This is a genomic window from Aliigemmobacter aestuarii, from assembly GCF_004799285.1.
Taxonomy (GTDB): domain Bacteria; phylum Pseudomonadota; class Alphaproteobacteria; order Rhodobacterales; family Rhodobacteraceae; genus Aliigemmobacter; species Aliigemmobacter aestuarii.
Map to the genome: position 1 here is coordinate 1 of NZ_SSND01000005.1, position 57,484 is coordinate 57,484.

The window sequence follows — 57,484 nt, forward strand, 5'->3', positions numbered from 1 at the left end:
CGTCTCCACCGGGCCAAGATCGTTGACCGCCACCACCTCGATGTCGGTCCGCCCCGATTCCACGATCGCCCGCAACACATTGCGCCCGATCCGACCGAACCCGTTGATTGCAACCTTGACTGCCATGCGTCCCTTCCCCCTGTTTCCCCGGCGCGTCACAGAAGCGCGCGGGCCGTTGCGGCGACGCCTGCCGCGGTGATGCCGAAATGGCGGTAAAGGTGGCCTGCCGGGGCGGATGCGCCAAAGCCGGTCATGCCGACAAAGCCATCCTCGGGGCGCAGCACCAGATCCCATCCCTGGCGGATCGCGGCCTCGACCCCCACGCGGGGCGCGCGGCCAAGGACGGCGGCGCGCGCTTCGGCAGGTTGTTCCGCGAAGAGTTCGAACGAAGGGGCCGAGACGACCGCCGCCCCGATCCCGTCGGCGGCCAGAAGGTCGGCGGCGGCCAGTGCGATTTCAACCTCTGATCCGGTCGCGACCAGCGTCACGTCGCGCCCGCCCGCCGGTTCGCGCAGCAGATAGGCGCCCTCGGCCGTCCTGTTCCGCCCCGCCGCGTCGCGCAGGGTGGGCAGGTTCTGGCGCGACAGGCACAGGACCGTCGGCGTGGCCCGCGATGCGATGGCGATTTCCCAGGCCTCGGCGGTTTCCACCGCATCCGCCGGGCGGATCACCGTCAGGTTCGGCATGGCGCGCAGGGATGCGATGGTTTCCACCGGCTGATGCGTCGGCCCGTCCTCGCCCAGACCGATGGAATCATGCGTCATCACATAGGTGACGGGCAGCCCCATCAGCGCCGAAAGCCGCATGGCCGGGCGGCAGTAGTCGGCGAAGGCCAGGAAGGTGCCGCCATAGGTGACGAAACCGCCATGCAGCGCGATGCCGTTCATCGCGGCGGCCATGCCATGTTCGCGGATGCCGTAATGGATGTACTCCCCGCCGTAATCCGTTCGGCTGACGCTGCGCTGCGCGCGCGTCCGGGTCAGGTTCGATCCGGTCAGGTCGGCCGAGCCGCCCACCACGTTGGCCAGGGTGGTATTGACCACCTCAAGCGCCATCTCGCTGGCTTTGCGGGTGGCGACCTTCGGCCGGTCCGCGGCCAGCCGGGCCTTGTGGCCGGCCATCGCGGAGGCCAGCGCACCCATGTCGGGCCGGGCAAGTGCGGCCTCGAAGGCCGCGCGGCCGGCGCTTGCACCCAGCCGCGCGGCCCAGGCGGCCTGCGCTTCGGCCCCACGACGGGCCGCCTGTTTCCATGCCCGGGCAACCGGTTGCGGCACCTCGAAGGGGGGATGCGCCCAGCCGAGCGCCGCACGGGTGGCGGCGACCTCGTCCTGGCCAAGGGGCGCGCCATGCACCTTGTGGCTGCCCGCCATGTTGGGGGCACCCTTTCCGATCACCGTCCGGCAGGCGATCATCGAAGGGCGGGCATCGGCGCGCGCCTCGGTGATCGCGGCGGCGACCGCCGCCATGTCGTGGCCATCCACCGCCTGCACATGCCAGCCCGCGGCGGCGAAACGCGCCCTCTGGTCGGTCGAGGTGGACAGGTCCGTCGACCCATCGATGGTGATCCCGTTGTCGTCCCAGAAGACGATCAGCCGCCCGAGACCCAGATGGCCCGCCATGTCGATCGCCTCGTGGCTAATCCCCTCCATCAGGCAGCCGTCGCCGGCGATGACCCAGGTCCAGTGATCCACAAGATCGTCGCCGAAGCGCGCATTCATCATCCGTTCGGCCAGCGCCATGCCGACCGCGGTGGAAATTCCCTGACCCAGCGGGCCGGTCGTGGTTTCCACGCCCGACGTGTGCCCGTATTCCGGATGGCCCGGCGTGGCCGATCCCAACTGGCGGAAGGCGCGCAACTGGTCGGCCCCCATGTCGGCAAAGCCCAGAAGATGATGGATCGCGTAGACCAGCATCGAGCCGTGCCCCGCGCTCATCACGAAGCGGTCGCGGTCGGGCCAGCCGGGGTTCGCCGGATCGACCCTGAGGAACCGGTTGAACAGGACGGTGGCCACATCGGCCATGCCCATCGGCGCTCCGGGGTGGCCGGAATTCGCCGCCTCGACCGCATCCATCGCCAGAACGCGGATCGCGTTCGCCATGTCCTGTTCGGTCGCCATCGGTTGTGCCTGGGTGTTCATCGCAAGCTCCTCAGGCGCGGCGGGATTCGGAAACGAGCCGGATCACCATCGGGGTGAAGATCAGCTGCATGGCGAGGTCCATCTTGCCGCCGGGGATCACGATGGAATTCGCCCGGCTCATCCAGGACCCGTGGATCATCGAGGTGAGATAGGGAAAGTCGATGCCGCGCGGGCTGCGGAAGCGGATGACGACAAGGCTTTCGTCGGCCGTGGGGATCCAGCGGGCGATGAAGGGGTTCGAGGTATCGACGACCGGCACACGCTGGAAATTCACGTCGGTCTCGACGAACTGAGGGCAGATGCAATGCACGTAGGCATGCATCCGGCGCAGGATCGTGTCGGTGACGGCCTCGGTCGAATAGCCGCGCTGCGCCTTGTCGCGGTGGATCTTCTGGATCCATTCCAGATTGATCACCGGGACCACGCCGATCTTGAGGTCGGCGTGCCTTGCAAGGTTCACGCTGTCGTTCGCGACCGCACCATGCAGCCCTTCGTAGAACAGAAGGTCAGACCCGTCCGGGAACGGCGCCCATTCGGTGAAGGTGCCCGGAGGCGTTCCCCAGCGTTCGGCCTCGGCCGCGTCATGGACGTAATGGCGCGTCTCGCCCTTGCCGGTCGCACCATAGGTGCGGAACACATCCTCGAGCTTCTCCAGTTCGTTCGCGTCATAGGAAAAGTGGCTGAACGTGTCGTCGCCCGCCGCCTTGCGCTGCGCCAGTTCGGCCTTCATCGCGGCGCGGTCATAGCGGTGAAAGGCGTCGCCCTCGATCGACACGGCGGTGATGCCTTCGCGGCGGAAGATCTGGTCGAAGGTGGATTTCACGGTGGTCGTGCCTGCGCCCGACGATCCGGTGACAGAGATGATGGGGTGCTTCTTGGACATCTGGAACCTCAGGCGCGGAACAGGCCACGGCTGCCGAAGAGGGCCGAGACCTCTTCATCGGGCAGGTCGTGATAGGCGGCGACGCGGTCGACCTTTTCGGCCGATCCGAAAACGAAGGGGGTGCGGGCGTGCAGGCTTGCGGCGACCTGCGACAGGATGGGCAGCGTGCCGTCGGTGGCGCGACCCCCGGCCTGTTCGATCAGCATCGCGATCGGCGCACATTCATAGACCATGCGCAGGCGCCCGCGTTCATATCCCTTCCGGCTGTCGGAGGGATACAGGAAGATGCCGCCGCGCATCATGATCCGGTGGGTTTCGGCCACCAGCGAGGCCACCCATCGCATGTTGAAATTCTTTGCGCGCGGCCCTGTGTCACCGGCGATGCAGTCGTCGATATAGGCGCGGATCGGCTGTGGCCAGTGCCGGTAGTTCGAGGCATTGATCGCGAATTCGATGGATTGCGGGGGGATCGCGACGCGGTCGTTGGCGAGGATGAAGCGGCGGGTTTCGGGATCAAGGACATAGTGTTGAACCCCCGCGCCGAAGGTTACGATCAGCGCCGTCTGCGGCCCGTAGATGAAATACCCCGCGCCGATCTGTTCCGCCGTATCGCGCAGGAACGAGGCTTCGGGCGTCCTTGCCGCCGGGTAGATCGAAAAGATCGTGCCGATGGATACATTCACGTCGATGTTCGACGACCCGTCCAGCGGGTCGATGGCCAGGGCAAGGCCACCCTCGGGATCGATCGTGCCGATGCTGTGGCGTTCTTCCGAGGCATGGTGGCGCACGCCCGTGCCGCGCAGCGCGTCGGCAAAGGCCGCGTCCGCCATCAGGTCAAGTTCCTTCTGCTGGTCGCCGTCGGTGTTCGCGCCCACGGCGGCCCCCAGGGTGCCACCCAGCGGCCCCCGTGCGATCAGGGTCGAGATGCGCGCCGCCGTCCCGCACAGCGCGGCGATGCAGGCCGCCAGCGGCGCGGGGATCAGGTCTGTGGCGATGATGTCCGGCGGGGTGGCCGGTGCAGCGCGGTCCATCAAGGTCTCCTCCTCCCTGGGGTCGCCGCTTGATGATGACCGGTTCCGATGATAGAAGAATTTAAAAATCGTGATCTTAAATTCAGGAAAATTTAATATGCGATATGATGCCCTGACGCTGAAGCAACTGCGGGCGCTGGAAACCGTGTGCGACAAGGGCACCATCACGGCGGCGGCCGATACCCTGTCGCTGACCCCGCCGGCGGTGCATGGGCAATTGAAATCGCTGGAAGAATCCTGTGGCGTCGCGCTGGTGCGTCGGGATGCGGGCGGGCGTTTCGTGCCCACCGAGGAAGGGGCGGTGCTGCTTGCCGGGCATGAACGGGCGCGTGCCGCACTGACCCGCGCCATGCGGGAAATCGAGGCATTGCGTCGCGGTGTCGCAGGGACGGTCGTGCTGGGTGTGGTGTCCACCGGCAAGTATTTCGCCCCCCGGATCGTCGCCGGGCTGCGGAAAAGCCTGCCGGGCGTCGATGTGCAGCTGGTGATCGGCAACCGGACGCAGATCATCGAGGGGCTGGAAAACGAATCGATCGACGTCGCGGTGATGGGCCGACCGCCCCGCCAACCCGCCAATCTGGCCGAGGCGATCGGCGTCCACCCCCATGTGATGATCTGCGCGCCGGGGCATCGGCTGGCCGAGGGCAAGGTCTCGGTCGGGGCATTGCTGGACGAACATTTCCTTCTGCGCGAGGAAGGTTCGGGCACGCGAATCCTGTCCGTCCGCTACCTGGACCAGATGGCCGATGGCCGCCCCTATGCCTTCACCGAGATGGGATCGAACGAGACGATCAAGCAATCGGTGATCGCCGGGCTGGGGATCGCGCTGATTTCGGCGCATACGGTGATCGACGAACTCGCCTCGGGGAGGCTGGCGCTGGTTCGCGCGCCGGGCCTGCCGATCCCGCGGCAGTGGTATCTTCTGCACCGCGCCGACCATGACCTGACCCCCGCGATGCGCAATGTGCATGACGAAATCCTGCGGAACGCCGCACATATGCTGCGGTCCGAGGAGGTGGAGCAGGTGGTGGGACGGATGTAGGGCTGGCTAGCGCGGGGTGAACCCGATCCGAAGGAGATCGGCCTCGCCCGAAAGGCGGATCGTTCCGGCGTGGCCGGGGTCGAGGATCAGCGTATCCCAGGCCTGTGCCTGAAGGGCCAGTCCGCCTGGGTCCGCCACCAGCATCCCCGACAGGACGAACAGCGCGCCCGCCGGATCGGGAAGCGGCAGCACGGCGCCTTGCCGCAGCCGCAGCCGGTCGACCCGCACCGACAGCCTGTCGCGCCGGACCATGATGTTCAGATCCCGCACCGGCCCGCCCGAAAGGCGCCCGGTCACCGGGGTCTCGGCGGCAAAGTCGATGCGGTCGCCGGTGTGCAGGTGATGCGCCGCGCCGCCGATGTCCAGCACCATGCCGTCACCCGACAGCAGGAACAGGACCCGGTCGATCCCCGGAAAGACCGAAAACGGCCCGTCTGCCGCGACCGTCGCCATCGACAGCCGCCAGTCGAACCCGTCCATCCCCGCGCCCGGCGGTAAAGCCGCGATCTCGCGCGTCTCTCCGCCGCCGTTCTTCCACGGGCCCGGCCGCAAGTCGGTGTTCCGGACCAGCCGCATCAGTTGCCCAGGATGCCCGGAAGGCGCAGCCCGTGATCGCGCGCGCACTGGATCGCGCTGTCATAGCCCGCGTCCGCATGCCGCCAGACCCCGCTTGCAGGGTCGTTCCACAGAACGCGCTCCAGCCGGCGGGCGGCCTCGGGCGTACCGTCGGCCACGATCACCACACCCGCGTGCTGCGAAAATCCCATGCCAACCCCGCCACCGTGGTGCAGCGAAACCCAGGTCGCCCCCGAGGCCGTGTTGACCAACGCGTTCAGAAGCGGCCAGTCGCTGACTGCGTCCGATCCGTCCTTCATCGCCTCGGTTTCCCGGTTGGGGCTGGCCACGGAGCCGCTGTCCAGATGGTCGCGTCCGATCACGATCGGGGCCTTGAGTTCGCCCGAGGCCACCATGTCGTTGAACATCAGCCCGGCGCGGTGCCGGTCGCCAAGCCCGATCCAGCAGATCCGCGCAGGAAGGCCCTGAAAGGCGATGCGTTCCCCCGCCATGTCCAGCCAGCGGTGCAGATGGTCGTTTTCCGGGAAAAGACGCTTCATCGCGGCGTCGGTCTTGCGGATGTCCTCGGGGTCGCCCGACAAAGCGCACCAGCGGAACGGCCCGATCCCCTTGCAGAACAAGGGACGGATATAGGCGGGCACGAAGCCGGGGAAGGCGAACGCGTTTTCGAACCCTTCGTCCTTGGCCACCTGCCGGATGTTGTTGCCATAATCCAGCGTCGGTACGCCCGCGTTCCAGAATCCCACCATCGCCTCGACATGCACACGCATCGCGGCGCGGGCGGCATGTTCCACCTCGGCCGGGTGGGTTTCCTGCTTCGCGCGCCATTCGGCCACGCTCCAGCCTGCCGGGCAGTAGCCGTGCAGCGGGTCATGCGCCGATGTCTGGTCGGTCACGATGTCGGGGCGCGCGCCCCCGGCCTGCATCCGCCGCAGGATTTCGGGGAACACCTCGGCCGCGTTGCCCAGAAGGCCCACGGATTTCGCCTCGCCCTTCGCCGTCCAGTCGGCGATCATCGCCAACGCCTCGTCCAGCGTATGGGCCTTGGCGTCCAGATAGCGGGTGCGGATACGGAAATCGATCCGCGTCTCGTCAACCTCGACGGCCAGGCAGCAGGCCCCGGCCATGACGGCCGCCAGCGGCTGCGCGCCTCCCATCCCGCCAAGGCCCCCGGTCAGGATCCAGCGGCCCTTCAGGTTGCCGCCATAGTGCTGGCGCCCGGCCTCGGCGAAGGTTTCGTAGGTGCCCTGCACGATCCCTTGCGTGCCGATGTAGATCCAGGACCCTGCGGTCATCTGGCCGTACATCATCAGCCCCTTGCGATCGAGTTCGTTGAAATGGTCCCAGGTCGCCCAATGCGGGACGAGGTTGGAATTGGCGATCAGGACGCGGGGCGCATCCGCATGGGTGCGCACGATGGCAATGGGCTTGCCCGATTGCACGACCAGCGTTTCGTCCGATTCAAGGTCCTTCAGCCCCGCGACGATGCGGTCGAAATCCTCCCAGGTCCGGGCCGCGCGGCCGATCCCGCCGTAGACCACCAGTTCGTGCGGGTTCTCGGCCACGTCGGGGTGCAGGTTGTTCATCAGCATCCGCATCGCCGCCTCGGTCTGCCAGCTTTTCGCGCTGCGCTCGGGGCCGGTCGGGGGGAAGATGTCGCGGATGTTGTGGCGGGGATTGGTCATGGCGGTCCTCGTTCGCAAAAGGGGGTGTCAGGCGGACAGGGCGGGCAGCGGCAGGTCGCAGGCTTCGGTGATCGCGCCGCCCGCGACCAGGCGTGCGGCGGCCTCAAGATCGGGCGCAAGGTAGCGGTCCGTGCCCAGGGTGGCGACATCCAGACGCAACCGCGCCAGCACCGCACGAAGCGGGGCCGAAGTGGTCAGCGGCGCGCGGAATTCGATCCCCTGGCCTGCGCACATCAGTTCGACGCCCAGGATGCGGTTCAGGTTTTCGACCATCCGGCCGAGCCGCCGCGCGCCATGCGCGGCCATGCTGACGTGGTCTTCCTGATTGGCCGAAGTGGGGGTGGAATCCGTCACGCAAGGGGTGGCGAGATGCTTGTTCTCGCTCATCAGCGCGGCGGTCGTTACCTCGGCGATCATCAGGCCGGAGTTCAGGCCGGGATCGGGGGTCAGGAAGGGGGGCAGGTCGAAGGACAGCGTCGGATCGACCATCAGCGCCACGCGGCGCTGTGCGATGGCGCCGATCTCGGACAGGGCCAGCGCGATCATGTCGGCGGCAAAGCCCACCGGTTCGGCGTGGAAATTCCCGCCCGACACGATCATCCCCGCCTCGGTCAGGACCAGCGGATTGTCGGTGGCGGCATTCGCCTCGACTTCAAGCGTCCGAGCTGCCATCCGCAGCACATCCATCGCGGCACCCGTCACCTGCGGCTGGCAGCGGATACAATAGGGGTCCTGCACCCGGCTGTCGCCTTCGCGGTGGCTTTCGCGGATGGGCGATCTGTCCAGCAGCGCCCGCATCGCCGCGGCGGCCTCGATCTGGCCCGCGTGGCCGCGCAGGCTGTGGATTTCCGGTTGCAGGGGCGCGGTCGATCCCATGATGGCGTCGGTCGACATCGCCGAGATGACCAGCGCCGCGCGGGCCGCCTCCCAGGCGTCGAACAGGCCTGCAAGGGCGAAGGCCGTGGAAAACTGCGTGCCGTTGATGAAGGCCAGCCCTTCCTTCGGGCCAAGGGCCACGGGCGCAAGACCCGCCGCCGCCAGCGCCTGATCCCCCGGCAGGATGCGGCCCTGATATTCGGCCTCGCCCGCGCCGATCATCACCGCCGTCATATGGGCAAGCGGCGCCAGATCGCCGGACGCGCCGACCGACCCTTGCGCGGGCACGACAGGCGTCACACCGCGCGCCAGCATGGCTTGCAAAAGCGCGATCAGGTCCCACCGCACGCCGGACGCGCCGCGCCCCAGCGAGATCAGCTTGAGCACCATCATCAGCCGCGCGTGCCGGCGAGGGATGGGTTCGCCCACGCCGCAGCAATGCGACAGGATCAGGTTGCGTTGCAGCGTTGCGGTGTCCTTCGGCGCGATCTTGAGGCTTGCCAACTTGCCAAAGCCCGTGTTCACGCCATAGACCGCCTGATCCCCCGCCGCGGCTTCGGCCACGCGGGCGGCGGCGGTCTCGACGGCGGGGCGGGCGTCGGGCGACAGGACGGCGGGCGCCTCGTTCCGGTAGATCCGTTCCAGTTGCGCAAGCGTGACGGCGCCGGGGATCAGGGTTTCAGGTGTCAAGACGGCCTCCGAAGATGCGGGCGTGAAGGGCGGTGGCCCCGATGCGGTAGGAAAGCTCGGCGGGGTGGGCGGCATCCCAGATCGCGAGATCCGCGCGCAGTCCGGGGGCGATGCGGCCCCGGTCGGTCAGGCCAAGGGCGCACGCGGCATGGCAGGTCGCCCCGGCCAGCGTTTCCTCGGGCGTCATGCGGAACAGGGTGCAGGCCATGTTCATCGCCAGAAGGATCGAGGTCATCGGCGCGGTACCGGGGTTGCAGTCGGTCGCCACCGCCATCGGCACGCCGTACCGGCGCAAGAGGGCGATCGGCGGCAGTTGTGTTTCGCGCAGCGTGTAGAAGGCGCCGGGCAGGATCACGGCAACCGTCCCCGCCGCCGCCATCGCGGCCGCGCCTGCCCCGTCCAGATATTCAAGATGGTCGGCCGACAGCGCGCCATGCCGCGCGGCCAGTTCTGCGCCGTGCAGGTTGGACAACTGTTCGGCGTGCAGCTTGACCGGCAGGCCAAGGGCGCGCGCCGCGGCGAAGACGCGGTCGATCTGGGCCGGGGAAAAGGCGATGCCTTCGCAGAACCCGTCCACGGCGTCGGCCAGACCCTCGGCATGGGCGGCCTGCAGCGCGGGCAGCACCTGTTCCCCGATATAGGCGTCGGCACGCCCGGAATATTCGGGCGGCAGGGCATGCGCGCCAAGGAAGGTCGTCACCACATCGACAGGGCGCATGGTCGCGATCACGCGGGCCGCGCGCAGCATCCGCAGTTCGGTGTCCACGTCCAGCCCGTAGCCCGACTTGATCTCGACCGTGGTCACGCCCTCGGCCAGCATCCGATCGACACGCGGCAGGGCTGCGGCGACCAGATCGTCAAGCCCGGCCTCGCGCGTGGCCCGCACGGTCGACACGATACCGCCGCCCGCGCGCGCGACCTCTTCATAGCTTGCTCCGTTCAGCCGCATTTCGAATTCCCGGGCGCGGTTTCCGGCAAAGACCAGATGCGTGTGGCAATCGACCAGCCCCGGCGTCACCAGCCGTCCGCCGATGTCGAGCCTGTCGTTGCTGCAATCCGGGGGAAGGTCGCGGGGCAGGTCGGTCTCGGGCCCGGCCCAAAGGATTCGATCCCCGCCGATCGCCACCGCCGCGCGGTCGATCAGACCGTAACCCCCGGTCATGGTGGCAAGGGTGGCATTGCAGAGGATCATCGCCGGAAGCCTTGTCTGGTATGTGCTAATGTGTATTATGTCTGTACATAATGCAGAGTCAAGACGGGATGGCCAATGAAACGGATCTGGGCTGAACAGGCGCTTCTGCCGGAAGGCTGGCGCGAAGGCGTGCGGGTGACGCTGGCCGCGGGCGGCCGCATTGCCGGGGTCGAGGCGGGCGTTGCCGCCGAAGGCGCGGACCGGGTCGGCCTTCTTTTGCCCGCGCCCGCGAACAGCCATTCCCACGCCTTCCAGCGGGCGATGGCCGGGCTGACCGAACGGCGCGGGGACGGGACGGGCGACAGTTTCTGGACCTGGCGCCAGCTGATGTACCGCTTCCTCGACCGGATCACGCCCGATCAGGTCGAAGCCATCGCCGCCTTCGTTCAGATGGAGATGCTTGAGGCGGGCTATGCCACCAATGTGGAATTCCACTACCTGCACCATCGCCCGGACGGCACCCCCCATGACGACATCGCCGAGATGTCGGCGCGCATCGCCGCCGCGGCGGATCACAGCGGGATCGGCCTGACGCTGCTGCCGGTGGCCTATCGCTTTGGTGGTCTGGATGGCCGGGCACTGGGGCCGGGCCAGCGCCGCTTCGGCACCGAACCCGCCGCCTATGTGCGGCTGCTGGAGGGGGCCGCGCGGGCGCTGGACGCCTTGCCCGGGGATGCCGTGCTGGGGGTCGCGCCCCATTCGCTGCGCGCGGTCGCGCCGGGCGATCTTGCTGTGCTGGCGGCGTTGCGGCCGGATGCCCCGATCCACATGCACCTAGCCGAAACGCTGGCCGAGGTGGACGAAGTCAGGGGGGTGCTTGGCGCGCGCCCGGTCGAATGGATGCTGAACAACGTGGGTCTGTCGCCGCGCTGGTGCCTGATCCACATCACCCAGATGACGCCCGAGGAAACCGGGGCGCTGGCCGCGACCGGGGCGGTGGCGGGGCTTTGCCCACTGACCGAGGCAAGCCTGGGCGATGGCATTTTCGACGGCGTGCGCTGGATGTCGGCGGGCGGGGCGATCTCGCTGGGATCGGACAGCAATATCCGCATCTCGCTGGCCGAGGAACTGCGCCAGCTCGATACCAGCCAGCGCCTTCGCGACCACAGCCGCGCGGCCCTGGCCACGGCGGACCTGTCAACCGGGCGGCGGCTGTTCCAGGCTGCGGCGATGGGTGGCGCGCAGGCGGCCGGGCGCGATTCGGGCCGGATCGAGCCGGGGCTTTGGGGCGATCTTCTGGCGCTTGACATGACCCACCCGGATCTGGAGGGGCTGCGCGGGGATACCGTTCTGGATGCCTTCGCCTTCGCGGGCGACAGTGCGATGGTGGCCGAGGTCTGGGCCGCGGGGCGGCACATGGTGACGGGCGGGCGGCACATCCGCCGCGAGGCGATCACCGCCGCCTACCGCCATGCCGTCCGGTCGCTGCGGGCGGGTGCCTGACGTTCAATAGCGCGTCGTCATCCGGTGTCCGGGACGGTGGACCAGCTGCACGAAGGTCACCGCCTTCCCGTCCCATCGGGTGGACCGTTCGATCTGCAACAGCGGCTCGCCGGGCCGGCAGGCCAGATGCGCGGCAAGCCCTTCATCGGCGGCGGTCGCGCTCAGGCTGATGTCGACCTCGGAATAGGGGATCTGCGCGATCAGCCATTCGGTCGGGGCGGTGGCCGCGAAATCCTCGACCCGCGCCTGCGGCAGAAGCGCGAGGCTGATCCAGCGGTCCTCGTACTGATAGGGCTGGCCATCGGCCATGTGCAGGCAGGTCAGGTGGCGGACCTCGTCGCCCGTCTGCAACCCCATGCGGGCGCGCAGCCAGTCCGGCGCAGGCCCCACGGTCGAGCTGACCAGCGCATAGCGATAGGCGGCGCCCTGTTCGGTCACCTCGTGCCGGACGATCGGGATGTCGAACCGCGCCTGCCGCAAGGGCGACAGCCGCACCCTGGTGCCGGACTTGCGCTTGCGTTCGATGATGCCGTCCTCGGTCAGTTCCCGCATCGCCCGGTTCACTGTCGCCCGCGCCACGCCATAGGTTTCGGCCAGTTCGATCTCGCCCGGCAAAAGGCTGCCCGGTTTCCAGTCGCCGCGGGTGATCCGGCCGAGGATATCCGCCTTGATGTCACGATAGGTTCTGGCCAAGCGTCATCCCCCGCCGCGTTGCCGTTCACTTCATCGGGCAGGCATAATCAGACATAAGGCAAAAAAATCCAGACAAATCTGGAGAAGACCCCATTCGTGGGGGCGGATGCGCGCCGCGATGCCCGTTGCGACGGCATCATGCGGTGCCCGCGCCTTGGGCGGGGTGTTCGACAGATCGAGCCCCGCGCAAGAATGATCGCCCTCTGCCGTCCTACGCCGCCTGCTGCGACCGGTCAGGGGGCAGGCTGCGGGCCAGCGCCATCGTAGCTCTGCCGCACCCGATGGCGAAGGGCGGGCAGAAGGTCTGTCTCGAACCAGGGGTTGCGGCGCAGGAAGGCGTTGTTGCGCCAGGACGGGTGCGGGATCACGAAGATGCCGGGGGCATGGCGGCGCCAGTCCCGGACCGTCTCGGTCAGGCCGCTGCGGCGCGCGACCTCGCCCAGATGCCAGTGCTGCGCATAGCGTCCGATCAGCACCGTCGTTTCGACATCGGGCAGGTGCCGCATGACGCGCACGCGCCAGGTTTCCGCGCAACGGGGCGGCGGCGACAGGTCGCTGCCCCTGGTGTCATATCCGGGAAAGCAGAAGGCCATCGGCACCACGGCGACCCGGTCACGGTCGTAGAATTCGTCGCGGCTCAGCCCCAGCCAGTCGCGCAGACGGTCGCCCGACCGGTCGTCGAAGGGCACGCCCGACTGATGCACCCTGAGCCCCGGCGCCTGCCCGGCGATCAGAAGCCTTGCGGTCGGGCGGAACCAGACCACGGGGCGGGGGGGATGCGCGGTGGCGGTGCGGGCAAAGTCGCCCGCGCAAAGGGTGCAGTGCGGATCTCGGCCTTCAGCGCCGTGTCGGTTTCCGTCATCGCGCCTTTCCCTGTGCCCGGCTGCCTGATCATATGGCTGCTAGGCCCGGTTGCGGAAGGGGCGGCCTAAAGGTCGCCTACCTGTGGACCCCAGGTATCCGAAAGGGCGAAGCCTTCGGGAAAGGGATCATCGGGGGCAAGGCGCAGTTCCTCGCGGCCGTAGATCCATGCCTGCCCGGTGATCCGCGGCAGGACGGCGCGGAAATTGCCGACCGTCGTCTCGCCGATCGCCTCGGCGGTGAAGGTTCCGCCGATGGTGCTGCGCGACAGGCGGACATCACCTATCTGCACCTCGCCGCGCGCGTGAAGGCAGGCAAGGTTCGCCGAAGACCCGGTTCCGCAGGGCGACCTGTCCACCCGTCCGGGTTTGAGCGTGGTGCAGGTGCGGATCGACCCGTCCTCAAGGAATTCGCGGAACATCACATAGGCGATGTCGTCCAGCCCCGGCATCTCGGGGTGGCTGACGGGGATCTGGCCGCGCAGGTCTGCCTTGATGGCGATGCCCGCCTCGGCCAGCGCGCGGGCGTTTTCCGGGGCGATGGTCAGGCCGACCTGAGCGGCATCGACCAGTGCATAGAACACGCCGCCAAAGGCGATGTCGGCGCGGATCGTTCCAAAGGCCGTGGTGCGCACCGGCGCATCAAGGGCGACGGCGAAGGCGGGAACGTTGTCCAGGCTGACCGACAGGCAACGCCCGTTCCCGCAGCGGGCGCGCGCCACGATCAGGCCCGCCGCCGTATCCAGCCGCACGATGGTTTCCGGCCCGGTGATCGGAACGCGCCCGCTTTCCAGAAGCGCCGTCACCACGCAGATCGCGTTCGACCCGCTCATCGGATGGGCGCGGTCGGGTTGCAGCACGATAAAGCCCGCATCGGCATCCGCCCGGCAGGGGAGCAGCAGCAGGTTGACCGTCTGCGCCACATGGGCGCGCGGTTCGAAGCAGACGAACCGGCGAAGGCTGTCGTCCACCGTGTTGATGTGGTTCATCTTGTCGAGGATCGTCGCGCCCGGAATCTCGGGTGCGCCGCCGGTGATGACCTTGCCGATCTCGCCCTGACAATGAACGAGCAGGAGGTCGAGAGAGCTGTCGAAACTCATCGGATGTACCAGCCCCAGGGTTCGTCGCTGACGAAGGCCGTGATCTGCTTGGTTTCCAGATAGTTGTCGAGCCCCCAGCGACCCAGTTCGCGGCCGATGCCCGATTGCTTCATGCCGCCCCACGGCGCCTCGGTGAAGGTCGGTTGCGAACAGTTGATCCAGACGATCCCGGCGCGGAAGGCGCGGGCCACGCGTTCGCAGCGCGCCTTGTCGGCGGACATGACGGCGGCGGCAAGGCCGAAGCGGCTGTCGTTGGCCATCTGTACGGCCTCGTCCTCGGTGTCGAAGGGGCGGATGCAGACGACCGGGCCAAAGATCTCTTCGGTCCAGACTTCGGCGGTCGGGGGCACATCGGTCAGGACGGTCGGGGCGACGAAATACCCTTTCGCAAAGCCTTCGGCCCTGCCGCCGCAGGCGACGGTTGCGCCATCGGCGCGGGCGCGATCGATGAAGCCCAGAACCTTGCGGTATTGCTGTTCGTTCACCAGCGGACCCAGCAGCGTGCCCTGTTCCAGGCCGTCGCCGATGGTGATCCGGCGCGCCTCGGCCACCAGGCGTTCAAGAAGCGCCGGGTAAAGGCTGCGCTCCACCAGCACGCGGCTGGTGGCCGAACAGACCTGCCCCTGATTCCAGAAGATCCCGAACATGATCCATTCGACGGCCTTCTCGATCTGGCTGTCGGCAAAGATCACGAAGGGCGACTTGCCGCCCAGTTCGAGGCTGATGTTCTTGATGTCGCGCGCCGCCGCCGCCATCAGGCGCGCGCCGGTCGGGACCGATCCGGTAAAGGCCAGCTTGTCGATGCCCGGATGGTCGACCAGTGCCTGCCCGACGGTCGCGCCAAGCCCGGTGACGATGTTCAGGACACCGGGCGGAAGCCCTGCCTCGGCCACGATCCGCCCCAGTTCCAGCGCGGTGAGCGAGGTGTGTTCGGATGGCTTCAGCACCATCGTGCAGCCTGCGGCAAGGGCGGGGGCCACTTTCCATGCGGCCATCAGCAGGGGATAGTTCCACGGGATGATCGCCGCCGCCACGCCCACGGGTTCGCGCACGGCGCTTGCCGTGAAGCGGGCGTCGGGCAGGGCGATCTGTTCCGCCTCGCCGTCCAGGTCCGCGGCCAGCCCGGCGTAATAGTCAAAGCACCCGGCGGCGTCGCCGATGTCCCATTCGGCCTCGGGCAGGGGCTTGCCGTTGTCCAGCACCTCAAGCCGCGCGAGGTCGGACAGGCGGGCGCGGATGCCATCCGCGATGGCGCGCAGGGTGCGGGCGCGTTCCGCCCCCGTTATCCGCGGCCAGGGGCCAGTGTCGAAGGCGGCCCGTGCGGCGCGCACCGCTGCCTCGGCATCGGGGGCGGTCGCCGCGGGAATGTGGTGGATGACGGCCTCGGTCGCGGGGTTCACGACGGGCAGGGTTCCGCCCTCGGCCGGTGGCACCCATTCGCCGCCGATGAAAAGCCGGGTCTGCATGGTTTCCTCCTCAGACATGGCGGGTCAGGCCGCCATCGACGCGCAGCGTCTGGCCGGTGACATAGCTGCCGTCGTCGGTCAGCAGGAAGGCCGCGGCCTTCGCCTGTTCCTCGACCCGCGCGATGCGCTTCAGCGCGGCGAGATCGGCGAATTTCCCCACATCCAGGCTGTCGGTGAAACCGGGCGCGAGGCAGTTCATGCGGATCCCTGCCGGGCCGTAGCGATCCGAATAGAGCTTGGTGAAGGTTGAAACCGCCGCGCGATAGGTGCAGGAGGCCGGAAACAGCGGCGAGGGTTCGTGGCTGGCGTAGGTCGTCACATTCACGATGGAGCCGCCCCCCTGCGCCTCCATGACCGGGGTGACGAGGCGGGCCATTCGGATCACCGATTTGACGATCATGTCATGGGCGAGATCCCAGTTTTCATCCGTGATCGCCAGCAGGTCGCCCTTGGGCGGGTGCCCGGTGTGGTTCAGCACCGCGTCTATCCGGTCATGCGTCGACAGCGCCAGATCGACGATGCCTTTCAGGTCATCGGCAGATTGCGCCACGCCGCGCCGGGCGACGCCGCCCAGTTCGCGCGCCAGCGTCTCGCAGTTCTCCGAGGGGGACATCAGCACCAAGGCATAGCCGCGGGCATGCATCTCGCGCGCGATGGCGGCGCCGATGCCGCGCCCGGCGCCCGTGACAAGACAGACTTTCCGCGTCATCTTCCTCTCCTCAGAAACGGTTGATCCGATAGGGGTGCAGGTCGATCTCCGGTTTCGCCCCGGTGATCAGGTCGCCCATGAGCCTTGCCGTCGTGGCGGCATAGGTCAACCCGAGATGACCGTGCCCCGTGGCATAGAACACCCCCCGCGTCTTCGCGCTGGCCGACAGGATCGGCACGGTGTCGGGCAGCGCGGGGCGGTGGCCCATCCATTCGGTGAAGTCCTCGCAAGCCAGGTTGGGCAGGGCTTCCTTCGCGCGTTTCACCGTGATCCTTGACCGGCGGTAGTCGGGCGGCGCGTCAAGCCCGGCCATTTCCACCGTGCCCCCCACCCGGATGCCGCCCGCCGTGGGCGTGACCATGAAGGCCCGCGCGGGCCAGATGATCGAATGGCGCATCGAAATGCCCGGCGCCATGATCTGCGTATGATAGCCGCGTTCGGTTTCCAGCGGGATCGGTTCATCCAGAAGGCGGGCCAGCCCGGCGCTGTGCGCGCCCGCGCAGATCACCACCTCGTCCGCGATAAGGCGGCGCCCGTCCTTCAGAACCACCTCGCGGATGCATTCGCCCCGGACAAATCCCCGGACCTCGCCCGTCTCGATCCGCCCGCCCATCCCCGTAAACCGTTCGGCCAGCGCCAGAACCAGCCTGTGGGGGTCTTTCATCGACCGGTTCTGCGGGAACAGGACGGCAAGCCCGATCCTGTCGGAAAGTTCCGGCTCCAGCGCCTTGATCGCCTGCCGGCCCAGAACCTCGTGCGGAAAGCCGAAGCGTTCCAGAATCTCGATATGGTCGCGGTCGGCCCTGAATTCGGCCTCGTCGGCGTAAAGCGACAGGCAGCCCTCCTGGCTGATCTGGTCCTCAAGCCCCGTCTCGCGCAGAAGCGCCAGCGTGTCATCCAGCGCCCGGCCGCAAAGTGCCGCGCCCTGCGCTTCGAGCGCGCGCAGTTTCGCCGGGCGCGAGGCGGCGATGAAGCGCAGGAACCACGGAAGTAGGCGCGGCATGTAGGACGGGCGCACCCGCACCGGCCCTTCGGGATCCAGCATCCAGCCGGGGATCTGCCGCCAGACCGAGGGGCGCGAGGCCGGCATGAATTCCGTCACCGCGATCGAGGCCATGTTGCCGAAGGATGCCCCCCGTCCAGGCGCGTCGCGGTCCACCAGCACGACCTCGCAGCCACGCCGTTGCAGGTCATGCGCGATGGCCGTTCCGATGATGCCCGCGCCGATGACGACCGTGGTCATGTCCGTGCTCCCCCTTCCGGTCCCGGTCAGGCCCAGTTGACGATGGGTTGCATCGCGGCGGCGAAGGCGGCCTTTTCCTCGGCCGTCAGGGGACCCAGCGGCATGCGGCATTCGCCCACGGGCGTGCCCTGCAATTCGCAGCCGTATTTCAGCTTCTGCACGAACTTGCCGGATTCGAGGATGTTCATCGCAGGCCACATGCGGGCCATGATCTGCCTTGCCTTCGGAAGGTCGCCCGCGCGGTAGGTGCGGTCGAGATCGCAGACGGCGCGCGCCATGCAGTTCGCCGGGCCGCAGATCCAGCTGTCGGCGCCCCAGAGCATGAAATCCAGCGCGATGTCATCGGACCCGGAAACCAGCTGGATGCGGCCCTCGTAACGGGTGGCGATGCCGATGGCGCGCTGAAGGTTGCCCGAGGATTCCTTGATTCCGATGATGCGGGGGTTGTCGGCCAGCGCATCGAGCGCCTCGAATTCGATCTCGACCCCGTCCTTGGCCGGGTAGGAATAAAGGACGATGTTCATGTCGGTGGCGTCGATCACCGCGTTGAAGTGGCGGATGATCTCGGCTTGCGTGGGCTTGGTGTAGAAGGGCACGGCCAGCAGCACCGCGTCATAGCCCATGTCCCTGGCCGCCAGCGTGTTGGCGATGACGCCCTTCGTGTGGGGGGCATTGGTGCCTGCGATCAGCGTCTCGCCCGGGCGCGCGAAATCCTTCACGAACCGCAGGACGCTTTCGCGTTCGGCATCCGACATCAGGTTGTATTCCCCCGATGACCCGCAGGGCACCCAGCCCGTGACGCCCGCCGCGCGCAGGTTTTCCATATGCGCGCGGAACGCGGCAAAATCGATGTTTCCCGCCGCATCGAACGGGGTGACGAGGGCGGGCATGACGCCCTGAAGCTGCAACACGGGGCTGTTCCTTTCCAGCTTGGCGCGGCGCCATGGCGCGTGGCGGTCGTTTCCTGTTCCTTTCATGCCGACACCGTGACGACAGGTCAAAGGAAAAATAATCTGTGTCGACAAGAAACGGCTCAACGGCTAACCCTTGAGGCAGCAAACCGGGGGAAATGGGCGCAGGATGGATCAGGACGGACGCCGCGCACGCGGCATGGGGCTGAAGCTGGCGTATGAAACGCTGCGTGACGAGATCCTGTCGCTTCGGCTGGCACCGGGCCAGCTGCTGGACGAAACCTCGCTGGCCGACCGATTCGGCATGTCGCGGTCCCCGATCCGCGAGGCGCTGATCCGGCTGGCGGGCGAGGATATGGTCGTGATGCTGCCGAACCGTTCCACCATCGTGGCCCCTATCGACATAACCACCTTTCCCAAATACGTCGAGGCGCTGGACATCGCGCAGCGGATGAACACCCGCCTTGCCGCCGAATTCCGGACCGATGCCGACCTTGCCGCCATCGCCGCGCGGCAGAAGGATTTCGAGGCCGCCGTCGCCCGTGGCAACCATCTGGACATGTCGGACGCCAACAAGCGGTTTCACATGGCGATCGCCGCGGCGGGGCGAAACCCCTATCTGGCCGCGTTCTATGAACGCCTGCTGGATCAGGGGCGGCGGATGCTGCACCTGCATTTCGACTATCTGGAACGCACCCATGACGGCTATCTGCTGACCGATGAACACGACCTGATGCTGGAGGCGATCCGCGCACGCGACGTGGCGCGGGCGGATGTCCTGGCCCATGCCCATACCCGGCAGTTCCGCGACAGTTTCATCGACTACATGAAGGAAAACCACGCAGGCGAGCTGATGCTTCCGGTTCCGGGCGACCCGGCCCCGGCGGCATAGCACAGGCCGGGCGCCGGGCAGCGGCAGCCACCGGCAGAAACACCCTTCCGTTGCGTTCCGCCTGCAGCGCCCGCACTTCGGCCGGCTTCATCGCGTCGGGGTTCTTGCCCCCGATCCAGAGGACCCCTGCGACGGGTTCGATCAGCCGGTTCATGTGGCGGATCATCGCGGGTGTGTCCGATCCCGACAGGGGCATCACGCAGGACGGCTCGCCCCGGCAGCCGGTGAAGCTGCCATCCTGAACGCCGACCATGCAGTCGAACCTGTCGCCGAACATCTTTCAGATTCCTTTGATGCGAATGAGGTCCTCACCCCGGGGGGTGTTGATAGGTCTCTCCCTTGCCGCTCTCCCATCATAAAACTTTCCGTAGACAATATGTATTATAAAAGACTACAACTCGGGCAAATGGCCCGATTCAGCCAGACACCATGCTGAATCGCGAGGGAGAGAGCCCATGGAAACCGAAGCCAGAAGCAAGAAGGTGATCTGCGCCGAGGACTTGCGCCGCAAGATCCTGACGCAGGTGTTTGAGCCCGGCGCCTATCTCGACGAAACCGAGATTTCCGATGCCTACGGCCTGTCCCGTCCGCCCCTGCGCGAACTGCTGCGCCAGCTTGCCGGCGAAGGATATGTCGTGCTGCACGAGAACCGCGGCGCACAGGTCGCGCCGATGACGCACAAGACGCTGCGCAACTTCTTTGTCGCCGCGCCGATGATCTATGCCGCGACCGCGCGACTGGCGGCGGAACATGCGACGCCCGCCCAGATCGCGCGGCTCAAGGAATGCCAGTGGGCGTTTCGCCAGGCGATCCGCAACGGCGATGCGGCCGAACGCGCGCTTGGAAACGAACGGTTCCATTCCATCATCGGCGAGATGGCCGACAACGAATACCTGATGCCGTCCCTGCGCCGCCTGCTGATCGACCACACGCGCATCGGCATGACCTTCTACAATCCGCGCAAGCTGGACCTTGCCCGGCAGCGCGACGAGGCCGCCGACCAGCACGACCAGTTCATCGCCCTGATCGAAGCGGGCGATGCCGATGCCGCGGCGGATCTGGCCATCGCGCATTGGGAACTGTCGCGCGCCCAGATCGAAAGTTTCGTCACCCCCGTCAGCCTGAAGCTGCCCCTTGGCCGGGCGCCCGATCAGGCAGAACAGAGAGGAGCCTCATGAAATTCGAGGGCATCTATACCCCTGTCATCACGCCCCACCGGGAGGATGGCAGCATCGACCGCGACGCCTTTGCCGCGATGATCGACCATCTGATCGGCGCCGGGGTGCATGGCCTGATCAACGGCGGCTCCACCGGGGAATACTATGCCCAGTCGATGGAGGAACGCCTTGAGATGGCAAGCCTTGCAAAGGATGTCATCGGCGACAGGGTGCCCCTGATCGTTGGGACGGTCGCGATCCGGCTTGAGGATTCGATCCGCATGGCCGAACATGCCGCGAAGATCGGCGCGGCCGCACTTCTGGTGGGGTCTCCGCCCTATTCGGTGCCGACCGAACGCGAAAACGCGCTGAATGCGCTGGCGATCGACCGCGCGGCCAACCTTCCGATCATGCTTTACAACTATCCCGGCCGGATGGGCATCAACATGGGCGAGGAATTCCTTGACCGCGTGGGTCGGTCGCGGAATTTTTGCGCGATCAAGGAAAGCTCGGGCGACATCAACCGCGTGCATCTTCTGGCCCGCGATTACCCGCATATCCAGATGTCCTGCGGGATGGATGACCAGGCGCTGGAATTCTTCGCCTGGGGTGCGCGGTCCTGGGTCTGCGGCGGGTCGAATTTCCTGCCGGCGGAACATATCGCGCTGTGGCGCGCCTGTGCTGTCGAGGGTGACTTTGCCAAGGGGCGGCGGATCATGTCGGCGATGATGCCCCTGATGCGGGTGCTCGAACAGGGCGGCAAGTTCATCCAGTGCATCAAGCACGGCTGCGAGATGACGGGCCACTATGCAGGCCCCCCGCGCCCGCCACTCAAGGGCCTGAACAAGGATGACAAGCGGCAACTGGAACAGGTGGTGCGGGTCCTGAAGCGGACCGTGGCCGAGATTGAGGCGGAGTGAAACCGATGAGCGACCTTTTGACGACCGAGGAATACAAGGCCATCGCCGCCGGGCTTTCGCTGCCGACCGGGGCCTTCATCGACGGATCCTTCCGCCCGGCGATGTCGGGGGCGACCTTCGACACGACCAACCCCGCCACGGGCGAGGTTCTGGCCCGCGTCGCGGCCTGCGGCGCGGCGGATGTGGATTTCGCCGTGTCGAGGGCGCGCGACGCCTTCGAGGATGGCCGCTGGTCGCGCCTGCCCCCGCGCGAGCGGAAAGAGGTGCTGATCCGTCTGGCCAAGCTGATCCGGCGCAACGCCCGCGAACTGGCGGTGATGGAAAGCCTCGACAGCGGCAAGACGATCTTTGATTGCGAAACCGTCGATCTGCCCGAGACGATCCATTGCCTGACATGGCATGCCGAACTGATCGACAAGATCTATGACCAGGTTTCGCCCGCGTCGGACAACCACATTGCGATGGTTGTGCGCGAACCCGTGGGCGTGGTCGGCCTTGTGCTGCCGTGGAACTTCCCGCTGCTGATGCTGGCGTGGAAGATCGGGCCGGCGCTGGCGGCAGGCTGTTCGGTGATCGTGAAGCCGGCCGAGGAAACGCCGCTGACCGCGCTGCGCATCGCAGAACTCGCGATGGAGGCGGGCCTGCCCGCCGGCGTTTTCAACGTGCTGCCGGGGTCGGGGCCGGATGTGGGCGAACCGATCGGCCGGCACATGGATATCGACGCGGTCAGCTTCACCGGCTCCACCGCGACGGGGCGGCGTTTCCTGCGCTATGCGGCGGAATCCAACCTGAAGGAAGTGACGCTGGAAATGGGCGGGAAGAATCCCGCCGTGGTTCTGGACGATGCCGAGAACCTCGACCGTGTCGCCGCCCATATCGTGAACGGCGCGTTCTGGAACATGGGCGAGAACTGTTCGGCCACCTCGCGGCTGATCGTGCAAAGGGGCGTCCGCGACGATCTGATTGCCCGTATCCTGGCCCATGCCCGCGAATGGCCCGTGGGCGATCCGCTGGACCCGGTGAACCGCGTCGGCGCGCTGGTCAGCAAGGCGCATTACGACAAGGTCTGTTCCTATTTGGAAAAGGGCCAGAAGATCATCCTCGGCGGCAAGGCGGACAAGGGCTTTGTGGAACCCACGATCATGGAAGTGGCGCGCGACGCCCGACAGGCGCGCGAGGAAATCTTCGGCCCGGTCCTTTCGGTCCTGACGGTGAAAAGCTTCGACGAGGCGATCGCCCTGGCCAATGACACCGAATACGGCCTGGCCGCTTCGATTTTCACCGCCAACGTGAAACGGGCGATCCGCGGGGCGCGGGCGATCCGGGCCGGAACGGTGACGGTGAACAGTTTTGGCGAGGGCGACATTTCCACCCCCTTCGGTGGCTTCAAGGCCAGCGGCTTCGGCGGGCGCGACAACGGTATTCACGCGCATGACCAATACACCCAGCTGAAGACGATCTGGGTCGACCTGGCCGATGACGGGGACGAGGCGGTGGCATGACGACGTACAGCGCGCGGCGCACACCCGTGCATCGTGGTCCGGCGGCCTGGTCGGCGATCCTGCCCGGCCAGCCCGCGCCGGTGCCCCTTGACGGGGATCTGACGGTTGATTTTGCCATGGTGGGTGCGGGGTTCGCCGGGCTGTCTGCGGCGCGGCGCCTGACCCAGCTGAACCCCGGCGCGAAGATCGCCGTGCTTGAGGCGGGCCGGCTGGCCGAGGGTGCGTCGGGGCGCAATTCAGGCTTCATGATCGACCTGCCGCATGAGCTTACCTCGGACGACTATGCCGGGGCGGGCGACGACCGCGCCATGATCGCGCTGAACCGCAAGGCGATCGGCTTTGCCCGCGACGCGGTCGAACAGTTCGGTATCGATGGCAATTTCCTTGACCCGGCGGGGAAGGTGAATGGTGCCGCCAGCGAAACGGCCGATGCGCTGAACCGCAGCTATGCCGACCACCTGGCAGGGCTTGGCGAACCCAGTGAACGGCTGGACGCGCAGGCGATGTTCGAACTGACGGGCAGCAGGCATTATCTTTCCGGCCTCTACACGCCGGGAACGGTGATGTTGCAACCTGCGGGCTACATCCGGGGCCTTGGCGAAGGGCTGCGGCGCGACGGCATCCTGGTCTGCGAAAACACTCCCGTTCTGAAGATCGCGCGGCAGGGCACGGCCTGGGACCTGGCCACCCCGCGCGGCCGGGTGCGGACCGGGCGGGTGATCCTGACGAACAACGGGCATCTGGAAAGCTTCGGCTTCCAACAGAACCGACTGATGCACGTCTTCCTTTACGCCTCGATGACGGCGGAACTTGGGGCGGATGCGCTGAAGGCGCTTGGCGGGGCGCCACGCTGGGGCATCACGCCCGCCGATCCGATGGGCACGACGATGCGCCGGATCGACACGGGGCAGGGCGGCAACCGGATCGTGACCCGCACCTGCGGCACCTTCGAACCGGGGATGGAGGCATCCGCAGGCGCGCTGAAGCGGGCGGCGGCGGTGCACCGCCGGAAGTTCGAACAGCGCTTTCCGATGCTCAAGGACGTGCGGCAGGAATATTCCTGGGCTGGGCACCTGTGCCTGTCGAAGAACGGCGCTTCGGTGATGCGGGAACTGGATGACGGGCTTTTCGCCGCCTGCGTGCAGAACGGGCTTGGCACCGCGCGTGGCACGCTGACCGGGATCGGGGCGGCGGAACTTGCCAGCGGTGCGCAAAGCGATGTGACGCGCCACTTCACCGGCCAGCCCGAACCCGCACGCCTGCCGCCCCCGCCGTTTTCAACCATCGGGGCCAATGCCTATCTGCGATGGAAGGAATGGCGGGCGGGCGCGGAATAGCGGCCCCCTCGTCCGGGCGGCCGGTGCGCCCCACGGGTTGGGTCCGGGCTATGGTGACGCGGACGGCAGGCTTTTGTCCGGATTCCGTGCGCGGTAGGTCCGGCCCGAGGGGATCGTGGCGATCGGTTCCCGTACCAGCACGCGAGCCGGATGGACACGTTCGCGCACGATCTTTTCCCCGGCGCGGTTTCGGTCGGCCAGCGCGCAGCGGGACGGAGGTTTTTGGAAGCCGCTGGGAAAGCGGCGAATGTCTGGCGCTTTCGTCACCCGGGTTGCGCGGCTGCCGAGGCGGCGTGACCGGGCAAGCGGCGTGGCGCAAGCATTGTCGCCCCGGCCAGGGTTCCGGGGGTCGTCATCGGGCAGGGCAGGATCGGACAGGGCGGGGGGCTGTCAGCCCCGGTTGCCCTTCAGGTTCTGGAACAGATCCCATCCGGCCAGGGCCACCGTCGCCCCGATCACGACCACGAGGTCAAGCCGCGGGACATGGATCAGCAGGATGGCCAGAAAGCCGACGAAGACGAGGAAGGCCAAGATCGCGATCAGGTTGTTCATCGGGTCATTCTCCCCGTTCCAGTGTTTCAAGATGCGCGGCCAGCCAGCGGGCCGTTCGCAGAAGCCGGGCGTCATCGCCGCGTCGGCCGACAAGCTGCACACCCATCGGCAGGCCGTTTTCAGCCGTGAAGACGGGTAGCGTCACCGCCGGAACCCCGGCCAGTGTCCACAGCCCGTTGAAGATCGCGCTGCCGGTGCCCTCCAGCCCGGCGGGCGCCGGACCCGGCGCCGCGGGGCAGAGGATCGCGTCGCAGCGTTCAAAGATCTCGTCCAGCGCGGCGTTCGTCAGCCTGCGCCAGTCCAGCGCCGAAAGGTAGTCGCGGGCCAGCACCGCCTTGCCCTCGTCGATCGCGGCCTTCAGCACATCCGACATCCGGTCCCGCCCGCGGCGTTCCAGGCCGTAATAGCATTTCGCCATCTCGGCGAAGTTGATCCGCTGGCGGATCGCCGCGACATCGTCGAAGCCGTCCAGCGGCACCTCAAAGCATTGTTCGCCCAGGACTTCGGCCAGTTCCGCAATCGCGGCCTTCATCTCGTCATCGGCCGTGTCCCAGCCGGGCGGGCGCAGGAAGGCGAACATCGGCGCGACGGGGGCTTTCGATTGCGCGACCGACAGCATCCGCGGCATGGGGACAGGTTCGGTCGTGGTATCGGCGGGGTCGTGGCCGGCCAGCACCTCGGCCAGCAGGGCGCAATCCTCGACGCTGCGTGCAAAGACCCCTACGGTATCAAGGAAGGGCGATTGCGGGAGGATGCCGGTGCGCGGGATCAGGCCGAAACTGGGCTTCATGCCGACGATGCCGCAGAAGGCCGCGGGGCGGATCACCGATCCGCCGGTCTGGGTGCCGATGGCAAGGGGCACCATCCCCGCGGCGACCGCTGCGGCGGAACCCTGCGAAGACCCTCCGGGCGTATGCGCGGTGTCGTGCGGGTTGCGGGTCTTGCCGGGGTGCATGAAGGCACATTCCGTCGTCACCGTCTTTCCCAGGATGATCGCCCCGGCGGCCTTCAGGCGGGTCACGATCCAGGCATCCTCGGCCGGCACGCGCCCGGCGTCGATGGGGGTTCCGTTTTCGGTCGGGATGCCCTTGGTATCGATGATGTCCTTCAGGCCGACGGGCAGGCCATGCAGCGGCCCGATCGGGCGTCCGGACAGGCGCAGGGCGTCAAGCCGCCGCGCCTGTTCGATGGCGTGATCCCCGTCAAGCCAGGCCCATGCCTGCACCTTCGGTTCGATCGCCTCGATCCGGCGCAGGCAGGCCTCGACCAGGTCCACGGCCCTCAGCCCGCCCGAGGCGAGCCGGTCGCGCAATTCGACCGCGCTCAACCCCAGAAGGGCGTCGTCCTCAGTTCGCCGGGCCATAGAACAGGTCCGGCAGGCTGAACACGATGTTCGGGTAGATGTACATCAGCGCCATGCAGATCACCACCATGCCGACATAAGGCAGTACGCCGGCAAAGATTTCGGTCAGCTTGATCTGCGGCGGCGCGATGCCCTTCAGGTAGTAGGCGCTCATGGCCATCGGTGGGGTCAGGAAGCTGGTCTGCAGGTTCAGCGCGACCAGCACGCCGAAGAACAGCGGATCGATCCCGAAATGCGGCAGGAGCGGCAGGAAGATCGGCACGAAGATGATGATGATCTCGGACCATTCCAGCGGCCAGCCCAGAAGGAAGATGATGAGCTGCGCGATGATCAGGAACTGGATCGGCGTCAGGTCGAGGCCCTGGACGAATTCCGCGATCACATGTTCGCCGCCCAGATAGCTGAACACGGCCGAGAAGGTGTAGGAGCCGACAAACAGCCAGCAGACCATCGCCGTCGTGCGCACCGTCAGGTAGACGGATTCGCGCAGGCGCTGGAAGGTCATCGCACGGTAGGCGACGGCAAGCAGCATGCCACCCAGTGCGCCGATCGAGGCAGCTTCGGTCGGCGTGGCAAGCCCGAAGAGGATCGAACCGAGCACGGCGAGGATCAGGATCGCCAGCGGGAAGAAACTGGTCAGCAGCATGAACGCCAGCTTGCCGAGGGGGACGTCGGGGATCTCTTCCTTGGTCGGCTTGGGGGCCAGTTTCGGGTTCAGCAATGCGCGCCCGATGATGTAGACGAGGTAGAGCCCGACCAGTGTCAGGCCCGGCAGCAGCGCGCCCGCGTAAAGCCGCACGATCGACACGCCCGACGAGGCCGCATAGACGATCAGCATGATCGACGGCGGGATCAGGATGCCCAGTGTGCCGCCGGCACAGATGATGCCCGTGGCAAAGCGGTGGTCATACCGCATCTTCAGCATCTGGGGCAGCGCCAGAAGGCCCATCAGTGTGACGACCGCGCCCACGATGCCGGTGGCGGTGGCGAACAGTGCACAGGTGATCAGCGCGGCGACACCCATCGACCCTGGCAGACCGCGCGTGGCGACCGCGAGCGTGCCGAACAGCTTGTCAACGATGTTCGCCCGTTCGACGATGTAACCCATGAACAGGAACAGCGGGATCGCTGTCAGCACCTCGTTCGAGATCACCGTATAGGTCTGGTTCACGAACAGGTCGAAAATCCGGTTGTTGTAGAAGCCTTCGATCCAGAGGCTTGTCGAATCCCACCATCCGGCGTCTTCGCCCAGGCGGTTGAACGACCGCCACATCCGGTCGGCATCGAAATAGGCGTAGTAGCCAAAGCCGATGCCAAGGGCCATCAGCGTGAAGGCAATGGGAAACCCGAGAAAGACGCAGGCGATGAAAATGCCCAACATCATCAGGGCGATCTGAGGATCGGTCACGGTCTGGACTCCAAAGCAAGCAGGGCGGGCCTTACCGGCCGGTCAGTTGGACTGCCCTTCGGCAGCTTTCTTCATCAGTAGCTGTTCGGTTTCTTCCACGTCGTCGCCGGCGGGAAGCCAGGTGTTCGTCTTCATGCAGTGGATGCAGCGGAAGACCTGCGCGATCCCCTGAATGATCATCAGGATGCCGGCCACCACGATCACCGTCTTGAACTGGTAGATCGGAATCCCGGCCGGCGAGTTCACCGATACCTCGCCATAGCTCCACGACCGGCTGGCGTATTTCCAGCCCGCGAAGACAAGGGCAAGCATGCCGGGAAAGAAGAAGAGGACATAAAGGATCAGGTCCACGAACGCCTGTTTGCGGGGCTCCCAGGTGCGATAGACGAAATCGCCGCGCACATGCCCGCCGCGCGACAGTGTGTACGCGCCGCCCAGCATGAACAGCGTTCCGTACATGATGAAGCTGATGTCCAGCGCCCAAGGCGTCGGCGCGTTGAACAGATAGCGGACGAGCACCTCATAGCTCATCCCGAAGGTCATCAGGATGATGAGCCAGCCGAACGTCTTGCCGAACCATGCCGAAACGCTGTCGGCAAACCGGATATAGCGGATCATCGAGGAAACCCCGTTCATGGAAAGGCGCGGCGCGCATGTCCTGCAACGCCGCGTGAAAAATGGGGCGCGGTTCTGCCCGCGCCCCTGTGGATCAGAGCTTCAGCTTGCCCGGGAAGTAGTGATCGAAGGCAAGGCCCAGGTCGGGGGCGTTCATGAGCTCGTAGTAGGCGACCTGTTCGGCCCATGCGCGCTGGCTGTCCATGACCTTCTTGTTGAAGGGGTCGGCTTCCAGATCGACGATGAGCTTGTCCCAGGCTTCCAGCTGACCGGCGAGGATTTCCTTCGAGGTGCGGTGCACGGTGACACCGGCCTGCGACTGAAGCTCGGCCAGGTCCTTGGAGTATTCGCGCATCGCCAGAGCCAGGTTCGACGTGGCCGATGCCTCGACGCCATAGCGCAGGATCGCCTGCAGGTCGGGCTCGAGGTCGTCCATGAAGTCCTTGTTGAAGATGAACTCGAACGATTCCGACGCCTGGTGGTAGGACGACAGGTAATAGTTCTTGGCCACGTCCTGCGCACCGAAACGACGGTCCGACGACGGGTTGTTGAACTCGAACGCGTCGATCACGCCACGCTCCATGGCGGGCACGATCTCGCCGCCCGGAAGCTGGGCAACCGACATCCCCATCGCCTGCAGCAGGTCGGCGGCAAGGCCAACGGTGCGGTACTTGAAGCCCTGCAGGTCGGCGACGGTGTTCACTTCGTTCTTGAACCAGCCGAAGGGCTGGGCCGGCATCGGCATGCCCATGTAGCCATAGACGTTCAGGCCGAGGATCTGCTGGGTCAGTTCCTGATACAGTTCCTTGCCGCCGCCCTGGTAGAACCAGCCGAGCATCGTGGTGGCCGAACCGCCGAAGACGGGGCCGGTGCCGAAGAAAGAAGCTGCCTTCGACTTGCCGTACCAATAGACCGGCACGGTGTGGGCTGCGTCGATCACGCCGTCATGGCAGGCGTCCATCACCTGGAACGCGCCGACCACCGCACCAGCGGGCAGAAGGTCGATCTTGAGGCGTCCGCCCGACATCTCTTCGACGCGGGTGACGTATTCGCGCGCCATGTCCATCCAGATGTCGGATGCCGGCCACGAGGTCTGCATCTTCATGACAAGCGGAGCCTGCGCCAGAACGGCCGGAGCCGCCAAGGCCGTCGCCGCGGCGGCCGAGCCGCCAAGCGCACCCTTGCGCAGGAACGAACGGCGGGAAAGCCGCTGGATGTCGCGGGTATCAGTCATCGATGTCCTCCCAGACGTTTTGGCCACCATTGGTGGCGTTTTGTCACTCGAACTATAAGGCCATCGTCCTAAATTGCAATAGCTGGTAAGTTTAGTTTACCAGTTTCGCGGTTAGCGATAACGCGCCGAACCCCTTGCCCATGGGCTTTCGTCGTCAGACGACCCGGTCGCCGGGTGCGCGACCGGCGAAGAACGCGTCCAGATTGTCCAGCGCGCGGAACCCCATAGCATCACGGGTTTCCTCGGTCGCCGACCCGATGTGGGGCAGAAGAAAGACATTGGGCAGTGCGGCGATGGCCGGGTTTCCGCCGGGCTCGGTGCGGAAGACATCCAGCCCCGCGGCAAAAAGCCTGCCGGATTTCAGCGCGTCGACCAGCGCATCCTCGTCCACCAGAGCGCCGCGCGCGGTGTTCACCAGAATCGCCCTCTCGGGCAGGAGAGCCAGCGTCCGTGCGTTGATGATGCCCAGGTTTTCGGGCGTGGCCGGGCAGTGCAGCGACAGCACATCCGACACGGCCAGCAGGCTTTCCGGCGTATCGTGGAAGATCGCGCCCTTTTCCAGGTGGTCGGGCAGACGGCGGCGGTTGTGATAATGGATCTCCATCCCGAAGCCGCGGGCGCGGTCGGCGGTAACCTGCCCGACCCGCCCCATGCCCAGGATCCCCATCCGCTTGCCCGTCACCTGTCGGCCGACCATGAAGGCGGGCGACCAGAAATCCCATTTTCCGGCGCGAACCATCGCATCGCCCTCGGCCCCGCGACGAGCCGCCCCCAGCATGCAGAGAATCGCGATCTCGGCCGTGGCGTCCGACAGAACGTCGGGCGTGTTCGTCACCACGACCCCGGCCTCGCGGGCTGCCGCCAGATCGACGTGATCCACGCCGACCGAATGGTTCGCGATGATCTTCAGCCCCGGCCCGATCGCCGCGATCACGCCTGCGGTGAACCGTTCCGAGTGGCAGGGCAGCACCGCGTCGACCTTCCGGCAGGCCGCGATCAGTTCGGCCTCGGTAAAGACGTGATCGTCCGGATTCGTCACCACGTCATAATCGCGTGCGGCCCGTTCCTCGACCGCTGGCCGCAGCTTGCGGGTGATCAGAAGTTTCGGTTTCGCCATCTCGGTCCTCCCATCTGAGGGGGATAGGGGTATGGCGAATGGCGCGAAGGTCAATAGCCCATGGGCTGGCCCGCCAACGGGAGGAGCGGGCACCCGGACCGCGCCAAGGGTCCGGGCGCGGCTGATCACTGCCCCGGCAGCGAGACCCGGTAGAAGGGGGCGACAGCGTCGCCCGCGTCTGTCACCGGGTCGAAGCGGGGCGCCTCGACCGGCGGCATCGCGCGCAGGTAGGCGATAAGCGCCCCGAGGTCGTCGGGTGACAGCCGGGCATAGGATGGCCAAGGCATGGCGGGGGCCAGCACCCGCCCGTCGGGTCTGATGCCCCCGGTGATCGCGGTGGCAATCTGGTCATCGGTCCAGCCACCAAGGCCCGAGGCATCGGGCGTCAGGTTCGGCGGCCAGAAGATGCCCATGCCGGGGATCTCGAAACCCACCGTGCCTCCGGAAAGCCCGGCCGTGGCGATCGGCGCGCCGTCGCTGCCCCGCGGCATGTGGCAGCCGTGGCAATCCATGATCGTGGCCAGGTATTCCCCGCGGGCGATCAGGTCGGGCGTCTCGGCCAGCGCCGGCAAGGCGGCAAGGCCACAAAGCAGGCCGAGGGGTAGAACTTTGGATTTCATCTTGGTTTTCCTTTCGATGTGCAGGCGCCGTTCCGGCGGCGGTTCATTCGGCGGCCAGCGCCAGTGAAGGTCGTGCGGGGGTGAACATTCCCTGCGGATCGAACCTCTGGCGCAGGAGGGCCAGTCGTCCGTTTGCCGCGTCGGAATGGGTGGGCAGGTGCCCGCCGACGCGGTCCAGATCGCAAAGCCCGACATAGGCCCCCGTGCAGAGGGGCGAGAGACCGGCAACAAGCCCGTTGAGCCAGGCGGCGTTGCGGTCGTCTTCGCCGGGCTTTTCCCAGAGCGCATAGACCGCGCCGAAAATCCGGCCCGAACAGGACAGCGCGGCACCGGAAGGGAGGGGCGGCGCATGGGGGCCAAGGGTCAGGACCGCGAAAGTCTCCGCCGAGGGCGCGCGCGCCATGCCCTCGACCATCGGGCCAAGGATCTGCGCCAGATCGGCATCGGACCAGACCGAATCCACCCGGTAGCGGCGTCCCGCGGGGACCGAAGGATCGGTCGCGGCGTACAGCTCCGGCATCTGCGCGGCCAACGGCCCGATCACGTCAAGCGCGGGCGGTGCGCCCTGGCTCAGTGCCTCGTGCACCTTGCGGCTTTCCCCTTCGCTTTCGGCGAAGACGGTGGCGATGGCCGCGATCATCGGACCCTGGGGGCCTGCCATGACCTTTGCGGTGAATTCGACCGACGCGGGGGCGCTGGCCAGCACCGTCTCAGCCCAGTGTGCGACCTCGTCGGACATCGCGCCCGGATAGACCCGAATGACGGTTTCGATCGCGCGGGGCGCGGGTTTCAGGTCAAGCCACCATGCGGTGACGATCCCGAAGAACCCCGGACCGCCGCCGCGCAGGGCCCAGAACAGATCGGGGTTTTCGGTCGCCGAGGCGGTGACGCAGCGGCCATCGGCAAGCACGACCTCGGCCCTTGTCACAAGGCCGCAGGCAAAGCCCCATGCGCCCCCGTTCCAGCCTACGCCACCGCCCAGAAGGTAGCCGCTCATCGGAACGCTGCCGCAGTGACCCAGCGGGAAGGCGAGGCCCTTCCGGTCAAGGGCGGTGGCCATCTCGAGGTTGGTGACGGCCGGTTCTACCCGCGCGCTGCGGGTCGTGGCATCAATGGAAAGGCCCTTCAGCGCGCCAAGGTCGATGACCATGTCGGCCCGCGTCGCGATCCCGGTGAAGTGATGTCCGCCGCCGCGCGGCGAAACGGTCAGGCCGTGGGTGGCGGCATGGCGCACCGCTTCCTGCACGTCGGCGGCGGAAGCGGCCCGCACGATGATGCGGGCGCGATGCGCAGGCTTGCGGCCGTTCCATGTCAGCCCGTCGTGTTCGGCGGCGAAGGCGGGTTCCAGTGCGGTGATGACAGCGCCGGAAACGCGGCGGTTGAGAGATTCGATATTCATGTCTGTCCTGTCCCGGGCAGGGGTCTGCCCGAATTGTGCCAGGGCCGGCGCGCCGGGCGCCGGCCTTTGGATGATGGATGCGGCGAGCCTTGGCCCCGCTCTGCCCCTGACTGGGCGCCGTGGCCGCGTTTCGCCTGGACGCACTGATAGGCGAGCAGGCGGCGCAAGGCTTGCTAAGTCTCCCGGCAGGAAATCATAAAAGATTGCTAAGGCGCGGTGGCGTCAGCAGGCGGGCGCGCTGGCGTCGTCCATGTCCTGCAAGGCGATGGCGCAATGCGCGACCAGCCGGAACCGACCCCGCCCGGTCTTCTCGATCCTGAGGCAGGCCCCGCGTTCCTCCAGCCTCCGGCGCAGCAGCACCAGTCGCGCGTCGAGGTTCTCGGCATGATCGGGCAGTTTCAGCGTGCGGTCGAGCCGCAGTTCCCGCGTGGAAAACTCGGTCCGTCCGGTTTCGGCATTCTGCCGCAGAAGGCGCCACAGGATCGCCCCCGCCACGCCCTTGATCAGATAGTCGTTTTCCAGAAAGACGCTGTCATCGCGGGGGAAATGCCGAACATGGACCAGCCCGGCCCGTTCGACGGGCAGGTGGCCGGGTGTGCCGGCCGAGCGCGGATCATCCTCGCCCGGAAGGGTGGCAAGCGCGCCAAGATAGCCCGCCAGCAGCATCAGCGCGTCTTCGTCCTCGTGATCGAAGCGCATGATCTCGGGCGATTCGCAGAACAGGACACCCAGCACCCGCCCGGCCGACAGGATCGGCACGGCCACCTGGCTGTGCGGGTCACCAAGGCCGGGAAAGGGGACACCGCAGGGTTCGACCGCCAGAAGCCCCGCCTGACGCGCCGCCGCGCCAAGTGCCGCGCCATAGCGGTAATCCGCGCTGAGATGGCCGATGCGGATCGGAACGCCCTCGCGCGCGGCCACGCCGATCACGCCCTCGCCAGGAAGGATTTCGGCCCCGACCCCAGAGGCCGCGTAGCCGCGCGAACCGATGGCGAACAGGCGGCCATCGCCTTCGGCCATCAGCAGGATCACATGCGGAATGTGCAGGTGGCGCACCACCCCATCGAGCACGGCATCGGCCAATTCGTCGAAATCGCGGCACCGTGCCAGATCGTCGATGCAACTGCGCACCGCCGACAGAAGCGGGGGCCGGTCCTGCACGGCAAGTCTGGCCGCAGGGGTCAGTTGTTCGATCCCCACGACGCGAAAGATGTCGGCGCCCAGAAGGCGGAACACGCCTTCAAGCCCGTGGTGCGAGGCGATCCCGGCAAGGCGCGCCTTCATCATCTCGAACAGGGGGCCTTCGGTCCGGGTTTCCACATGGTCGAGATGCAGCCTGTGGCGGGCATGCGTGACCGGATCGAAGAGTTCGACACAGGCCTTGCCGGTGGCCAGAAGGTTGGCGCGGGTCTTGTTGAAGAATTGCCAGGAAAGGGCGACATGCCGGTCATCCACCCAATGCACCTGGCTGATCATCGACACGTTCGGCTGGCCCTCAGCGTCGCAGGTGCACAGGATCGACGCCGCAATACCCTCCATCGCGCCGCGAAGCGCACGCAGACCGCAACCGTTCATCGGCGCAACTCCGCACCGGCGCCGGGGCCGGGTGTCTGGGTGAACACACGATCGGGCCGGAACTCCACCACGGCAAGGCATGTCGGGTCGAAGGCCACATAGGCCTGCGCCTGCGACCGGGTATAGCCGAGATCCACCAGTTCATCCGACAGGATCGCGCATTGGCGCGCGATTTCGGTCAGGTCGCCGGGTTCGGCCTCGCACAACAGGGCCGACGCCGCCTTCACCTGGATAGACCTGTGGTCGCGGGCGCGGGAAAAGGTGGCCGCCACGGCGCTGCCTGCGCTGACGGCCTCAAGCAGGGGGGCATTGCGGGCACAATCGAGGAAAAGCCGAAGCACGCTCATCTCGCGCACGCGGCAGGCCACGGCCGAGCCGACAATCGGTCGCCCGTTGATCCCCCGCACCCCGAGGATTGGCGCCACCCCGCCCTGGACGAAAGCCACCAGATGCACCGGCAGCCGCCCCGGGGGCGGACTGGCCTCGCGCCAGGTCTCCTGGTCGTCTGTCGGTGTTGCGTAACCTTGTGCAGCCATGGTCGGTGTGTCGGGTGTGATGTGGCAATCGGTGTCTGTGTCGCGCGCGTCGGGGACAAGGCCCCAATCGGGGCGGCACCAATCAAGGGGGCGACGGTTCCCGCAGAACTCGGAAAGAGGGCGTGCTGCAAAAGATCGCGGTGACTGTGCCATAACAGCCGGGGCCATACAGCCGGGAAGTGTCGTTCGGCAATCATTCTAGCATCCAGGGGCGGCCGCCCCAACCCTTTCGCGCTGGCGCGAGGCAGGGGCGTCCGGCCCCCGGCATGCCGTGCCTGCGCGGCTTTGGCGCAAGTCGTGAGGGCTGGACGAACGCCGCGTCTGGTCTTCAGATAGGGGGGAGGCGCAGGTGTTGGTGCCGCCTCCCCACGCCGGGGTGACCGCCGCCCGGCCCGCCGTTCCGTTCCAGTCACCGCGCGAGTCGCCGCGCCAGACCAGACCGAAAGGACGAACCGATGCCCCATCCCCGACTTTCCTTCCACGGTGCGGCCGGCGCGGTGACGGGATCGTGCTTCCGGCTTCAGACCGAAGCGGGGCAGGTGCTGATCGACTGCGGCATGTTCCAGGGTTCAAAGACCGAAAAGGAACTGAACTACCGCCCGTTCCCCTTCGCGCCCGAAAAGATCGCCGCCGTGATCCTGAGCCACGCGCATATCGACCATTCCGGCCTGTTGCCGAAATTGGTCCGCCACGGGTTCGGGGGGGCGATCCATGCCACCCCGGCCACCATCGACCTTGCCGGCGTCATGCTGCCCGACAGCGCCCACATCCAGGAATTCGAGGTCGAACAGTTCAACCGCCGTGCCGCCCGTCGCAACCGGCTGGCGGTGGAGCCGATCTATGACAGCGCCGATGTCGAAATCTGCCTCGACCAGTTCCGCCCGCATGATCCGGGCGACTGGTTCGCGGTGCTGCCGGGCCTCCGGGCGCGGTTCTGGAATGCGGGCCACATGCTGGGCTCTGCCTCGATCGAGGTCGAGCTTGCGCGCGGCGACGGGGATGACCCTCTCAGGCTTCTGTTCTCGGCCGACATCGGCCCGGATCACAAGCTGCTGCATGCCGATCCCGAAGGCCCTGCCGGCATCGACTATCTGATCTGCGAATCCACCTATGGCGACGTGAATCGCCTTGATGCCACCGCCGCCCGCCGCCGCATCCTGTTGCGCGACGAGGTGCGCGCGGCGATCCACCCGAATGGCGTGCTGCTGATTCCCTCATTCGCGGTCGAACGGGCGCAGGAACTGATCAGTGACATCGGGCGGCTGATCGCCGAGGGCGAGCTGCCGGATATTCCCATCCATGTAGACAGCCCGCTGGCTATGCAGGCCACCCGGGTCTTTGCCCGGCACCATCGCGAGCTTGAGGATGGCGCCGTCCTGATGAAGGGGCTCAGGGCCCGCAACCTGCATTTCACCGAGACGGTCGAACAAAGCAAGGCGCTGGACCGGATGCACGGGTTCCACATCGTCATCGCGGCCTCGGGCATGTGCGAGGCCGGGCGCATCCGCCACCGGCTGAAGAACTGGCTGTGGCGTGACGAGGCCACGGTCCTGTTCACCGGCTATCAGGCCGCAGGCACGCTTGGCCGCATCCTGCAGGACGGGGCGCGTTCCGTCCGCATCCAGGGCGAGGATTTCGCCGTGCGCGCCCGCATCCGTTCGCTCGATCTCTATTCCGGGCATGCCGATGGCCCGGAACTGGCCGCCTGGATCAGGGCGCGGCTGCCGCTGCGGCACGATCTGTTCCTTGTCCACGGCGAACCGGAGGCGATCGAGGGTCTGGCCGCGCGGCTGGACGGGATCGTCGACCCCGCCCGTATCCTTCGTCCGGCGCTGGACGAAACTTTCGAGCTTGGCGATGCGGGGGCGAGACGGCTGGGCGAGGACGGCCCGCGCCGGCTTCAGCCCGAAAGGGTTGCGCGCCTGGATTGGCACAATGACGTGTCGCGGCTGATCCTAGACATCAACGACGCGCTGGCCGCCGAACCGGACGAAAAACAGCGTGCCGTCCTGATCCGGCGGTTGCGGCGCGCTCTTGATCCCGACGCGCAGGGCGGCCGTTCGTCCTGAATTCCGGGCGATCCGGCCCGACCGTGCCCGTCCTGCGGCAGGTGCATCCGCACCGCGTTTCGGGAAGGGGCGATGATCCGGGCGCAGATGATCCGGGCGCCGCTGTCCACGATCGGGGCCTCGAAGCCGCGCAGGGCCAGGCCCAAAGCCGCGACGGTCAAGCCGCCCAGGATGGTGCCGAAGGCCAGCGGCATCAGAGGCGCCAGGCGCCCCCACATTGTTCATGACCCCGGACCGGTCGTCGGGCAGTGCGTCACGTGCGGTCATGCCCGACAACCGCCCGGCAGACCTTGGCCGGACCTTTTATGGCGCCGGTATTCTGCCGCCAGCCGGGATATGGGCTGCGATTGCGGGTGCGGGTTCGGGTTGCGGGGTGATGCAGTTTTGCGCTTGCGCGATGAAATTTTGCAGCACTGGGTCGCCGCCGCTGCGTCGGGCCGCCCCCGTAGATTGGCGGGAGTTAAAAAATACTAAATTATTTCAGCGCTTTGAAATAAAGTTTTGCCCGGTTTCGGAAAATGGCCCCAAACCTGCATCTATCCAAGGCAGACGCGCTGATAGCTGGAGCCTGCCATGACCGATGCCCCCGCCGCCGAGCTGACCCTGGACGATGCCCCCTATCTGGATGTGGCTGATCCGGCCTTCTCGATCCGCTCGCAGGCGGTGAAGGATGCCCGCGCGCAAAGCTGGTTTGCCCGCACCCCCTATGGCATAGCCGTGCTGCGCTATGACGAGGTGCAGAAGATGCTGCGCCATCCCAAGCTGCGGCAGGGCAGCCACCTGTGGCCGCAGCATAATGGCGTGACCACCGGCAAGTTCGCGACGTGGTGGTGCAACATGCTGCTGTGCCAGGAAGGCGATACCCACGCCCGGCTGCGCCGCATGGCCAACCCCGCCTTCAGCCCCAAGCTGATCGCCGATCTGCAGCCCAAGTTCCAGACACTGGCCAACAGGCTGATCGACGCCTTCATCGACCGCGGCGAATGCGACTTCATCGCCGAATTCACCGAACCCTACGCCACGGGCGTGATCTGCGACCTGCTGGGCCTGCCGTTCGAGAAGTGGCGCGAACTGGCCGACATCGCGGGCGACATGGGGCTGGCCCTGGGGGTGACCTTCAAGGAGGATCTGCCAAAGATCGAGGCGGCCATCGCCAGGCTGTTCGACTACGCCGAAGAACTGGTGGCGACCCGGCAGGCCAACCCGACCGAGGATTTCATCGGTTATCTGGTGAAATCCCATCAGGATAACCCCGATCAGCTGTCGCGCCAGGAAATGCTGGACATGATCGTGCTGGCGATCTTTGGCGGCATCGACACCACGCGCAACCAGATCGGTCTGGCGATGGACATGTTCATCCAGAACCCCGATCAGTGGCGCCTTCTGGGTGAACAGCCCGACCTGGCCAAGGCCGCGGTGGAAGAGGTGATGCGCACCCGCCCGACCACCACCTGGGTCACGCGCGCCGCGACCGAGGACTTTGAATTCCAGGGCCTGAAGATCAAGGGCGGCACCACGCTGCACCTTTATGGCCAGGCCGCCGCCACCGACCCGGCGGCCATGCCCGAGGCTGAACGCTTCGACATCACCATCCCGCGCAAGCCGCATTTCGGCTTTGGCGGCGGCACGCATCACTGCCTGGGCCATTTCATCGCCCGTGGCGACATGACCGCGGCGCTGGCGCTACTGGCCAGCCGGATGAAGAACCCGCGCTTCAACGGCGAGGTCACCTGGCTGCCCGACAGCGGCAACACCGGCGCCATCGCCATGCCGATCGCCTTTGACAAGGCCTGAACGGGCTTAGGCCGCACAGACAGGGTGAGGCCCGGCAGGGCCTGATCCATCCCAAGACCGCCGATCCGGCCGACAGACGCCGGACAGCTCCAACCAACAGGGAAAGACGATGAAAGTTCACGTGGATATGTCGATCTGCCTGCTGCACGGTCAATGCGTGATCGCGGCGCCGCAGGTGTTCTCGTTCGATGACGAGGGCGGGCTGGTCTGGTTGGCCGAGGTCGACGACAGCCTGCGCGCCGATGTCGAGGCCGCCTCTGACGCCTGCCCCGAGCAGGCCATCCAGCTGGGCGACTGACCCATGGCCCCCCGCGTCGTGATCGTGGGGGCATCGCTGGCAGGTTTGCGGACGGCAGAGGCGCTTCATGCGGCCCTGCCCGATGCTGCGCTGACCCTGATCGGCGATGAACCCCACGCCCCCTACAACCGTCCGCCCCTGTCCAAGGACGTGGCCGAACAGCTGGCAGACGCCGATGCCGATGCCCACGCGGCGGCGCTGGACAAGCTCACCTTCCGGCATCGTCTGGCCGGGGACCGGATCGACTGGCGGCTGGGGGTTGCGGCGGTGGGGCTGCACACGGACCAGCGCGAGGTGCTGCTGTCTGACGGGGGCAGGGTCGGTTATGACTGGCTGGTGGCTGCCTCGGGCTTGCGTCCGCGCCAGCTGCCCTTTGCCGGAGCCGAAGGGCGCCGCCATGTGCTGCGCCGGTTTGACGACGCGGTTGCCCTTGGCGCACAGCTGAAAACGGGCGCGCGGATGCTGGTGGTGGGCGCAGGCTTCATCGGGTGCGAGATCGCGGCAACTGCGGCGCATCTGGGCCTGACGGTCACGGTGATCGAACCGCAGAGCGCGCCGATGCTGGCGGCCCTGGGGCCTGAGGTGGCGCAGGCCATGGCGCAGTTTCACCGGGCGCGGGGCATCGACCTGCGCTGCGGCCTGAACGTGACGGGGATTTCCGGCGATGTCGGCCTGTCCCTGTCGGACGGCACCACCGTCGAGGGTGACCTGCTGGTCGAGGCGGTCGGTTCCATTCCCAATGTGGATTGGCTGACCGACCCGGCGCTGGACCTGTCGAACGGGGTGCTGACCGATGCGACCATGACTGCCGTGGGCAATCCGCGCATTCTGGCCGTGGGCGATCTGGCGCGGTTTCCGAACCGGCTGTTCGGCCCCGCTCCGCGCCGGGTGGAACACTGGTGCGTGCCGGGCCAGACCGCCCGTCGGGCGGCCGAAACCATCGCCGCGCGCGAGGCGGGTCGGGAACCGGCCTCCGATTTCGCACCGATGCCCAGCTTCTGGAGCGATCAGCACGGCCTGCGGCTGCAAAGTTTCGGAGCCCCCGCACTGGCCGACGAGGTCCGCGTGACCGAGGGCGCGCTGGATCGGATCGGGCAGGCGCCTTGCCTTGTCGAATACCTGCGCGCGGGGCGTCTGACCGGCCTTCTGGGGCTGGGACTGCCGCCCGCGCAACTGGCCCGCCATCGCCCGCGGCTGGATGCCGCCCTTTCCGAAACCCTTCCCGCCTGAGGACGCAAGATGACCCAACTTTCTGCCGCCCTTGACCGTTTCGATGCCGAAGTGTTGCATGTCGGCCAGTTCGATCTGGCCTCGGTGTTCCGCGAACGCAGGCTGCGCCGTGCGCAATTCCTGGATTGGGCGCAGGACCCGCGCTTTGCCAATGTCATCGCCTATTGGGATACCAACGACAGCCTGTTCGGTGGCAGCCGCTATTACACCGAAACGGTCGAGATCGACCCCGCCTCGATGCGCCGCAATCCGTCTGAACCCGGCGCGGTCACGGTGATCGCCGAACTTTCGGGCGAGGCAAGGGAACTGATGCCGCGCCAGGTGCTGCGCCGCCAGATCGAACGTGCGGCCGCCATGGGCTACAAGGTGGACGCCGCCTTCGAATTCGAATTCATCCTGCTGGACGAAGATGCCGGCAGCGTGCGCGCCAAGGGCTTTTCCGGGCTTGAGAAATTCGCGCCGGACAACAAGTGCTGGTCGGGCACCACCGCCAATGCCCATGCCGGTTTCATCGCCGCGCTGGAGGCCGAGGTTCTGGGCCATGACGTGGCGCTGCACGGTCTGGGCGTCGAGCTGGGGCCAGGCTGCCTTGAGGGCACGCTGGCCGCGACCGAGGGCCTGCGTGCCGCCGACGATGCCGCCTTCTTCCGGCTGGCCACCCGTGCCTTTGCGCGCAAGAACGGCAAGACCGCCAGCTTCATGCCCTATCTGGGCGCCGAATATCCGGGCATCGGCGGACATATCTGCCTGAGCCTGAAGGATGCGCAGACCGGGCAGAACCTGTTCTCCAGCCCCGACGGCCATACCAACGCACTGGCCGGGCAGTTCATCGCCGGGATGATGGATCTGGTGCCGCAGGCCTTTGCTATGTGCACGGGCACCGTGAACGCCTATCGCCGCCTTGCCCCGGGAAGCTGGGCGCCCAAGTCGCTGACCTGGGCCGAACATCCCTTCACCGTCGCTGTGCGTTCCGCCCCGCATTCCGGGCCGCTGGCGCGGCTGGAATTCCGGGTGCCGCCGGCCGATTGCAACCCCTACCTGACCATGGCGCTGATGCTGGGGGCGGGGCTTGACGGGATCGAACGCGGCCTTGCCGCGCCGGCCGCCACCCAGTCCGCGGGGCCTGACCATGTGCCTGAAGGTGCGCAGCGCTTCCCGCGCGATCTGGCCGAGGCCGCCGACCGCATGGCCGCCAGCGCCGACGCGCGCCGCATCTGGGGCGATGCTTTCATCGACAATTACGCGGCCGCCTGCCGCGCCGAATACGCCAGCCTTGCCAAGGCGGTCAGCGCCGAAGAGCGCGCCCGCTACCTCGAGGCCTGACGGACAAGACAACAGGGAGAAGCAAAGTGCATACCGATACCGACTATCACCGCGACATAGAGGCCCCCGGCCGCGCCGAGATGGTGAAACGCGTCCGCGACAAGATCGACGCACTGGGCGTGGAATACATCTATTATCAGTACATCTCGATCACCGGCCGCGTGATGGGCAAGGCTGCCCCGTCGCGCCACTGGGAAACCCAGGCCCGCAAGGGCGTGCAGACCTGGATGGGCGGCGTGACGAACGTCACCCCGGATTTCAAGGGCAACCTGATCGGATTTGACAGCAACGCGATGGAATGTATAGCGCTGCCCGACCCCGACACCTTCTGCCAGTTGCCCTGGGACAAGCGCGTGGCCCGCGTGTTCTGCACGCTGTATTACAGCCTTGAGGATTACACCTCGCCGGGGATGTATTACGAGCATGACACCCGCGGCAACCTGAAGCGGTTTGACGCGCAGTTCCGCAAGGACCACAACGGCCTGCACCTGCGCGTCGGGCTGGAGCCCGAGATGCTGTGGCTGAAGCCGAAGGCGGGCGAGGTGCGCCCCTATGAAGGCATCACCGAGGCCTTCGCCTATCATATCGGCCAGTTCGAAAGCGCCCGCGACATCTGGATGCAGGTGTCGGATTATGCCCGCGCCATGGGGCTGGACATGATCCAGGGCGATTGCGAAGACGCGCCCGGCCAGATCGAGCTCAACTACCAGTTCGACGACGCGCTGCAGACCTGCGACCGGATGACCACGTACCGCCAGATCTGCGCCGAGGTGGCGCGCCAGCATGGGCTGATCGCCTGTTTCATGGCCAAGCCCTTCATGGGTTATGCCGCGAACGGCTGTCACCACAATTGTTCGATCTGGACCGGCGGCTCGCGCGAGATGCAGCAACTGGTGCCGGGCGAACTGCCTGGCATGGAGGAGCTGTTCGAATATTCCAAGGGCGGCGTGAACGAGTTCGAGAACAAGGAAGGCGGCTGGATTCCCACCGAAATCGGCCGCCATGTCCTGGGCGGCAGCTTGAAGCATATCGATGCGCTGACCTGCCTTGGCGCCTCGACCGTCAACAGCTATCGCCGGTTCAACGATTACGGCCTCTGGGCGCCGATCGGGGCAAACTGGGGTCTACAGAACCGCAGCTGCACGATCCGCATCAGTTCGCCCGACCGTTTCGAGTTCCGCGCCGTGGACAGCATGGTGAACCCGCATCTGTTCTGCGGGGCACTGTTGAAGGCGATGGATGACGGGCTGAAGAATCAGATTGACCCGGGTCCGCCGGAAAGTCGCAATGTCACGACGGTCTGGCAATCGGGCGAACCGGTGAAATTGATCCCGCTGAATCTGCACGATGCGCTGGAGGCGCTGAAAAAGGACGATGTGATCCGTTCGGCGCTTCCGGGGCGGCTCTATGACGTGTTTGATGAGTACAAGCGTGACGAATGGACACGCTTCCTGCGGGAGGTGACCAACTGGGATGTGGAGCGGTATCTGCATTGCGTGCCGTGATCGCCCCCGCATCGTGAGAGGAGAAGCTGCCATGACCCGTCCCGACAAGCCCTGCCTGTTCCGGTCCGGCCGGATGGTCGATGTGCTTTCGGCGGATGGCCGGGTGCTTGCGCTGGATGACGCGCAGGCCGAACGACTTGGTCTGGATGCCGGAACGGCGATTGGCAGCCCCTGGTCGCGCCTCTATTCACTGGAGGCGCGGCAACGTATCGCCGGGCTGTTTTCGGCCCGGTCGCCCCTGCCGAGGGTCGTGCCGCTGACGCTGCGCGCCTCTGACGGGCAGATGATCCCCACGACGGCCGTGGCGGAACTGTTCGAGGCCGAGGACGGCCTGTGCCTGCGGCTGTGCAAATGGCCCGCCGGAAGCGAGCTGGACGATGTGGCAGCTCTGGCCGAGGCCAACGAGGTGCTTTCCGGCATCGTCGCGGCGTCGTCCGATGCGGGCTGGTGCATGGAATGGACCGACCCGGTGGACCTGTCCGCCCCCGAGCATGAAATCGTGCGCCAGGTTTTTGAAAACGGGCCGTTCTGGCGGTTCTGCAACGGGGCGATGGCGCGCCTTTACCGAACCCCCGCCGGGCAGGAGTTCAACCAGCGTCCGGTGGCCGAGATCTTTCCCCGCACCCCCGAGAACGAGGATTTCATCCGCCGCCTGATCCGCGCGGATTTCGACATCAACGGCACGCCCTCGCGCGATCTGCGCTATGACGGGCTGTTCATCGATGTGGAAAACGATGTGCGCGGCCACATCCGCGGCAACCGTCTGTTCCGCATGTGGGGCACGGTGCGCGATGTGTCCAAGCACGTCCGCCGCGAAACCCAGCTGAAGGACGAGATCGCCTTTCTTCAGGCGGTGCTGACGTCGCTGCCCGATCCGCTGCTGGTGGCGGATGCCTACGGGACGATCCAGTTCGCCAACATGGCTGCCGAAGCCCTGTTCGAGGCGCCGGCCGACCGGCTGACCCAGATGCGGTTTGATGACCTTGTCACCGGCGCGGTCCCGTTCGACCGGCTGTTTGCCGATGCGCGGGTGTCGATGATCTCGACCGCGCGGGCGCCCTTCACGGCGGGCGTTCCGCTGCCGGGGGGTGCTGTCCGGATCGAGGGCACCGCCCAGATCTTCGAGATGCGCGGCGTCACCTTTCTGGCCGTCTGCCTGCGCCATATCCCGCGGTCTGTGGAACGTGAAAACATGATGGCGCCGGGGGGACGTCCGGAATGACGCTGCCGCCCGTCGCGCATACGAACCAGAGCGCCCCCGGCGCCGAGCTGGACCGTGCGCGGCTGTTGCTGGCGGCCTTCGATTCCGCGCCCGACGGGATCATCGTGCTGGACGGCGCCGGACGCATCGTCCAGATCAACCGCGAGGCCCTGGCCATCAGCGGCCTGCGCGACAGAAAACCCTTGGGCCAGACCCTTGATGCGGTCGCCCCCGACAGCCCGCTGAACTGGACTCCGGTGCAGGAAATGCTGGCCGGGAGGCACACCGGCGAGGTGATCATCCGGTCCGAAAACATCGGGACGGTCTTTGTCACCCTGCGCCGCGTGGCCGAGATGCCGGGGGCGGTGATCCTGACGTTGCGCGATCTGGCGGTGTTCGACCATGCCCGCCGCATGGCCAGCGGCCAGCGTGACCCGGCCAGCTTCACCTCGACGGTGGAACGCCGGCTGCGGCCGGATTTCGCCCGCCAGCGCCAGCTGTCGCCCTACCTGGACCGCATCATCGCCCGTGGCGAACGTGCGCTTTTGCAGGGCGCGCGCGTGATCATCACCGGCGAAAGCGGCGTGGGCAAGACCGAGATCGCCCGCCACCTGCACAGCTTTGTCGCCAATGCCGCCGATCCCTTTGTCGCGGTGAACTGCGCGGCCATCCCCGAAAGCCTGTTTGAATCCGAATTGTTCGGCTACGAGAAGGGCGCTTTCACCGGGGCCTCGTCCGACGGCAAGAAGGGCCTGATCGAGGCGGCCGACGGCGGCACGCTGTTTCTGGACGAGATCGGCGAAATTCCCCTGACCCTTCAGGCCAAACTGCTGAGCTTTCTTGAGGACGGGCTGTTCCTGCGCGTCGGTTCCACCCGGCTGCGGCGGGTGAATGTGCGCATCATCTCGGCCACCAACCGCGACCTTCTGGAGATGGCCGGGGAACGCAAGTTCCGCGAAGACCTCTATTACCGGCTGGCAGTGGTGAACATGCCGATCAAGCCGCTGCGCGAGATGCCGGAACTGCTGGACCATCTGATCGAACGGTTCATCACCGCGATCAATCAGCGCCGCACCGTGCCCATGGTCCTGTCGGCCGATTTGCTGGGCCGGCTGAAGGCCTATCGTTACCCGGGCAATATCCGCGAACTGTCGAATCTGCTGCAGCAGATCTCGGTTCTGGGTGATGACGAGGATGAACTGCCGCGCCGCCTGGGGGGGCTGGACCCTGCCCGGCCCGCCGTAGCGCCCGCCACGCTGCCCGCCACGGGCTCGGCCGATGACGGCCAGACCTTGCGCGACCGCGTGGCGGCCTTCGAGATGCGCGCGATCGAAGATGCGATCCGCCTGCATGGCAGCAAGCGCAAGGCTGCCGCTGCCCTGGGTGTCGATATCGGCACCATCGTCCGAAAAACAAAGAAAGAGCCCTGAGGGCCGCAATCCCAACCAACAGGAGAGAGAGAAGATGAAAAAGACACTGACAGCCCTACTGGCCCTGACCGCCAGCCCCGCCCTCGCCGAAGGCACGGTCAACGTTCTGACCTGGGAAGGCTATGCCGACGCCTCCTTCATCACGCAGTTCGAAGAGGAAAGCGGCTGCAAGGTCACCGCGACCTATGTTGGATCGAACGACGATTTCGCGCCCAAGCTTCTGGGCGGGGGCGGGGTCTATGACCTGATCGCCCCCTCGATCGACACAACCGCGCTGATGATCGACCTGGGCCTGGTGGAACCGCTGGATACCGCGGCCATCACCGGCTGGGGCGACATCTATCAGAAGTTCCGCGACCTGCCGGGACTGCAGCGCGACGGCGTCCATTACGGTATGCCCTACAGCTGGGGCGCGATTGCCTTCATGTATCGCAACGATGTCTTTACCACGCCACCCACCTCGATCGCCGATCTGTGGAACCCGGATCTGGCGGGCAAGGTCTCGCTCTGGGATGACAAGAGCGCGATCTATGTCGCGGCGCGGCTGAACGGCGATTCGGACATCTACAACCTGACCGACGAACAGATCGAGGCCGCCAAGGCCAAGCTGATCGAGCAAAAGCCCCTGGTGCGCAAATACTGGGCCACCGCCGGCGAGCTGGTCGACCTTTACAAGGCGGGCGAGGTGGTGATCTCCAACACCTGGGCGGGCTATCAGTCCAGCCTTCTGGCCGCCGAGGGCATCGAAGTGACCGAGTTCATCCCGACCGAGGGGGCCGAGGGCTGGCTGGATGCCTGGATGGTGGTGAAGGATACCCCGAACCGCGAATGCGCCTACAAGTTCCTGAACATGCAGCTGTCGGCCCTCGGGCAGTGCGGCGTGGCCAATGTGAACGGCTACTCTGCCGCCAATCCGGTGGCCGCCAAGGCCTGCATGTCGCCCGAACAGTTCACCGCGCTGCATCAGGATGACCCCGACTATCTGGACAGCCTGATGATCTGGACCGCGCTTGGCGAACGGTTCGAGGCCTACACCAACGCCTGGAACGCGGTGAAGGCGCAATAAGCGTCCCGCTGTCCAATGCACAAAGGCCGCGCAGGGCGTTCCCTTGCGCGGCCCGTCAGAACCGATCAAGAGAAAAGGGCGCGGGCATGGCTGCGATCATCGAGCTTCAGGGGATCTCGAAGCATTACTCCAGAACCATCATCGGTGTGGATAATGTCAGCCTGTCTGTAGAGGACGGCGAGTTTGTCACGCTGCTTGGCCCCTCGGGGTGCGGCAAGTCCACCTTGCTGCGGATGATCGGCGGGTTCGAGGCCCCGACCCATGGCAAGATCCGGCTGGCCGGGCAGGACGTGACCCACGTGCCGCCCTACCGGCGCGACGTGAACATGGTGTTTCAGGATTACGCGCTGTTTCCCCACATGACCGTGGGCGAGAACATCGCCTATGGCCTCAAGATGCTGGGCAAGGGCCGCGACGAGGCCCGGCGCATGGCCGCCGAGGCGCTGGAGATGGTGGGCCTGGCCGACAAGATTGACCAACGGCCAATGCAGCTTTCGGGTGGGCAGCGGCAGCGCGTGGCGCTGGCCCGTGCCATCGTGCGCCGTCCCAAGGTTCTTTTGCTTGATGAACCGCTGTCAGCGCTCGATGCCCGCCTGCGCGACCAGATGCGGATCGAGATGAAGCATCTGCACGAAAAGGTCGGCATCACCTTCATCATGGTGACCCATGACCAGGAAGAGGCGCTGACCATGTCCGACCGCGTCGTTGTGATGGAAAAGGGCCGTGTGGCCCAGGATGGCCGGCCGCAGGATCTGTATGACCATCCCGCCTCGCCCTATGTGGCGAATTTCATCGGCACGACGAATTTCCTGGCAGCCCGTCGCAGCGGGGCAGGGGTGGCCACCGCCGCCGGCCCGCTGCAGGTGGAAGAGGCCGTCGACATGCCCGATGGGGCTGAGGTGACGGTGGGCTTCCGCCCCGAAAAGACCCGCATCCTGGCCCCTGGCGAAACCGCTGCCAATGCCCTGCCAGCCCGGATCGCCGAGGTGATCTATTACGGCCTTGGCCTGCGCATCACGGTCGAGCTGGCCGACGGCGCGCAGGTGCATGTCGATACGCTGTTGCCCGATACCCTGGCCCGATCCGATGTTCCCAGGCCCGGCACCCCCGTCACCATCGCCGTCGAGCCGCACAACATCTTTGTCTTTCCCGGAAAGGTGGTGGTGTGATGTCGGGGCCACGTTCGCTGTCAACGGTTCTAATCCTGGGGATCCCGATCCTGTGGGTCGTGGTGTTCATGCTGCTGCCCTATGGCATCATCGTCACCTACAGCTTCTGGGTGAAGGCCTATCCCACCTTCAAGCCCGCTTTCCAGTTCGGCAATTACCTGACGCTGGTGACCGATCCGCAATATGTTCAGGTGCTGCTGCGAACGCTGAAGATTTCGGCGCTGGTATCGGTGCTGTCGCTTTTGCTGGCCTATCCCTTCGCCTGGTGGCTGGTGTTCCGGTGCCACAATCAGTCCTTGAAGACATGGGCATACATGGCGGTCATCGCGCCGCTCTGGGTCAGCTATCTGCTGCGTGCCTATATCTGGAAGACGATCCTTGGCACCGAAGGCATCCTGAATTCGTTCCTGATGTCCACCGGCATCATCTCGGAGCCGTCGTCGCTGTTTCTTTACAACCAGTTCGCGATGGTGGTCACGCTGACCTATATCTTCATCCCCTTCATGGTGATGCCGATCTACACCGCGCTGGAAAGGATCCCCGCCAACCTGTCCGAGGCGTCGTCCGATCTGGGCATGGCGCCCTGGCAGACCTTCCTGAAGGTCACGCTGCCGCTGTCCACGCCCGGCATCGCGGCGGGGTTCACGCTGACCTTCTGCCTCAGCTTTGGTGACTTCATCGCGCCCTTCCTGGTCGGCGGACCGGACGGGAACCTGATCGCCAGCGTGATCCAGTCGCAGTTCGGCTCGGCGTTGAACTGGCCGCTGGGGTCCGCGCTGTCGATCGTCATGCTGGTGATCGTGTTGGCGATCGTGTCGCTGTCGGACCGCATCGAGGCCCGCGCCAATACCGGAGCGCATTGAGATGACCCAACGCAAGCCCTTGTCCCGTTTCGCCGCCGATACCGCGCTGATGACCTATGTCGCGCTTCTGATGGCGTTTCTCTATGTGCCGATCTGGGTGCTGATCGCCTTCAGCTTTTCATCCTCGCGCTCGCTTACCTGGCCGATCCCCGGCTTCACGCTGGACTGGTATCGCAAGCTCTTTGCCAATACCGACCTGCAGGCGGCCGTGGTCAACAGCTTTTATGTGGCCACCTTCGCCACCATTCTGGCCCTGATCGTGGGGGTCGCGGCGGCGATGGCGCTGCACCGGCTGAACTTTCCCGGCAAGACCCTGTTCCGCCGCCTGATCCTGCTGCCGATCACATTGCCCGGAATCGTGACCGGTATCTCGATGCTGAACATGTTCCGCCTGTTCGGCTTCAACCCCAGTCTGGAAACCGTGATCCTCGGTCATGCCACGGCGCTTCTGGGGGTGGTGGTGACGCAGGTTTTCGCCCGGCTGCAACGCCTGCCCAGATCGCTGGAAGAGGCGTCCTCCGACCTGGGCGCGCCGCCGTGGAAGACCTTTCTGCTGGTCACCCTGCCGAATATCCGTTCTGCGGTGATCGGGGCGGGGCTGTTGTCCTTCGTGCTGTCGTTCGATGAAATCCCGGTGACCTTCTTCCTGACCGGGCGCGACAACACCTTGCCAATGTACATCTATTCGACCATGCGCCGCGGCGTGACGCCGGAAATCAACGCTGTCGGCACGCTGATCGTCCTTGCCTCGCTTGTGCTGATCATCCTGTCGGTCCTGCTGTCGCGTGACCGCAGCCCCCGCTGAAAGGTGCCTGAAATGACCTTGACCAAAGCCGACTGGCAGGCCCGCGCCGCGGCGCTTTGCCCCGAAACCCGGATGTTCATCGACGGAGAATTCGTGCCTGCCCTGTCTGGCGCCACATTCCCCACGATCAACCCCGCCACGGGCGAGGTGATCGCCGAGGTGGCGCGCGGCAACGCCGATGACGTGGATCGCGCGGTGACCGCCGCGCGCCGCGCCTTCCGTGATGGCCGCTGGTCGCGGCTGGACCCGCGCGACCGCATGGATGTTCTGCAACGCTTCGCCGGGCTGGTCGAGGCGCATGCCGAGGACTTCGCCCTGCTCGACACGCTCGACATGGGCAAGCCGATCTCGGACATGCTGGCCATCGACGTGCCGGGCGCGGTGTCGAACCTCTGCTTCTTCGCCGAGGTGGTGGACAAGATGGAAGGCGCCGTCACCAACACCACACCCCAGGCCCTGCATTACATCCTGAACCAGCCGCTGGGGGTCTGCGGCATCGTCGTGCCGTGGAACTATCCGCTGATGATGGCGGCATGGAAGCTGGGGCCTGCCCTGGCCACCGGCAATTCCGTCGTGCTGAAGCCCGCCGAACAATCGCCCCTGTCAGCCCTTCTTCTGGCGCGGCTGTTCATGGAGGCGGGCGGCCCCGCGGGCGTTCTGAACGTGGTCACCGGCCATGGCGAGGAAACCGGCAAGCCGCTGGCGCTGCACATGGGCGTCGACAAGATCGCCTTCACCGGTTCCACCGAGGTGGGGAAGCTGATGTTCGTCTATTCCGGGCAATCGAACATGAAGCGCGTCACCACCGAATGTGGTGGCAAGTCGCCCCATATCGTGCTGGCCGATTGCGACGACCTTGATACCGCCGCTGCCACCGCCGTCTCGGCCATCTTCGGCAATCAGGGCGAGGTCTGTTCCGCCGGGTCGCGTATGCTGGTGGAACGGTCGATCCACGATGATTTTGTCGCGCGGTTCACCGCCGTTGCCGCCACCGCCCATCAGCCGGGCGATCCGCTGGATCCGGAAACCACTATGGGCCCGCTGGTCACTGCCGAACAGCAGGAACGCGTGTTGCGCTATGTTGATATCGGCCGGAAGGAAGGCGCGCGGCTGGCCTTTGGCGGCGCGGTGCCCGCCGGGTTGAACGCGGGCTGCTATGTGGAACCGACCCTGTTCACCGGGGTGTCGAACCGGATGCGCATCGCGCAAGAGGAAATCTTTGGCCCGGTCGCCACGATCATTCCGGTCGATGGTGCGGATCATGCGATCGAACTGGCCAATGACACGATCTATGGCCTTGCCGCCTCGATCTGGACTTCGGACATCAAGACGGCGCATCGCTTTGCCCGCGATGTCGAGGCGGGGATCGTCTGGGTCAACGCCTATGAGGCGGGGGATGCCACCACGCCCTGGGGCGGGTTCAAGCAATCGGGCAACGGCCGCGACAAGTGCCTTGAGGCGCTGACGCAATATACCCAGACCAAATCCGTCTGGATCGACCTGCGGTAAGTCATGCACATCTGCATCTACGAGGCCGACCGTCCATCCGAGGCGCTTCAGCCGCGCTTTGGCACCTATGCGCAGATGTTCCAGGATTGGCTGGGCGCGGCCCTGCCCGAGGCGCGGTTTTCCCTTGCCCATCTGGCCGGGGGCGAGGCCCCGCCGCCGCCCGGATCGGTCGATGGCGTCCTGATCACCGGCGCGCGGGCAGGGGTGCCCGACGGTCTGGACTGGGTGGCGCGCCTGATGGATCATCTGCGTGATTTGCGCGCGGCCCGCGTGGCCGTGGCAGGCATCTGCTTTGGCCATCAGGTGATGGCGCAGGCCTGGGGCGGGCGGGTAGACCGTGCCGCCTGCGGCTGGACCATCGGCCGCCACCTGCATGCGCCCACGCCGGACGGGCAGGCGGTGTTCGGCACCATGCCACTGGCCTGTGTCTCCGTGCATCAGGATCAGGTGATCGACCCGCCGCCGGGGGTGCGGGTTCTTCTCGCCTCGGACAGGTCGCCGCATGGCGCGTTCCGCTATGACTTTCCGGCGATGTCGGTGCAATTCCATCCGGAGTTCGGCGGCGACTATGTCGAGGCGGTGCTTGAAAGCGGCCTTGGCCTGCGGTTCGCGGATGATCTGGTGGCCGGTGCCCGTGAGGGGCTGCACGAACGCCTGGATGGCGCTATCGTGGCCGAGGGCTTTGCCCGTTTCTTTCGTGAAACGATCGGTCGCCGGGGATGAAGCTGCAACCGCACCAGCGCGTCACACTGCGCCAGCACCAAAGGCTGGCGCAGGTGCAGCAGCGTGCGGTCGCCTTTCTGGCCCAGCCCGGCGGCGATCTTGCCCGCGACCTGGCCGAGCTGGCCAGTGCCAACCCCTTCTTGCGGCTTTCGGGCGGTCCGCCCGCAGCGCCCCCCGTCGACCGGGACGAGATGGCTCAGGCAGCCGAACAGGGGCCGGGGCTGATCCAGCATGTCCTGACCCACCTGCCACACCTTCTGCCGGACCGGCGCGACCATGATTTGGCGCTGGCGCTGACCGAGGGGCTGGATGCCTCGGGTTATCTGGTTGACGACCCGGCGCGGATCGCGGCCCGCCTGCGCCGCCCCGTGGCAGAGGTCGAGCGCGTGCTGGCCGCCCTGCAACGGATCGAGCCTGCGGGTCTGTTCGCCCGTTCGCTGGCGGAATGTTTGCGGCTGCAACTGGTGGCCGAGGGGCTGTTCACGCCGCTCTGGCAGGCGGTGTTGCAGGATCTGCCGCTGGTGGCCGAGGGGCGGCAGGCGCTGCTGGCGCAGCGGTTGGGGATCGACGGCCGAATGCTGGACGCAATGCTGCGGCAATTGCGCGGGCTGAACCCGCGTCCCGCCTCGGGGTTCAGCCACAGCCCCACCCCGTCGCGCATTCCCGACCTGCTGGCCAGCCGTGGCCCCACCGGTTGGGATCTGGCCCTGAACCCCGAGTCGCTACCCAACGCCAGCATGCGCCCGATCCCGGAGGGGGGCGATGCACGGGCGCATCGCGCCGCCCGGCAGGTGGTGACGGCACTGGATCTGCGCAACCGGGCGATGCTGTCGGTCGCGCGGCTGATCGTCACCCACCAGGCAGAGGCGCTGGATCGCGGTGCCGTTGCACTCAGGCCCTTGACCCGGCGTGCGCTGGCGACCGAGGCGGGTTTGCACGAAACTACGGTGGGGCGCATCCTGCGCCATGCCTCGCTGCTGGCAGACGGGCGCATCCTGCCGCTGGCCGATCTGGTGGCCCGCGAAGGCCCCGCCCCCGGCCTGACCCGCCCCGCCGTTCTGGCGCTGATCCGCGAGCGCTTGGCCGAAGGCCCGGCCACCGACGCCGCACTGGCCGATTGGCTGGCCGCGCGGGGGGCAGGCATCACCCGCCGCCGGATCGCCAAGTACCGCGCCGAGGCGCAGCTTCCTGCCCGTCGTGGCCGCCCGGCAAAGTCGGGCTAGGGCCAGCCAGTAACGCGGCGAATGCTGCCGCGACCCCGTCGGCTGACAGGATTTCCGTCTTCCTGGATCCGTTTCCCAGTGGCACTGCATGCCCTGCGCGCCCGCCGTTCGACCGGCTGCCGTGCGGCTTTGGCCTGAAGTTCTTCATGACCGCAGACCGGGGCTATGACGCCGACTGGTTCCGAGATGCGTTGAAAGACAAGGGGATACGTCCATGCATCCCCGGTTGGACGTCGCGCGGCAAGGCTGTCCGCTACGACAAGCGGCGCTATCGCCGACGCAACCGCGTAGAAATCATGTTCGGTCGACTGAAAGACTGGCGCAGGGTCGCAACACGCTATGACCGATGCGCCAAGACCTTCCTATCCGCCGTCGCATTCGCGGCCACCGTCATGTTCTGGCTTTGACGATCAATGAGTCTGGACCCTGGTGCTGGCTTGCGATCATGCAGGTCCTTGTCATGTATTCAGGTTGAAACCGGACCTCCCGAAAAGGGGCAGGCCAGAATTCTACGAGAACCATCCTTTCACCCGACCCCAGACGGATTTCTCTTCGGGGACCTCGACCATCGCGCCTTTGACGGGCTCGCTGCCCTTTATTTCGGGCATCGGTTCGCTGTCGAAGATGGTTTCATCAGGCTGCACGGCGGCCTGCGACACGGTCTCTTCGGTGAACTCAGTGAAAGCATCGAGCCCGGCGAGTGTCTCCGGCCCCGCGATCCCGTCCGCCGTGAGCCCGTGTCCGGCCTGAAAGTCCTTCACAGCTTTTTCAGTGCCCGGGCCAAACTGGCCGTCAGCCGCGATCCCCAGCGCCGATTGCAGTTTCTTCACGGTCTCTCCGCGCGTCCCCTTGCGCAGCAGGACAAGCTCTTCGAGCCCCATGGCCATGAACGTATCAGGACCAGCGATCCCATCGACGGCGAGGCCCGCTGACTTCTGGAAATCCCGAACCGCCTTGTCCGTTCCGGGGCCGAAGATGCCATCGGCCTTGATGCCCAGCTTCGCCTGGAGGCGCTTCACGGGTGCGCCGCTCATCCCCTTTTTCAAGATCGACATGCTGAACCCTTTCCTAGCTCTCTGCCGAAAATCTAACCGCTTCGATCGTCCCTGTATTTGTCTCAGATCAATCGTTTCAATTGATGCGGTCGCTATGATCAAAGTGCGGGATTGCCGAGAGTGAAGCGCGAATAGAGAGAGAGGAAAAATGCGTTTGTACTCGAAGTTAAGCCTGCGCGTCGCCAAATCAGTCCCGTTGTCTCAGGAAATGCTGTTGGAGTGCTGCAAAGGGCTTGTCTCGCAGCTTTCGAATTGATGTGATCTTCTGCAATTCCAGTTTTCCGGTCGACACGACACCAAACCGAAGACTCCCGACCATTTCGCCTAAAATCGAAGGACACAACCATGAAGACACTAACTCGCCGCGGTATTCTGACAGGTGCGGGTGGCCTTGGCCTCATGATGATGGCCGGGCCGCTCTTCGGACAGCATGTTTACAAAGAAATTCATGATCTCAAGCCGGGGGAATTCACCTGGCACCCGGAGCGCCAACCCTTCGGACCGGTCGCGGTGATCGTGTCGCTGAACGAGCAACGCGTTCACGTCTACCGCAATGGCGTGCGGATCGCGGTCTCGACCTGCTCCAGCGGCAAGCCGGGACACGAGACACCGACCGGCGTCTTCGTGGTGCTGCAGAAGGACCGCGATCACCGTTCGTCGACCTACAACAACGCACCCATGCCCAATACCAACCGCCTGACCTGGGATGGTATCGCGCTGCATGCTGGCAATCTTCCCGGTTATCCCGCCTCGCATGGCTGCGTCCGGCTGCCGTTGAAATTCTCGGCCCTTCTTTTCGAAGTCACCCATCTGGGCACGCCCGTTATCATCGCGGATGAACACCATTTTCCCATGGACGTGGCGCATCCCGGCCTGATCCTGTCCGGCTACGCAGAGAACGAATTCGAGGACGTGCTGGCCACGCTGAACCCGCGCAAGCATCCGTCTGATTGGGAGTTCGGCGACGAGCACCCGATCACGTCGATGATCGCCTCGTCCCACGACAAGAAGATCGCCCTGATCGAAAACGACCGTGAGATCGCGGAGGGGCCGCTGATCTGGGACGGCGAGCCACTGGGATCACATGTCTATGTCCTCAAGGGGCCGCATGACGGTGCGAAGGGCATGCACTGGGAAGCGCTGACCTATTCCGGCGCAAATGCCGGCACCCATGACCTGCGCCGTGTGCAGACCGACGAGGCTTTCGCGGAAACGATCAAACGCTATGTCCATCCGGGTATGATCTATGTCTTCACCGACTTGCCGCTGCATCCCGACAGCAGGTCCGGTCGCGATTTCGTGATCATGTCGTAAGGGGCACACGATGTTTCTCAAGACATTGAACGCTCGGGTTCCGGCTCTGAGCAAGGCCGCCTCGGGGAGCTTGGTCGCCACTGCGGCCGCGCCCTTTCTAGCCGGGTGCTTTCCCGGCGCGACCGGGCAGAGCGAGGGCGTCGTCGTCTCCGAGATCGCCGAGGAGGCGGCAGAATGACCGGGGCGGTGACGACGACGCAGAAGCGGAGTGCTGCTTGTTCGAGCTCTCAATAGTCAGCTTGTCCGCAGATGATCTTCGGCACGGGCGGCGTGGGAGGGCCGCTTCAAGAAAACCTTCTCCGCGCGCTTGGTATCATGCGTTTGCGTTGCGATGGGTTGGATTTCAGTCCCATCTGACGAACACCCCCGCCATCGAAGTGTCTGGTACACGGTCGAAAACGAACAAGTGATTTCAATCTACTGCAAACTATTCGCCAAATTAGCGCAGTCATGAGGTCCAGAGAATATCGGCCCCGAGAGACCACATTCGGCTGCCGGCGCGGGGTCAGTGCTCAGCCCGTCCCGCATAACCCTCCAAAACAACAAAAAAATCCTGCTGTAGCCAGATCGAGGGAACGCTTTTGCGAGGGAAAGTGGCGGAGACGAAGGCAGCCAAGATCTTAAAAAAATATTTGCAATCATATTGTTGTGCCGATCTATCCTCCTAAGATGGTTGATCTGCCCCACATCCTACCTATGCAGGCTTGTGCGATTCCATGCATCCGGTTACTTTGTTTTTGTTGGGTAGGATGTTGGGTAAAACGGATGCCGCGCGTTGCCGAAGAAATGTCTGCAATTGAAGTGAAGCGCCTTGCCCATCCGGGCGGGAGGCGGAATGTCTTGGTTTCGGTCGGGGGCGTGCCGGGGCTGCATATGCAGATCACGCCGAAGGGCGGGCGATCTTGGGTCTTGCGGGTCACGGTCGGCACGTTGCGGCGCGATATCGGTTTGGGCGGCTTTCCGGGCGTGACCCTTGCGCAGGCGCGCGAGAAGGCGCGCGAGGCGCGGGCGAAGATCGATAGCGGAATTGATCCGATTGAGGAACGCAAGGCGGTCAAGGCCGCGTTGATCGCCGCGCAGCGCCGGGGGCTGACCTTTGAGGATGCGGTGGACAAGGCGCTTGCGGCCAAGCTGGACGCCTTCAAGAACGCCAAACATCGCCAGCAATGGGAAAACACCCTTGCCACCTATGCCTTGCCTGAGTTGGGCAAGATGCTGGTGCAGGATATCACGACGCAGGATATCCTGCGGGTCTTGCAACCGCTCTGGTCCGACAAGACCGAAACCGCGTCACGCCTTCGGGGGCGGATCGAAGCCGTTCTAAACTGGGCCACGGTGGCAGGGCACCGTTCGGGCGATAATCCCGCGCGCTGGGCGGGCAATCTGAAAGAACTCTTGCCCCCGCCGTCGAAGATCGCCACCGAGGGCAACCATCCCGCCCTGTCACTGGACGACGCGCCGAACTGGTTTGCCGACTTGCAGGGGCGCGACGGGTTCGGCGCGCGGGCGCTGGAGTTTCTGGCCCTGACTGCCACCCGTTCGCAAGAGGTGCGCGGCGCGCAGTGGGATGAGATTGATCTCGCCAATGGGCTTTGGATCATTCCGGGCGCGCGCATGAAGATGGGCAAGGAACACCGGGTTCCCTTGTCTGCCCGCGCCATTGACCTGTTGAAGGCCCTGCCACGGTTCGAAGGCAACCCTTTGGTGTTTCCCGCCGTGCGGGGTGGCCAGCTTTCGGACATGACGCTTTCCGCCACCATGAAGCGGATGCACGAGGCCGCCGTGGCCGAGGGGCGCGCGGGGTATCTGGACCGCGTGTCGAAGCGCCCCGCCGTGCCGCATGGGTTACGTTCGACCTTTCGGGATTGGGTGGCCGAGAAGACAACCTATCCCGGCGACATGGCCGAGGTCGCGCTGGCGCACCGGATCAGCAACGCGGTGGAGGCCAGCTATCGGCGCGGCGACATGATCGAAAAGCGGCGGCGCATGATGGCCGATTGGGCTGATTTCCTGACGTTTACCCCAAAGTTCGCCGTCGTTGCGAGGAACTAACCATGCAGCATCTCATCCTGTCGGACGACGGCTTCAATGTTGCCCATAACGCCTATCACAGGCTGGTCGCGGCTATTTATTTTCCTTTAA

At 66.0% G+C, this 57,484-nt stretch carries 52 protein-coding genes and 1 pseudogene (1 of these 53 cut by a window edge); 27 read left to right on the forward strand and 26 right to left on the reverse strand.

What is annotated here, in order from left to right:
* From E7811_RS15580 to E7811_RS15595, 4 genes are all read right to left on the reverse strand, one after another.
* Nucleotides 1-126 (reverse strand): glyceraldehyde 3-phosphate dehydrogenase NAD-binding domain-containing protein (locus E7811_RS15580; RefSeq protein WP_246020448.1); only part of this gene is annotated, 126 nt, incomplete at its 3' end.
* A gap of 29 nt (nt 127-155) precedes the next feature.
* Nucleotides 156-2,138 carry a transketolase gene (gene tkt / locus E7811_RS15585; RefSeq protein WP_136395605.1) on the reverse strand — a complete coding sequence of 661 codons (1,983 nt, stop codon included), beginning with the start codon at nt 2,136-2,138 and terminating at the stop codon, nt 156-158.
* 10 nt (nt 2,139-2,148) lie between these two features.
* Nucleotides 2,149-3,021 carry a phosphoribulokinase gene (locus E7811_RS15590; RefSeq protein ID WP_136395606.1) on the reverse strand — a complete coding sequence of 291 codons (873 nt, stop codon included), beginning with the start codon at nt 3,019-3,021 and terminating at the stop codon, nt 2,149-2,151.
* Nucleotides 3,022-3,029: 8 nt separating this feature from the next.
* Nucleotides 3,030-4,052, reverse strand: a complete 1,023-nt coding sequence (locus E7811_RS15595) for a class 1 fructose-bisphosphatase (protein ID WP_136395607.1) — start codon at nt 4,050-4,052, stop codon at nt 3,030-3,032.
* Between the two features lie 97 nt (nt 4,053-4,149).
* Here E7811_RS15595 and E7811_RS15600 point away from each other — a divergent pair, with 97 nt between their 5' ends.
* Complete coding sequence (locus tag E7811_RS15600) at nt 4,150-5,094, forward strand: LysR family transcriptional regulator (protein WP_136395608.1); 945 nt, start codon at nt 4,150-4,152, stop codon at nt 5,092-5,094.
* Between the two features lie 6 nt (nt 5,095-5,100).
* On the opposite strand, the gene E7811_RS15605 is transcribed toward E7811_RS15600, so the two are convergent.
* The 4 genes from E7811_RS15605 to hutI are packed head-to-tail and all read right to left on the reverse strand — an operon-like array spanning nt 5,101 to nt 10,113.
* Nucleotides 5,101-5,670 carry a HutD/Ves family protein gene (locus E7811_RS15605; protein WP_136395609.1) on the reverse strand — a complete coding sequence of 190 codons (570 nt, stop codon included), beginning with the start codon at nt 5,668-5,670 and terminating at the stop codon, nt 5,101-5,103.
* Nucleotides 5,670-7,355: a urocanate hydratase gene (gene hutU / locus E7811_RS15610; RefSeq protein ID WP_136395610.1), complete on the reverse strand. Its 1,686-nt coding sequence runs from the start codon at nt 7,353-7,355 to the stop codon at nt 5,670-5,672. The genes E7811_RS15605 and hutU overlap by 1 nt, the downstream gene beginning before the upstream one ends.
* A gap of 27 nt (nt 7,356-7,382) precedes the next feature.
* Nucleotides 7,383-8,921, reverse strand: coding sequence for a histidine ammonia-lyase (gene hutH, locus E7811_RS15615; RefSeq protein ID WP_168733060.1), 1,539 nt, complete (start codon nt 8,919-8,921; stop codon nt 7,383-7,385).
* Nucleotides 8,911-10,113 (reverse strand): imidazolonepropionase, encoded by a 1,203-nt coding sequence (gene hutI, locus E7811_RS15620; RefSeq protein ID WP_136395612.1) that lies wholly within the window; start codon nt 10,111-10,113, stop codon nt 8,911-8,913. The genes hutH and hutI overlap by 11 nt, the downstream gene beginning before the upstream one ends.
* 75 nt (nt 10,114-10,188) lie before the next feature.
* On the opposite strand from hutI, the gene E7811_RS15625 reads away from it, so the two are divergent.
* Nucleotides 10,189-11,556: a formimidoylglutamate deiminase gene (locus tag E7811_RS15625; protein ID WP_136395613.1), complete on the forward strand. Its 1,368-nt coding sequence runs from the start codon at nt 10,189-10,191 to the stop codon at nt 11,554-11,556.
* Nucleotides 11,557-11,559: 3 nt separating this feature from the next.
* On the opposite strand, the gene E7811_RS15630 is transcribed toward E7811_RS15625, so the two are convergent.
* From E7811_RS15630 to E7811_RS15660, 7 genes are all read right to left on the reverse strand, one after another.
* Nucleotides 11,560-12,249: a GntR family transcriptional regulator gene (locus E7811_RS15630; RefSeq protein WP_136395614.1), complete on the reverse strand. Its 690-nt coding sequence runs from the start codon at nt 12,247-12,249 to the stop codon at nt 11,560-11,562.
* A gap of 233 nt (nt 12,250-12,482) precedes the next feature.
* On the reverse strand, nt 12,483-13,013 hold the full coding sequence (locus E7811_RS15635) for a uracil-DNA glycosylase family protein (RefSeq protein ID WP_136395615.1): 531 nt from the start codon (nt 13,011-13,013) through the stop codon (nt 12,483-12,485).
* A 164-nt stretch (nt 13,014-13,177) separates the two neighbouring features.
* Complete coding sequence (locus E7811_RS15640; protein WP_136395616.1) at nt 13,178-14,209, reverse strand: proline racemase family protein; 1,032 nt, start codon at nt 14,207-14,209, stop codon at nt 13,178-13,180.
* Complete coding sequence (locus E7811_RS15645) at nt 14,206-15,675, reverse strand: aldehyde dehydrogenase family protein (protein WP_136395617.1); 1,470 nt, start codon at nt 15,673-15,675, stop codon at nt 14,206-14,208. The genes E7811_RS15640 and E7811_RS15645 overlap by 4 nt, the downstream gene beginning before the upstream one ends.
* Before the next feature lie 10 nt (nt 15,676-15,685).
* Nucleotides 15,686-16,384 (reverse strand): SDR family oxidoreductase, encoded by a 699-nt coding sequence (locus tag E7811_RS15650; RefSeq protein ID WP_136395618.1) that lies wholly within the window; start codon nt 16,382-16,384, stop codon nt 15,686-15,688.
* 10 nt (nt 16,385-16,394) lie between these two features.
* Complete coding sequence (locus E7811_RS15655; RefSeq protein WP_136395619.1) at nt 16,395-17,627, reverse strand: NAD(P)/FAD-dependent oxidoreductase; 1,233 nt, start codon at nt 17,625-17,627, stop codon at nt 16,395-16,397.
* A gap of 26 nt (nt 17,628-17,653) precedes the next feature.
* Nucleotides 17,654-18,604 (reverse strand): dihydrodipicolinate synthase family protein, encoded by a 951-nt coding sequence (locus E7811_RS15660; protein WP_211092133.1) that lies wholly within the window; start codon nt 18,602-18,604, stop codon nt 17,654-17,656.
* A gap of 103 nt (nt 18,605-18,707) precedes the next feature.
* Between E7811_RS15660 and E7811_RS15665 the strand changes: the two genes are divergently transcribed.
* From E7811_RS15665 to E7811_RS15685, 5 genes are all read left to right on the forward strand, one after another.
* A complete protein-coding gene (locus E7811_RS15665; protein ID WP_136395620.1) occupies nt 18,708-19,430 on the forward strand; it encodes a GntR family transcriptional regulator in 723 nt (240 codons plus the stop codon).
* Between the two features lie 455 nt (nt 19,431-19,885).
* Nucleotides 19,886-20,608: a GntR family transcriptional regulator gene (locus tag E7811_RS15670; RefSeq protein WP_136395621.1), complete on the forward strand. Its 723-nt coding sequence runs from the start codon at nt 19,886-19,888 to the stop codon at nt 20,606-20,608.
* On the forward strand, nt 20,605-21,507 hold the full coding sequence (locus E7811_RS15675) for a dihydrodipicolinate synthase family protein (RefSeq protein ID WP_136395622.1): 903 nt from the start codon (nt 20,605-20,607) through the stop codon (nt 21,505-21,507). Before E7811_RS15670 ends, E7811_RS15675 begins: the two co-directional genes overlap by 4 nt.
* A 5-nt stretch (nt 21,508-21,512) precedes the next feature.
* Nucleotides 21,513-23,009 (forward strand): aldehyde dehydrogenase, encoded by a 1,497-nt coding sequence (locus E7811_RS15680; RefSeq protein ID WP_136395623.1) that lies wholly within the window; start codon nt 21,513-21,515, stop codon nt 23,007-23,009.
* Nucleotides 23,006-24,346: an NAD(P)/FAD-dependent oxidoreductase gene (locus E7811_RS15685; RefSeq protein ID WP_136395624.1), complete on the forward strand. Its 1,341-nt coding sequence runs from the start codon at nt 23,006-23,008 to the stop codon at nt 24,344-24,346. Before E7811_RS15680 ends, E7811_RS15685 begins: the two co-directional genes overlap by 4 nt.
* Nucleotides 24,347-24,736: 390 nt before the next feature.
* Here the strand turns inward: E7811_RS15685 and E7811_RS17960 are convergent, their stop codons facing one another.
* From E7811_RS17960 to E7811_RS15730, 10 genes are all read right to left on the reverse strand, one after another.
* Nucleotides 24,737-24,898, reverse strand: coding sequence for a hypothetical protein (locus E7811_RS17960; protein WP_168733061.1), 162 nt, complete (start codon nt 24,896-24,898; stop codon nt 24,737-24,739).
* A gap of 4 nt (nt 24,899-24,902) precedes the next feature.
* Nucleotides 24,903-26,261 carry an amidase gene (locus E7811_RS15690; RefSeq protein WP_136395625.1) on the reverse strand — a complete coding sequence of 453 codons (1,359 nt, stop codon included), beginning with the start codon at nt 26,259-26,261 and terminating at the stop codon, nt 24,903-24,905.
* The gene (locus tag E7811_RS15695; protein WP_136395626.1) at nt 26,245-27,669 is read right to left on the reverse strand and encodes a TRAP transporter large permease; all 1,425 of its coding nucleotides are present in this window, start codon (nt 27,667-27,669) and stop codon (nt 26,245-26,247) included. Before E7811_RS15695 ends, E7811_RS15690 begins: the two co-directional genes overlap by 17 nt.
* Before the next feature lie 42 nt (nt 27,670-27,711).
* Nucleotides 27,712-28,287, reverse strand: a complete 576-nt coding sequence (locus E7811_RS15700; RefSeq protein WP_136395847.1) for a TRAP transporter small permease subunit — start codon at nt 28,285-28,287, stop codon at nt 27,712-27,714.
* A gap of 91 nt (nt 28,288-28,378) precedes the next feature.
* Nucleotides 28,379-29,518: a TRAP transporter substrate-binding protein gene (locus tag E7811_RS15705; RefSeq protein WP_136395627.1), complete on the reverse strand. Its 1,140-nt coding sequence runs from the start codon at nt 29,516-29,518 to the stop codon at nt 28,379-28,381.
* A gap of 154 nt (nt 29,519-29,672) precedes the next feature.
* Nucleotides 29,673-30,635: a 2-hydroxyacid dehydrogenase gene (locus E7811_RS15710; protein WP_136395628.1), complete on the reverse strand. Its 963-nt coding sequence runs from the start codon at nt 30,633-30,635 to the stop codon at nt 29,673-29,675.
* 125 nt (nt 30,636-30,760) lie between these two features.
* Nucleotides 30,761-31,255: a c-type cytochrome gene (locus E7811_RS15715; protein ID WP_136395629.1), complete on the reverse strand. Its 495-nt coding sequence runs from the start codon at nt 31,253-31,255 to the stop codon at nt 30,761-30,763.
* Between the two features lie 43 nt (nt 31,256-31,298).
* Nucleotides 31,299-32,654: an FAD-binding oxidoreductase gene (locus E7811_RS15720; protein WP_136395630.1), complete on the reverse strand. Its 1,356-nt coding sequence runs from the start codon at nt 32,652-32,654 to the stop codon at nt 31,299-31,301.
* 222 nt (nt 32,655-32,876) lie between these two features.
* On the reverse strand, nt 32,877-34,229 hold the full coding sequence (locus E7811_RS15725; RefSeq protein ID WP_136395631.1) for a GAF domain-containing protein: 1,353 nt from the start codon (nt 34,227-34,229) through the stop codon (nt 32,877-32,879).
* A complete protein-coding gene (locus E7811_RS15730) occupies nt 34,226-34,765 on the reverse strand; it encodes a hypothetical protein (RefSeq protein ID WP_136395632.1) in 540 nt (179 codons plus the stop codon). The genes E7811_RS15725 and E7811_RS15730 overlap by 4 nt, the downstream gene beginning before the upstream one ends.
* A 455-nt stretch (nt 34,766-35,220) precedes the next feature.
* Between E7811_RS15730 and E7811_RS15735 the strand changes: the two genes are divergently transcribed.
* The 16 genes and pseudogenes from E7811_RS15735 to E7811_RS15810 form a co-directional block, all read left to right on the forward strand.
* A complete protein-coding gene (locus E7811_RS15735) occupies nt 35,221-36,834 on the forward strand; it encodes an MBL fold metallo-hydrolase RNA specificity domain-containing protein (RefSeq protein WP_136395633.1) in 1,614 nt (537 codons plus the stop codon).
* Nucleotides 36,835-37,407: 573 nt separating this feature from the next.
* Nucleotides 37,408-38,628: a cytochrome P450 gene (locus E7811_RS15740; RefSeq protein ID WP_136395634.1), complete on the forward strand. Its 1,221-nt coding sequence runs from the start codon at nt 37,408-37,410 to the stop codon at nt 38,626-38,628.
* A 109-nt stretch (nt 38,629-38,737) separates the two neighbouring features.
* Nucleotides 38,738-38,926 carry a ferredoxin gene (locus E7811_RS15745; protein WP_136395635.1) on the forward strand — a complete coding sequence of 63 codons (189 nt, stop codon included), beginning with the start codon at nt 38,738-38,740 and terminating at the stop codon, nt 38,924-38,926.
* Nucleotides 38,927-38,929: 3 nt separating this feature from the next.
* Nucleotides 38,930-40,156 (forward strand): NAD(P)/FAD-dependent oxidoreductase, encoded by a 1,227-nt coding sequence (locus E7811_RS15750; protein WP_136395636.1) that lies wholly within the window; start codon nt 38,930-38,932, stop codon nt 40,154-40,156.
* Between the two features lie 9 nt (nt 40,157-40,165).
* A complete protein-coding gene (locus E7811_RS15755; protein WP_136395637.1) occupies nt 40,166-41,479 on the forward strand; it encodes a type I glutamate--ammonia ligase in 1,314 nt (437 codons plus the stop codon).
* 26 nt (nt 41,480-41,505) lie between these two features.
* A complete protein-coding gene (locus tag E7811_RS15760) occupies nt 41,506-42,984 on the forward strand; it encodes a glutamine synthetase family protein (protein WP_246020489.1) in 1,479 nt (492 codons plus the stop codon).
* Nucleotides 42,985-43,015: 31 nt separating this feature from the next.
* The gene (locus tag E7811_RS15765) at nt 43,016-44,206 is read left to right on the forward strand and encodes a PAS domain-containing protein (protein WP_168733062.1); all 1,191 of its coding nucleotides are present in this window, start codon (nt 43,016-43,018) and stop codon (nt 44,204-44,206) included.
* A complete protein-coding gene (locus E7811_RS15770; protein WP_136395639.1) occupies nt 44,203-45,615 on the forward strand; it encodes a sigma-54 interaction domain-containing protein in 1,413 nt (470 codons plus the stop codon). Before E7811_RS15765 ends, E7811_RS15770 begins: the two co-directional genes overlap by 4 nt.
* A gap of 34 nt (nt 45,616-45,649) precedes the next feature.
* Complete coding sequence (locus tag E7811_RS15775) at nt 45,650-46,681, forward strand: ABC transporter substrate-binding protein (RefSeq protein WP_136395640.1); 1,032 nt, start codon at nt 45,650-45,652, stop codon at nt 46,679-46,681.
* Between the two features lie 86 nt (nt 46,682-46,767).
* A complete protein-coding gene (locus E7811_RS15780) occupies nt 46,768-47,850 on the forward strand; it encodes an ABC transporter ATP-binding protein (RefSeq protein WP_136395641.1) in 1,083 nt (360 codons plus the stop codon).
* Nucleotides 47,850-48,713 carry an ABC transporter permease gene (locus E7811_RS15785; protein ID WP_136395642.1) on the forward strand — a complete coding sequence of 288 codons (864 nt, stop codon included), beginning with the start codon at nt 47,850-47,852 and terminating at the stop codon, nt 48,711-48,713. Before E7811_RS15780 ends, E7811_RS15785 begins: the two co-directional genes overlap by 1 nt.
* Nucleotide 48,714: 1 nt before the next feature.
* A complete protein-coding gene (locus E7811_RS15790) occupies nt 48,715-49,518 on the forward strand; it encodes an ABC transporter permease (RefSeq protein WP_136395643.1) in 804 nt (267 codons plus the stop codon).
* 12 nt (nt 49,519-49,530) lie between these two features.
* Entirely contained in the window at nt 49,531-51,027 is a 1,497-nt protein-coding gene (locus tag E7811_RS15795; protein WP_136395644.1) for an aldehyde dehydrogenase, read from the forward strand.
* Nucleotides 51,028-51,030: 3 nt separating this feature from the next.
* Nucleotides 51,031-51,750: a type 1 glutamine amidotransferase gene (locus E7811_RS15800; RefSeq protein ID WP_136395645.1), complete on the forward strand. Its 720-nt coding sequence runs from the start codon at nt 51,031-51,033 to the stop codon at nt 51,748-51,750.
* Nucleotides 51,747-52,973: an RNA polymerase factor sigma-54 gene (locus E7811_RS15805; protein ID WP_136395646.1), complete on the forward strand. Its 1,227-nt coding sequence runs from the start codon at nt 51,747-51,749 to the stop codon at nt 52,971-52,973. The genes E7811_RS15800 and E7811_RS15805 overlap by 4 nt, the downstream gene beginning before the upstream one ends.
* A 143-nt stretch (nt 52,974-53,116) precedes the next feature.
* Nucleotides 53,117-53,380: pseudogene (locus E7811_RS15810) on the forward strand (transposase); the annotation flags it as partial.
* A 102-nt stretch (nt 53,381-53,482) separates the two neighbouring features.
* On the opposite strand, the gene E7811_RS15815 reads toward E7811_RS15810, so the two are convergent.
* Nucleotides 53,483-54,028 (reverse strand): peptidoglycan-binding domain-containing protein, encoded by a 546-nt coding sequence (locus tag E7811_RS15815; RefSeq protein ID WP_136395647.1) that lies wholly within the window; start codon nt 54,026-54,028, stop codon nt 53,483-53,485.
* A 405-nt stretch (nt 54,029-54,433) separates the two neighbouring features.
* On the opposite strand from E7811_RS15815, the gene E7811_RS15820 reads away from it, so the two are divergent.
* From E7811_RS15820 to E7811_RS15830, 4 genes are all read left to right on the forward strand, one after another.
* Nucleotides 54,434-55,342 carry a L,D-transpeptidase gene (locus tag E7811_RS15820; protein ID WP_246020490.1) on the forward strand — a complete coding sequence of 303 codons (909 nt, stop codon included), beginning with the start codon at nt 54,434-54,436 and terminating at the stop codon, nt 55,340-55,342.
* A 10-nt stretch (nt 55,343-55,352) separates the two neighbouring features.
* A complete protein-coding gene (locus E7811_RS17965; protein WP_168733063.1) occupies nt 55,353-55,520 on the forward strand; it encodes a hypothetical protein in 168 nt (55 codons plus the stop codon).
* A gap of 608 nt (nt 55,521-56,128) precedes the next feature.
* On the forward strand, nt 56,129-57,394 hold the full coding sequence (locus E7811_RS15825; protein WP_246020492.1) for a tyrosine-type recombinase/integrase: 1,266 nt from the start codon (nt 56,129-56,131) through the stop codon (nt 57,392-57,394).
* A gap of 2 nt (nt 57,395-57,396) precedes the next feature.
* Nucleotides 57,397-57,484, forward strand: partial view of a hypothetical protein gene (locus tag E7811_RS15830; RefSeq protein ID WP_136395650.1) — the 5' end (the start) only. Its footprint extends 644 nt past the window's final position; the window shows 88 of its 732 coding nt (coding positions 1-88); its start codon is at nt 57,397-57,399; its stop codon lies beyond the right edge, outside the window.

Coding starts and splice junctions, on each gene's coding strand:
- tkt (WP_136395605.1), bottom strand. CDS start 2,138: ATGAACACCCAGGCACAACCGATGGCGACCGAACAGGACATGGCGAAC.
- E7811_RS15590 (WP_136395606.1), bottom strand. CDS start 3,021: ATGTCCAAGAAGCACCCCATCATCTCTGTCACCGGATCGTCGGGCGCA.
- E7811_RS15595 (WP_136395607.1), bottom strand. CDS start 4,052: ATGGACCGCGCTGCACCGGCCACCCCGCCGGACATCATCGCCACAGAC.
- E7811_RS15600 (WP_136395608.1), top strand. CDS start 4,150: ATGCGATATGATGCCCTGACGCTGAAGCAACTGCGGGCGCTGGAAACC.
- E7811_RS15605 (WP_136395609.1), bottom strand. CDS start 5,670: ATGCGGCTGGTCCGGAACACCGACTTGCGGCCGGGCCCGTGGAAGAAC.
- hutU (WP_136395610.1), bottom strand. CDS start 7,355: ATGACCAATCCCCGCCACAACATCCGCGACATCTTCCCCCCGACCGGC.
- hutI (WP_136395612.1), bottom strand. CDS start 10,113: ATGATCCTCTGCAATGCCACCCTTGCCACCATGACCGGGGGTTACGGT.
- E7811_RS15625 (WP_136395613.1), top strand. CDS start 10,189: ATGAAACGGATCTGGGCTGAACAGGCGCTTCTGCCGGAAGGCTGGCGC.
- E7811_RS15640 (WP_136395616.1), bottom strand. CDS start 14,209: ATGAGTTTCGACAGCTCTCTCGACCTCCTGCTCGTTCATTGTCAGGGC.
- E7811_RS15645 (WP_136395617.1), bottom strand. CDS start 15,675: ATGCAGACCCGGCTTTTCATCGGCGGCGAATGGGTGCCACCGGCCGAG.
- E7811_RS15650 (WP_136395618.1), bottom strand. CDS start 16,384: ATGACGCGGAAAGTCTGTCTTGTCACGGGCGCCGGGCGCGGCATCGGC.
- E7811_RS15655 (WP_136395619.1), bottom strand. CDS start 17,627: ATGACCACGGTCGTCATCGGCGCGGGCATCATCGGAACGGCCATCGCG.
- E7811_RS15660 (WP_211092133.1), bottom strand. CDS start 18,604: ATGAAAGGAACAGGAAACGACCGCCACGCGCCATGGCGCCGCGCCAAG.
- E7811_RS15665 (WP_136395620.1), top strand. CDS start 18,708: ATGGATCAGGACGGACGCCGCGCACGCGGCATGGGGCTGAAGCTGGCG.
- E7811_RS15670 (WP_136395621.1), top strand. CDS start 19,886: ATGGAAACCGAAGCCAGAAGCAAGAAGGTGATCTGCGCCGAGGACTTG.
- E7811_RS15675 (WP_136395622.1), top strand. CDS start 20,605: ATGAAATTCGAGGGCATCTATACCCCTGTCATCACGCCCCACCGGGAG.
- E7811_RS15680 (WP_136395623.1), top strand. CDS start 21,513: ATGAGCGACCTTTTGACGACCGAGGAATACAAGGCCATCGCCGCCGGG.
- E7811_RS15685 (WP_136395624.1), top strand. CDS start 23,006: ATGACGACGTACAGCGCGCGGCGCACACCCGTGCATCGTGGTCCGGCG.
- E7811_RS17960 (WP_168733061.1), bottom strand. CDS start 24,898: ATGAACAACCTGATCGCGATCTTGGCCTTCCTCGTCTTCGTCGGCTTT.
- E7811_RS15690 (WP_136395625.1), bottom strand. CDS start 26,261: ATGGCCCGGCGAACTGAGGACGACGCCCTTCTGGGGTTGAGCGCGGTC.
- E7811_RS15700 (WP_136395847.1), bottom strand. CDS start 28,287: ATGATCCGCTATATCCGGTTTGCCGACAGCGTTTCGGCATGGTTCGGC.
- E7811_RS15705 (WP_136395627.1), bottom strand. CDS start 29,518: ATGACTGATACCCGCGACATCCAGCGGCTTTCCCGCCGTTCGTTCCTG.
- E7811_RS15710 (WP_136395628.1), bottom strand. CDS start 30,635: ATGGCGAAACCGAAACTTCTGATCACCCGCAAGCTGCGGCCAGCGGTC.
- E7811_RS15715 (WP_136395629.1), bottom strand. CDS start 31,255: ATGAAATCCAAAGTTCTACCCCTCGGCCTGCTTTGTGGCCTTGCCGCC.
- E7811_RS15720 (WP_136395630.1), bottom strand. CDS start 32,654: ATGAATATCGAATCTCTCAACCGCCGCGTTTCCGGCGCTGTCATCACC.
- E7811_RS15725 (WP_136395631.1), bottom strand. CDS start 34,229: ATGAACGGTTGCGGTCTGCGTGCGCTTCGCGGCGCGATGGAGGGTATT.
- E7811_RS15730 (WP_136395632.1), bottom strand. CDS start 34,765: ATGGCTGCACAAGGTTACGCAACACCGACAGACGACCAGGAGACCTGG.
- E7811_RS15735 (WP_136395633.1), top strand. CDS start 35,221: ATGCCCCATCCCCGACTTTCCTTCCACGGTGCGGCCGGCGCGGTGACG.
- E7811_RS15740 (WP_136395634.1), top strand. CDS start 37,408: ATGACCGATGCCCCCGCCGCCGAGCTGACCCTGGACGATGCCCCCTAT.
- E7811_RS15745 (WP_136395635.1), top strand. CDS start 38,738: ATGAAAGTTCACGTGGATATGTCGATCTGCCTGCTGCACGGTCAATGC.
- E7811_RS15750 (WP_136395636.1), top strand. CDS start 38,930: ATGGCCCCCCGCGTCGTGATCGTGGGGGCATCGCTGGCAGGTTTGCGG.
- E7811_RS15755 (WP_136395637.1), top strand. CDS start 40,166: ATGACCCAACTTTCTGCCGCCCTTGACCGTTTCGATGCCGAAGTGTTG.
- E7811_RS15765 (WP_168733062.1), top strand. CDS start 43,016: ATGACCCGTCCCGACAAGCCCTGCCTGTTCCGGTCCGGCCGGATGGTC.
- E7811_RS15770 (WP_136395639.1), top strand. CDS start 44,203: ATGACGCTGCCGCCCGTCGCGCATACGAACCAGAGCGCCCCCGGCGCC.
- E7811_RS15775 (WP_136395640.1), top strand. CDS start 45,650: ATGAAAAAGACACTGACAGCCCTACTGGCCCTGACCGCCAGCCCCGCC.
- E7811_RS15780 (WP_136395641.1), top strand. CDS start 46,768: ATGGCTGCGATCATCGAGCTTCAGGGGATCTCGAAGCATTACTCCAGA.
- E7811_RS15785 (WP_136395642.1), top strand. CDS start 47,850: ATGTCGGGGCCACGTTCGCTGTCAACGGTTCTAATCCTGGGGATCCCG.
- E7811_RS15790 (WP_136395643.1), top strand. CDS start 48,715: ATGACCCAACGCAAGCCCTTGTCCCGTTTCGCCGCCGATACCGCGCTG.
- E7811_RS15795 (WP_136395644.1), top strand. CDS start 49,531: ATGACCTTGACCAAAGCCGACTGGCAGGCCCGCGCCGCGGCGCTTTGC.
- E7811_RS15800 (WP_136395645.1), top strand. CDS start 51,031: ATGCACATCTGCATCTACGAGGCCGACCGTCCATCCGAGGCGCTTCAG.
- E7811_RS15805 (WP_136395646.1), top strand. CDS start 51,747: ATGAAGCTGCAACCGCACCAGCGCGTCACACTGCGCCAGCACCAAAGG.
- E7811_RS15815 (WP_136395647.1), bottom strand. CDS start 54,028: ATGTCGATCTTGAAAAAGGGGATGAGCGGCGCACCCGTGAAGCGCCTC.
- E7811_RS15820 (WP_246020490.1), top strand. CDS start 54,434: ATGGCCGGGCCGCTCTTCGGACAGCATGTTTACAAAGAAATTCATGAT.
- E7811_RS17965 (WP_168733063.1), top strand. CDS start 55,353: ATGTTTCTCAAGACATTGAACGCTCGGGTTCCGGCTCTGAGCAAGGCC.
- E7811_RS15825 (WP_246020492.1), top strand. CDS start 56,129: ATGTCTGCAATTGAAGTGAAGCGCCTTGCCCATCCGGGCGGGAGGCGG.